Annotated in this window: 47 protein-coding genes and 1 pseudogene (1 of these 48 running past the window's edge); 22 read left to right on the plus strand and 26 right to left on the minus strand. The window is 62.1% G+C overall.

All coding sequences use genetic code 11. From position 1 onward, the window contains the following. Window positions 1-354 precede the first annotated feature (354 nt). The 3 genes from QRN10_RS23790 to QRN10_RS23800 all read right to left on the minus strand — a co-directional run bounded on the left by QRN10_RS23790 (window position 355) and on the right by QRN10_RS23800 (window position 2,253). Window positions 355-900, minus strand: a complete 546-nt coding sequence (locus QRN10_RS23790) for a thioesterase family protein (protein ID WP_181076848.1) — start codon at window positions 898-900, stop codon at window positions 355-357. A 176-nt stretch (window positions 901-1,076) separates the two neighbouring features. Continuing rightward, entirely contained in the window at window positions 1,077-1,385 is a 309-nt protein-coding gene (locus tag QRN10_RS23795; RefSeq protein ID WP_285429293.1) for a hypothetical protein, read from the minus strand. A 145-nt stretch (window positions 1,386-1,530) separates the two neighbouring features. Next, complete coding sequence (locus QRN10_RS23800; protein ID WP_253508082.1) at window positions 1,531-2,253, minus strand: pirin family protein; 723 nt, start codon at window positions 2,251-2,253, stop codon at window positions 1,531-1,533. A gap of 179 nt (window positions 2,254-2,432) precedes the next feature. Between QRN10_RS23800 and QRN10_RS23805 the strand changes: the two genes are divergently transcribed. Together QRN10_RS23805 and QRN10_RS23810 are read left to right on the plus strand one after the other, a co-directional pair. Beyond that, the gene (locus tag QRN10_RS23805; protein WP_285429294.1) at window positions 2,433-3,383 is read left to right on the plus strand and encodes a GlxA family transcriptional regulator; all 951 of its coding nucleotides are present in this window, start codon (window positions 2,433-2,435) and stop codon (window positions 3,381-3,383) included. Between the two features lie 149 nt (window positions 3,384-3,532). Continuing rightward, entirely contained in the window at window positions 3,533-5,005 is a 1,473-nt protein-coding gene (locus tag QRN10_RS23810; RefSeq protein ID WP_285429295.1) for an ATP-binding protein, read from the plus strand. Here the strand turns inward: QRN10_RS23810 and QRN10_RS23815 are convergent. Together QRN10_RS23815 and QRN10_RS23820 are read right to left on the minus strand one after the other, a co-directional pair. Next, window positions 4,952-7,723, minus strand: coding sequence for an ATP-binding protein (locus QRN10_RS23815; protein ID WP_285429296.1), 2,772 nt, complete (start codon window positions 7,721-7,723; stop codon window positions 4,952-4,954). The genes QRN10_RS23810 and QRN10_RS23815 overlap by 54 nt on opposite strands. A gap of 58 nt (window positions 7,724-7,781) precedes the next feature. After that, a complete protein-coding gene (locus tag QRN10_RS23820) occupies window positions 7,782-8,180 on the minus strand; it encodes a helix-turn-helix domain-containing protein (RefSeq protein ID WP_181076857.1) in 399 nt (132 codons plus the stop codon). A gap of 214 nt (window positions 8,181-8,394) precedes the next feature. Here QRN10_RS23820 and QRN10_RS23825 point away from each other — a divergent pair, with 214 nt between their 5' ends. Next, complete coding sequence (locus QRN10_RS23825; RefSeq protein ID WP_181076858.1) at window positions 8,395-9,303, plus strand: LysR family transcriptional regulator; 909 nt, start codon at window positions 8,395-8,397, stop codon at window positions 9,301-9,303. An 87-nt stretch (window positions 9,304-9,390) separates the two neighbouring features. Here the strand turns inward: QRN10_RS23825 and tkt are convergent, their stop codons facing one another. Further along, complete coding sequence (tkt, locus tag QRN10_RS23830) at window positions 9,391-11,445, minus strand: transketolase (RefSeq protein ID WP_285429297.1); 2,055 nt, start codon at window positions 11,443-11,445, stop codon at window positions 9,391-9,393. 175 nt (window positions 11,446-11,620) lie between these two features. On the opposite strand from tkt, the gene QRN10_RS23835 reads away from it, so the two are divergent. After that, on the plus strand, window positions 11,621-11,845 hold the full coding sequence (locus tag QRN10_RS23835) for a DUF465 domain-containing protein (protein WP_285429298.1): 225 nt from the start codon (window positions 11,621-11,623) through the stop codon (window positions 11,843-11,845). 74 nt (window positions 11,846-11,919) lie between these two features. On the opposite strand, the gene hglS is transcribed toward QRN10_RS23835, so the two are convergent. After that, the gene (gene hglS / locus QRN10_RS23840) at window positions 11,920-13,296 is read right to left on the minus strand and encodes a 2-oxoadipate dioxygenase/decarboxylase HglS (RefSeq protein ID WP_285429299.1); all 1,377 of its coding nucleotides are present in this window, start codon (window positions 13,294-13,296) and stop codon (window positions 11,920-11,922) included. A 196-nt stretch (window positions 13,297-13,492) separates the two neighbouring features. On the opposite strand from hglS, the gene QRN10_RS23845 reads away from it, so the two are divergent. Continuing rightward, window positions 13,493-16,156: an MGH1-like glycoside hydrolase domain-containing protein gene (locus QRN10_RS23845; protein WP_285429300.1), complete on the plus strand. Its 2,664-nt coding sequence runs from the start codon at window positions 13,493-13,495 to the stop codon at window positions 16,154-16,156. Window positions 16,157-16,221: 65 nt separating this feature from the next. On the opposite strand, the gene QRN10_RS23850 is transcribed toward QRN10_RS23845, so the two are convergent. From QRN10_RS23850 to QRN10_RS23865, 4 genes are all read right to left on the minus strand, one after another. After that, complete coding sequence (locus QRN10_RS23850; RefSeq protein ID WP_253508067.1) at window positions 16,222-16,536, minus strand: SCP2 sterol-binding domain-containing protein; 315 nt, start codon at window positions 16,534-16,536, stop codon at window positions 16,222-16,224. A gap of 56 nt (window positions 16,537-16,592) precedes the next feature. Beyond that, window positions 16,593-17,303: a histidine phosphatase family protein gene (locus tag QRN10_RS23855; RefSeq protein ID WP_181076867.1), complete on the minus strand. Its 711-nt coding sequence runs from the start codon at window positions 17,301-17,303 to the stop codon at window positions 16,593-16,595. Window positions 17,304-17,437: 134 nt separating this feature from the next. After that, complete coding sequence (locus QRN10_RS23860; RefSeq protein ID WP_285429301.1) at window positions 17,438-22,117, minus strand: hemagglutinin repeat-containing protein; 4,680 nt, start codon at window positions 22,115-22,117, stop codon at window positions 17,438-17,440. Between the two features lie 29 nt (window positions 22,118-22,146). Next, complete coding sequence (locus QRN10_RS23865; RefSeq protein WP_285429302.1) at window positions 22,147-23,841, minus strand: ShlB/FhaC/HecB family hemolysin secretion/activation protein; 1,695 nt, start codon at window positions 23,839-23,841, stop codon at window positions 22,147-22,149. A 211-nt stretch (window positions 23,842-24,052) separates the two neighbouring features. On the opposite strand from QRN10_RS23865, the gene sohB reads away from it, so the two are divergent. Then, complete coding sequence (gene sohB, locus QRN10_RS23870; protein ID WP_181076871.1) at window positions 24,053-25,078, plus strand: protease SohB; 1,026 nt, start codon at window positions 24,053-24,055, stop codon at window positions 25,076-25,078. 383 nt (window positions 25,079-25,461) lie between these two features. After that, window positions 25,462-27,030 (plus strand): TerC family protein, encoded by a 1,569-nt coding sequence (locus QRN10_RS23875; protein ID WP_285429303.1) that lies wholly within the window; start codon window positions 25,462-25,464, stop codon window positions 27,028-27,030. Window positions 27,031-27,073: 43 nt separating this feature from the next. Here QRN10_RS23875 and QRN10_RS23880 read toward each other — a convergent pair. Next, window positions 27,074-27,340, minus strand: a pseudogene (locus QRN10_RS23880) (thioredoxin family protein); the annotation flags it as partial. 74 nt (window positions 27,341-27,414) lie between these two features. Beyond that, window positions 27,415-27,663 carry a hypothetical protein gene (locus QRN10_RS23885; RefSeq protein ID WP_181076968.1) on the minus strand — a complete coding sequence of 83 codons (249 nt, stop codon included), beginning with the start codon at window positions 27,661-27,663 and terminating at the stop codon, window positions 27,415-27,417. Window positions 27,664-27,987: 324 nt separating this feature from the next. On the opposite strand from QRN10_RS23885, the gene QRN10_RS23890 reads away from it, so the two are divergent. The 8 genes from QRN10_RS23890 to QRN10_RS23925 all read left to right on the plus strand — a co-directional run bounded on the left by QRN10_RS23890 (window position 27,988) and on the right by QRN10_RS23925 (window position 34,522). Further along, window positions 27,988-28,836, plus strand: a complete 849-nt coding sequence (locus tag QRN10_RS23890; protein ID WP_285429304.1) for a transporter substrate-binding protein — start codon at window positions 27,988-27,990, stop codon at window positions 28,834-28,836. A 52-nt stretch (window positions 28,837-28,888) separates the two neighbouring features. After that, the gene (locus tag QRN10_RS23895) at window positions 28,889-29,551 is read left to right on the plus strand and encodes an amino acid ABC transporter permease (RefSeq protein WP_266247863.1); all 663 of its coding nucleotides are present in this window, start codon (window positions 28,889-28,891) and stop codon (window positions 29,549-29,551) included. 12 nt (window positions 29,552-29,563) lie between these two features. Continuing rightward, window positions 29,564-30,226, plus strand: coding sequence for an amino acid ABC transporter permease (locus tag QRN10_RS23900; RefSeq protein WP_181076873.1), 663 nt, complete (start codon window positions 29,564-29,566; stop codon window positions 30,224-30,226). After that, window positions 30,223-31,005 (plus strand): amino acid ABC transporter ATP-binding protein, encoded by a 783-nt coding sequence (locus QRN10_RS23905; RefSeq protein ID WP_181076874.1) that lies wholly within the window; start codon window positions 30,223-30,225, stop codon window positions 31,003-31,005. The genes QRN10_RS23900 and QRN10_RS23905 overlap by 4 nt, the downstream gene beginning before the upstream one ends. A gap of 16 nt (window positions 31,006-31,021) precedes the next feature. Further along, window positions 31,022-31,411: a RidA family protein gene (locus QRN10_RS23910; protein ID WP_253508060.1), complete on the plus strand. Its 390-nt coding sequence runs from the start codon at window positions 31,022-31,024 to the stop codon at window positions 31,409-31,411. Window positions 31,412-31,520: 109 nt separating this feature from the next. Next, window positions 31,521-32,285, plus strand: a complete 765-nt coding sequence (locus QRN10_RS23915; RefSeq protein ID WP_181076877.1) for an IclR family transcriptional regulator — start codon at window positions 31,521-31,523, stop codon at window positions 32,283-32,285. A 9-nt stretch (window positions 32,286-32,294) separates the two neighbouring features. Continuing rightward, the gene (locus tag QRN10_RS23920; RefSeq protein WP_266247865.1) at window positions 32,295-33,503 is read left to right on the plus strand and encodes an amino acid deaminase; all 1,209 of its coding nucleotides are present in this window, start codon (window positions 32,295-32,297) and stop codon (window positions 33,501-33,503) included. 110 nt (window positions 33,504-33,613) lie between these two features. Next, entirely contained in the window at window positions 33,614-34,522 is a 909-nt protein-coding gene (locus tag QRN10_RS23925; protein WP_266247867.1) for a sugar kinase, read from the plus strand. Window positions 34,523-34,642: 120 nt separating this feature from the next. Here the strand turns inward: QRN10_RS23925 and QRN10_RS23930 are convergent, their stop codons facing one another. The 12 genes from QRN10_RS23930 to QRN10_RS23985 form a co-directional block, all read right to left on the minus strand. Continuing rightward, the gene (locus QRN10_RS23930) at window positions 34,643-34,918 is read right to left on the minus strand and encodes a peptidylprolyl isomerase (RefSeq protein WP_046383114.1); all 276 of its coding nucleotides are present in this window, start codon (window positions 34,916-34,918) and stop codon (window positions 34,643-34,645) included. A 31-nt stretch (window positions 34,919-34,949) separates the two neighbouring features. Continuing rightward, window positions 34,950-37,124, minus strand: coding sequence for a hybrid sensor histidine kinase/response regulator (locus tag QRN10_RS23935; protein WP_266247870.1), 2,175 nt, complete (start codon window positions 37,122-37,124; stop codon window positions 34,950-34,952). 142 nt (window positions 37,125-37,266) lie between these two features. After that, the gene (locus tag QRN10_RS23940; RefSeq protein ID WP_285429305.1) at window positions 37,267-39,219 is read right to left on the minus strand and encodes an acetoacetate--CoA ligase; all 1,953 of its coding nucleotides are present in this window, start codon (window positions 39,217-39,219) and stop codon (window positions 37,267-37,269) included. Window positions 39,220-39,279: 60 nt separating this feature from the next. Then, window positions 39,280-40,053 carry a 3-hydroxybutyrate dehydrogenase gene (locus tag QRN10_RS23945; RefSeq protein WP_285429306.1) on the minus strand — a complete coding sequence of 258 codons (774 nt, stop codon included), beginning with the start codon at window positions 40,051-40,053 and terminating at the stop codon, window positions 39,280-39,282. Between the two features lie 7 nt (window positions 40,054-40,060). Beyond that, window positions 40,061-41,452, minus strand: coding sequence for a GntP family permease (locus tag QRN10_RS23950; protein WP_253508048.1), 1,392 nt, complete (start codon window positions 41,450-41,452; stop codon window positions 40,061-40,063). Between the two features lie 250 nt (window positions 41,453-41,702). Continuing rightward, window positions 41,703-43,136 carry a sigma-54 interaction domain-containing protein gene (locus QRN10_RS23955; protein ID WP_285429307.1) on the minus strand — a complete coding sequence of 478 codons (1,434 nt, stop codon included), beginning with the start codon at window positions 43,134-43,136 and terminating at the stop codon, window positions 41,703-41,705. Window positions 43,137-43,179: 43 nt separating this feature from the next. Beyond that, a complete protein-coding gene (locus QRN10_RS23960; protein WP_253508043.1) occupies window positions 43,180-44,751 on the minus strand; it encodes an ABC transporter ATP-binding protein in 1,572 nt (523 codons plus the stop codon). A 10-nt stretch (window positions 44,752-44,761) separates the two neighbouring features. Beyond that, entirely contained in the window at window positions 44,762-45,784 is a 1,023-nt protein-coding gene (locus QRN10_RS23965; protein WP_181076887.1) for an ABC transporter permease, read from the minus strand. Further along, window positions 45,784-46,845 carry a microcin C ABC transporter permease YejB gene (locus QRN10_RS23970; protein ID WP_285429308.1) on the minus strand — a complete coding sequence of 354 codons (1,062 nt, stop codon included), beginning with the start codon at window positions 46,843-46,845 and terminating at the stop codon, window positions 45,784-45,786. The genes QRN10_RS23965 and QRN10_RS23970 overlap by 1 nt, the downstream gene beginning before the upstream one ends. Continuing rightward, a complete protein-coding gene (locus tag QRN10_RS23975; RefSeq protein ID WP_266247881.1) occupies window positions 46,845-48,707 on the minus strand; it encodes an extracellular solute-binding protein in 1,863 nt (620 codons plus the stop codon). Before QRN10_RS23975 ends, QRN10_RS23970 begins: the two co-directional genes overlap by 1 nt. Before the next feature lie 128 nt (window positions 48,708-48,835). Beyond that, a complete protein-coding gene (locus QRN10_RS23980; RefSeq protein WP_010210937.1) occupies window positions 48,836-49,117 on the minus strand; it encodes a peptidylprolyl isomerase in 282 nt (93 codons plus the stop codon). Window positions 49,118-49,246: 129 nt separating this feature from the next. Next, a complete protein-coding gene (locus tag QRN10_RS23985) occupies window positions 49,247-49,738 on the minus strand; it encodes a DUF1543 domain-containing protein (protein ID WP_285429309.1) in 492 nt (163 codons plus the stop codon). Between the two features lie 106 nt (window positions 49,739-49,844). Between QRN10_RS23985 and QRN10_RS23990 the strand changes: the two genes are divergently transcribed. Beyond that, window positions 49,845-50,666 (plus strand): aldo/keto reductase, encoded by an 822-nt coding sequence (locus QRN10_RS23990; RefSeq protein ID WP_253508037.1) that lies wholly within the window; start codon window positions 49,845-49,847, stop codon window positions 50,664-50,666. 51 nt (window positions 50,667-50,717) lie between these two features. On the opposite strand, the gene QRN10_RS23995 is transcribed toward QRN10_RS23990, so the two are convergent. Then, window positions 50,718-51,233: an Hcp family type VI secretion system effector gene (locus QRN10_RS23995; RefSeq protein WP_181076895.1), complete on the minus strand. Its 516-nt coding sequence runs from the start codon at window positions 51,231-51,233 to the stop codon at window positions 50,718-50,720. A gap of 473 nt (window positions 51,234-51,706) precedes the next feature. Between QRN10_RS23995 and tssA the strand changes: the two genes are divergently transcribed. The 6 genes in view from tssA to tssG are tightly spaced (at most 31 nt apart) and all read left to right on the plus strand, a layout consistent with a single transcriptional unit that may run on beyond the window. Beyond that, on the plus strand, window positions 51,707-53,254 hold the full coding sequence (gene tssA / locus QRN10_RS24000; RefSeq protein ID WP_285429310.1) for a type VI secretion system protein TssA: 1,548 nt from the start codon (window positions 51,707-51,709) through the stop codon (window positions 53,252-53,254). 31 nt (window positions 53,255-53,285) lie between these two features. After that, window positions 53,286-53,783 carry a type VI secretion system contractile sheath small subunit gene (gene tssB / locus QRN10_RS24005; RefSeq protein WP_285429311.1) on the plus strand — a complete coding sequence of 166 codons (498 nt, stop codon included), beginning with the start codon at window positions 53,286-53,288 and terminating at the stop codon, window positions 53,781-53,783. 28 nt (window positions 53,784-53,811) lie between these two features. Continuing rightward, the gene (tssC, locus tag QRN10_RS24010; RefSeq protein WP_285429312.1) at window positions 53,812-55,287 is read left to right on the plus strand and encodes a type VI secretion system contractile sheath large subunit; all 1,476 of its coding nucleotides are present in this window, start codon (window positions 53,812-53,814) and stop codon (window positions 55,285-55,287) included. A 14-nt stretch (window positions 55,288-55,301) separates the two neighbouring features. After that, the gene (tssE, locus tag QRN10_RS24015; RefSeq protein WP_181076901.1) at window positions 55,302-55,703 is read left to right on the plus strand and encodes a type VI secretion system baseplate subunit TssE; all 402 of its coding nucleotides are present in this window, start codon (window positions 55,302-55,304) and stop codon (window positions 55,701-55,703) included. Further along, window positions 55,693-57,480, plus strand: a complete 1,788-nt coding sequence (gene tssF, locus QRN10_RS24020) for a type VI secretion system baseplate subunit TssF (RefSeq protein WP_285429313.1) — start codon at window positions 55,693-55,695, stop codon at window positions 57,478-57,480. The genes tssE and tssF overlap by 11 nt, the downstream gene beginning before the upstream one ends. Then, window positions 57,444-57,671 carry the beginning of a type VI secretion system baseplate subunit TssG gene (gene tssG, locus QRN10_RS24025; RefSeq protein WP_253508029.1) on the plus strand. It continues 798 nt past the right edge of the window, so 228 of the gene's 1,026 nt are visible here — the first part of the coding sequence; it begins with the start codon at window positions 57,444-57,446; its stop codon lies beyond the right edge, outside the window. The genes tssF and tssG overlap by 37 nt, the downstream gene beginning before the upstream one ends.

Raw genomic sequence — 57,671 nt, forward strand, 5'->3', positions numbered from 1 at the left:
GTGGGTCAGCAACACAGGTATCGACTGAGCAGGCCCCATCGGGGGCAAGCCCCCTGCCACAGTTTTTGACGATGTTCACTTGAGCACAGTGGTCCCCGGCTCGGTCGCCAGGTATTACAGCCATCCAGAGGCCAGCGGTAATCCAAGGTGGGAGGGTTGTACACCCCTGCCACAGTTTTTGACGATGTTCACTTGAGCACAGTGGTCCCCGGCTCGGTCGCCAGGTATTACAGCCATCCAAAGGCCAGCGGTAATCCAAGGTGGGAGGGGGCTTGCCCCCGATAGCGGTGGGTCAGCAGCGCAGGTATCGACTGACCGAGCGCTTTCCACCGGGTTTGTGTCACGAAAAAATGCCTAGGGGATCTGCTCTTCAGTGCGCAGTTGCACACTCATTTCATCGCAACTGCGTGCCCAGTCCTGCAGCCACTGCGGCATGGGCGGCGAAGCTTCGTCCAGTCCCAGTTCCCGGACAAACTCGCTTGGCGGCAAGGTGCCCTTGGCCGAGCGGAACAACCCGCGCATGACCACCACTCCAACCACGCGGCCGCGACTGACGAAACGATGTTCCATCAGGCTCCACTTAGCGTCCCAGCCGAGCATGCGGGTGTGCACTTCGAAGGCTTCGAACAGCTTTAATTCACGGCGGAATTTACCCCAGGTATCACCCACGATCGGCAGCGCTTTGTGCCGCAGTGCGACGCGAAACGCCCCGGTGCGCAGCACGAAATCCATGCGCGCCACGTCCGCCAGGGAAAAGTAGCGGCCATTAGTGACATGCCGGTTGATGTCCAGGTCCAGGGGCCATACGCGCATACGCACCACCGTAGTGGCCAGGCCATGGGCAGGTTTGCGCCAGGGACGACGGCACAGCAGGTACAGCAAGCGAAACCACAGATTCATCAGCCCATCCGAGTCTTGATCAAAGGGTGGCACTTTAATGAGCGGGCGAGGGCTGGGGTAGGTCTGCAAATGACTGATTTCAGGCAAACCGTGCGATTGGGTGAATCGGCGCTATTACACGCGAAAAAAAACCGGCTGATCAGGCCGGTTTGGGGTACCTCGCAAACAGCGAGGGGTCAAGCATGGTTGTCCAGCAGACGATCCGCACCGCCTTCAGCCAGGCCGCGTTCCTGCAGACGATCCGCACCGCCTTCAGCCAGGCCGCGCTCCTGCAGACGATCCGCACCGCCTTCAGCCAGGCCACGCTCCTGCAGACGATCCGCACCGCCTTCAGCCAGGCCGCGTTCCTGCAGACGGTCCGCGCCACCTTCGGCAACACGTGTTTCGATCAGACGATCCGCGCCGCCTTCGGCCACGACGGGGTGAGCAAAAGCGCTGGTAGCGAGTACCGAGAAAGCGAGGCTAAGCAGGAGTTGGCGTTTCATGAGTGTGTGCTCCGAGTCATTAAGTTGGGGTGTTGCCGGGTATGGGTTGAATGTTACGCCTTGCATTTTTGAAGAGAACTTCATTGGGCTGATGGTGACTATCGACGCCAGCGATGGCCCGTTGTCCGGGTCACCGCACGGTCGGTCATGGCATCTGCGGTAAGTCATGCGGGCGCAGGTCGAACACCAGCACCTCGGCGTCCTCGCCCTGGCTGAGGCGAATCTGACGTTCATCCCGCACGCGGGCACCGTCGCCTTCCTGCAAGCGTTGGCCATTGATTTGCACGCTGCCCCGGGCGACATGAATGTACGCATGGCGGTCTGGCGGCAGGTCGAGGGTGGCGGTTTCATCGCCGTTGAACAGCCCGGCATACACCCGCGCGTCCTGGCGCACGCTCAAGGAACCGTCGGTGCCGTCCGGCGAGATGATCAACTGCAGACGCCCACGTTTCTGCGCTTCGCTGAAGTGCTCCTGCTGATAGCGCGGCTCGGCGCCGGCCACCGAGGGCACGATCCAGATTTGCAGGAAGTGCACGCCACGGGTCTGGCTATGGTTGAACTCGCTGTGGGCCACGCCGCGGCCGGCACTCATCAGTTGCACATCGCCGGGGCGGATCACTGAACCGGTGCCCAGGGTGTCCTTGTGTTCCAGAGCACCTTCCAGCACGTAGGAGAAAATCTCCATGTCGCGGTGCGGGTGCTGGCCGAAGCCTTTGCCGGCGGCGACGCGGTCATCGTTGATTACCAGCAGGTCGGAAAAGCCCTGCTCGGCGGGGTTCCAGTAGTTGGCGAACGAGAAGGTATGGAACGACTTCAACCAACCGTGATTGGCGGCGCCGCGTTCGGAAGCTTTGCGAAGGGTCAGCATGGTCTTGTCCTCAAGTAAGCGCGGGCTGCGACATGCAGGGCGCTGGCGTTGAGAAGAAGGTTACTGGTTGTCGTAGAATTCATTAAGAAGATAAAAACTGAATAACTGTCCACTTGTGGTTGACAGTTGCCGGCGTGCCATAATGCCCGCCGCATTTCCTTCTCTGGAGCTTTCGCTGTATGAAAACCGTGGCCATGGCGCTGTTCCCGGACTTCCTTCTGCTCGACATGGCCGGTCCGCTCGAGGTGTTTTCCATTGCCAACCGCTACCTGCCGCCCGCGCAGCATTATCGGATCCTTACTCTGGGCACCGAGCCCGGCCCGTTGCGCGCCTCCAATGGCGTGATGGTGCAGGCCGACCTGTTGCTGGAGCAGGCCGACGATGCCTACGACCTGCTGCTGGTGCCCGGTGGGCCGGGGGCCTACAACGAGTGCCATCCGGCGTTGCTGCCGTGGCTCAGGGCGGCGGTGCCACGGGCGCGACGCTACGGCTCGATCTGCACGGGTGCCTTTGTGCTGGGGTACGCCGGGCTGTTGGACGGCCATCGCGTGACCACCCACTGGCACTACACCGAGCGATTGATCAAGGCCTTTCCCGAGGCCATCGTCGAGACCGATCGCATCTACTTGCAGGATGGTCGCCTGATCACCTCCGGTGGGGTCACGGCGGGGATCGACCTGGCGCTGTCGGTGGTCGCCCAGGACCATGGCAAACAGGTCGCGGTGGAAGTGGCCAAAGTGCTGCTGGTGGTGATGAAGCGCCAGGGCGGCCAGGCCCAGTTCAGCCCCATGACCTCAGCCGTGGCGCCTCAGGAAACCCCGATCACCCGCGTGCAGAACCATGTCCTGGCGCACCTGGAGCAGTCTTTCACCATCGAATCCATGGCCGCGCTGGCCGGTATGAGCGCACGCCACTTTGCACGGCTGTTCGCCAAGGACGTGCAGATGACGCCCATGGCTTTTCTGCAGGGCGCGCGCATCGACCGCGCCCGGCATCTGCTGGAAACCACCGAGCTGCCGCTCAAGACTGTGGCGTTTCACGCCGGGTTCGGCAGCGTGCGGCATATGCGCTTTCTCTTCAGTGAAAAACTCGGCCTGACCCCGACCCAATACCGACAACAGTTCAGTTAACGACAGCGTGTCCGTCTGGCGCACCGGATTGTCCGTATCGCTCCCTGTGCCAGCATTGTCCCGTCATGGCCAGCTGGCAAGATAGCGCCAGGCCCACGGAAAAGGATGCGCGACGCCCAAGACCGGGTGTTCCAGCGCGATGACGAGACATGAACAACCTTCAGTCGATGGACGCTGATGGCACGCTGCGCTTCGGTGCTTATGTCTTCCACCGCCAGCAACGCCTGGTCAGCAAGGCGGGTTGGCCCGTGCCCCTGGGCGGGCGGGCGCTGGATATTCTTGCAGTGCTGCTCGAGGCACCAGGGCAATTCGTCGATAAGGCGACCTTGATCGAGCGCGTCTGGCCGTGCAGCGTGGTGGAAGAAAACAACCTGCGCGTGCACATCGCCGCCTTGCGCCGTGCCTTCGATGGGCAGCGCTACATCCTCAATGATCCTCAACGCGGCTACTGCTTTGCGGCCGTGGTACAGGGCGCGCCGCTGCTGGCTGCGGCGCCGCGGCACAACCTCGGCGCCCGACTCAGCCCGGTGATCGGGCGCGACGAGCTGCTGGGCATGCTGGCCCGACGCTTGTCCGGGCAGCGCCTGATCACCCTCAGCGGGTACGCCGGCGTGGGCAAGAGCACCTTGGCCCTGGCGCTGGCCGAACGCGTCCTGCCGCGCTACCGCGACGGAGTGTGGTGGGTGGACCTGGCCACGGTGAAAGCGCCGAGGGCAATGTTCGAGCAAGTGGCGGCGGTGTTGCAGCTGCAACCCCCAGGCACGCCCGACGAGCTGGCGCGTCAATTGGCGTCGCGTCAGTTGCTGCTGGTGCTCGATGGCGCCGACCTGCTGCTGAGCGCTTGCCGCCAGTGGCTGCGAGCAATACGCGCGTACGCGCCACGGGTCAGCGTCCTGATCAGCAGCCGTGAACCGTTGCACCTCCCCGGCGAATGGGTGCAGCAGGTGCCGCGCCTGGCGGTGCCAGCGCCGGCCGCGCTGGGCAGTGTCGAACAGGCGCTGGCCTGCCCGGCGGTGCAGTTGTTCGTGGCGCGCGCACGCGCCGGTCAGCAAGGCTTTGTGTTGCGCCCCCAGGATCTGGCGCCGTTGCGCGATATTGTATGGCGCCTTGACGGCCTGCCTTTGGCGCTGGAACTGGCGGCGGCGCAGGTGGACGCCCTGGGCATGCGTGGTGTGCAGGCGCAACTGCGCAAAGGCCTGCAGGTATTGACCCGAGGGCGCCGCACCGCAGTGGAACGTCACCGGTCCCTCATGGCCGCACTCGATTGGACCTATGAGCGCCTGAGCCTGCCGGAACGCTGGTTGTTCCTGCAATTGGGCCTGTTCAAACAGGCGGTGGACCTGCCGACATTGAGCGCGCTGGTCACCGGCACCGAACTGGAACATGCCGACCTGTCATACGTGCTGGCGCGCCTGGTGAATGTCTCGCTGCTCAGCGTCCAGCCCGGCCCAGGCGCCCGTCGCTATCGCCTGCTTAACTGCCTGCGCAGCTACGCCTTGGCGCAATTGCGCGACCCGCGCCAGGTGGAGCGCCTGCAGCACGGCTACACGCATTACCTGGGAACGTTCTCAGGCCGGCCGTTTGTCCTGCAGCTGGTCGAGCAGGCGGCGAGCGTCGACTAGATCCGCCGTGGCGAAACCTTCGCTGAAACGCTCATACACGGCCTTGAGCATGTCCCGTGCAGCATCCGCGCGGCCCTGGCCCTGCCATACCCGCGCCAATGACACAGCGCTGCGCAGCTCCCAGGCCAGCGCACCTTGGCGCCGCGCCAGCTCGATCGCCTCCTGCAGCAGGGTTTCGGCGGCCAGCGTGTCGCCGTGGCGCAGCCGTTGTTCGGCGCTCACTCGCAGAACCTCCGGCGCACACCAGCCTGCGGCACCGCTGCGGGCGCGGGCCTCGCCGTGCTCATCGACGTCGCTGGCGCCCAGGGTGATCAGGATGTCATCGATCAATCCCAGGCCCTGCAGGTCGTTGCCGGTCAGGATCCCCGCGTAATGCGCGGCCCAGGTCTGGAACAGCTGCACGCCATGCTTGTGCGACTGCTCCAGCAGCAGCGCCTGCAGCGACTGCGCCGCGGCCTGGTCGCCGTTATAGCGGGCAATTACCACGCCCGCCAGGGCCAGGGTGTAGCAGATCGACGTGCCGTGGTTGATTTGCTGTGCCAGCTCCAAGGCCTGGCGGGCGGTGCGCCAGGCGCGTTCGGCATGGCCTTGCAGCCACAGGATGCGCGCCAGCACGGTCAGCGAGGCGACACACTGGTCGTATTGCACACCAATGCCGTGGGCGAACCGGTTCAAGTGGCCGCTGTGGGCCATGCGCTGGAGCACCTGCTCGGCATTCTGGCGGGCCAGAATCTGGTTGCCCGTGTAGTGCTGCGCCAGCACTTGCAGGCGTTGATTGCTCACGCCCAGCAAGGGGTCGGTGCGCGGGTCCAGGCGGTCGAACTGCTGGCTCTGCGCCAACGCTTCGCCATAGCGACCGCTACACAGATTCACCGCCAAATGCCCGGAGATCGCACGCAACTGCCCGCTCAGGTCCTGGCATTGCTCCGCCAGGCGCCTGGCATCGTCGAACGCCGCGCCGCTCTGAAAGGCGCCGCCCACGGCATGGTATGACAGGCTGCCGAGGGCCAGTTGCAGCTGCATGGCCAACTGCGGGCAGGGCACATCGGTATTGGCCATCAGGTCCAGGGCCTTGCCCACGTACAAACCGTGTTCGCGCAGCAGTGACAACTCCTGCCACAGCGGCATCGTGCTGACGGTCAGGCGGATGGCCAGCGCGTGCGCGCCTTCCTCGCCCAGGCCCCAATCGAGCGCGGCGCGGATATCTTCGCGCAGCGGTGCGTAGCGATCGATCCACGGCTGCGTGGCCAACGATGACCAATCGGCCTGCGCCTGTTCCATCAGCGCCAGGCAGCGCTCGGCGTGGCGCTCGCGGGTCGCGTCGAGTTCCTGGGCGAGGCTGAGTTTTTCCAGGGCGTAGGCGCGCGTGATATCCAGCAGGCGATAGACCATGTCGTCATCGCCGGGCTCGACGTTCAGCAGCGATTTGCCCACCAGTTGGGTGATCGCGCCGGGCACCTGCGCCGCCGAAAGCGCTTGGCCGGCGATGACCGCTGTCGCGCTGGCCAAACTGAAGCCATCGCGAAACACCGCCAGACGGCGCAGGCAGATCTGCTCGTCGGCGCCCAGCAGGTTGAAGCTCCAGTCCAGCGTGGCGCGCAGGGTGTGATGGCGGGGCAGGGCGTTGTCCCGGCCACGGTTGAGCAGGCCGGGATTGTCGTCCAGTTGCGTCAGCAGTCCCGGCAGGCCGAAGCGCTCGATCTGCGCCGCTACCAGTTCGATGGCCAGGGGAATACCGTCGAGGCGTTGGCAAATATCGATCGCCTGGGGCAGCTCGGTTTCGCTGAGTTCAAAGTGCTCCTGATGCGCCATGGCCCGTTCGATCAGCAGTTGCAGGGCCGGGTAGCCAAGGGCCTGGGCGCGGTTGACGCTGGCGGGTGGGCAGGCCAGCGGGTCCAGGCGCTGCACGTACTCACCCTCGGCGCGCAGCGCTTCGCGGCTGGTGGCCAGAATGTGCACGTGAGGGGCGTGGCGCAGCAGGGTTTCGCTGATCAGCGCGATGTCGTCCAGCAGGTGCTCGCAGTTGTCGATCACCAACAGCAGCTGACGCTCCTGCAGGCTGCGCGCGAAGGTCACCAGCGGCCCGTGTGCGGCCGGTGCGAGGTCGAGCAGGGCGGCGAGGTTGGGCAGAATCAGCGACGGTGTGCTCAGGGGCGCCAGGTCCAGCAGGTGAATCCCGTCGCGGTAATGGCCGATCAGCAATTCCGCCACGCGCAGCGCCACGGTGGTCTTGCCGATGCCGCCGGCGCCGGTCAGGGTGACAAAGCGTTGTGCGGGCAACTGCTGCACCAGGCTGTCGATCAGCGCATGGCGCCCGATCATGCGAGTGCGGCGCAGGGGCAGGTTGTGGCATGGACGCTGGGGAACACCATCGCTGGGCAGGCTCATCGGTTCAATGCTCAGTGGCGCAACAAAACTGTAGCCGCGCTGGGCCACCGTGACGATATAACGCTGCCCGGCCTGGCCATCGCCCAATGCCTTGCGCAGCGCCGCCATGTGCACCCGCAGGTTGCCGTCTTCCACCACGCTTTTAGGCCAGACCCGCGCGATCAGTTCCTGCTTGCTCACCACATTGCCGGCCTGCTCCAGCAGGATCAGCAGAATATCCACCGCCCGCCGGCCCAGGCGCAGGGGGCGATCGGCCTCCAGCACCAGGCGTTGGCGTGGGTGGACGCGGTAGGGGCCGAACTGCACGGCCTGATCACGAAGGTCACTCATGGGTGGCCATGCTCTGGGAACGGTAGGCGGCCAGCATAGGCCAGGCGCGTGCATACCACTAGGCGGCGATCACCTGCGACTTGTGACGCAGTTGGTGATTTCGCCAGGTCATCGGGTTGACCCCTTCGCTGCGGGTGAACATATGGCAGAAGTGCGCCTGGTCGCAGAACCCGCACTCCAGGCTGATTTGCGTCAGGCTCAGGGAAGACGAAATGATCAGCTCTTTGGCGCGCTGGATGCGTTGTTGACGAATCCATTCCTGGGGCGACAATCCGGTGGTGCATTTGAACGCCCGGGAGAAATGGCTGCGCGACAGCGCGCAGGCCTGGGCCAGGTCGGCGATGGCCAGGCTTTCGCCCAGGTTGGCCAGGATCAGTTGTTTGGCGATACGTTCGCGCCGGGGGCAGAGGCCGCCGGTGGCGGGCAGGCGGGGCGCACAGTACTCAAGTCGGGCCATGACAGTTATCCGCAGTCGATGGGAACGTTCCCGGTGAATGGATGCAGTGTAGACCGCTGCATTCTTGGCGCCGGAGCCTGTGCCTGACGAGTTAATCGTTGTTAATTTTGCCAGGTGCGGCCGCCTGGATCGGCGAAAAAGACAGCACAGGCATGCAACCCGCAACATGCTGAATGTGCTTAGCTGGCGGCCTGATAACCGTCTGGATAGCGCCATGAACCGCAATGACCTGCGCCGCGTCGACATGAACCTGCTGGTGATTTTCGAAGCCTTGATGTTCGAGAAGAACCTGACCCGGGTCGCCGAAAAACTGTTTATGGGGCAACCGGCGGTAAGCGCGGCGCTGGGGCGTCTGCGCGACCTGTTCGACGATCCGCTGCTGCTGCGCAATGGGCGGGGCATGGAGCCTACGCCACGGGCGGTGGCGATTCTCAAGGAGCTGCAACCGGCCATGGACACCATTTCCGGAGCGGTCAGCCGCGCCAAGGATTTCGATCCTTCCACCAGCTGCGCGGTATTTCGCATCGGCCTGTCCGACGACGCCGAATTCGGCCTGTTCCCGCCCTTGCTCAGCCAACTGCGCGAAGAAGCACCGGGGATTATCGTGGTGGTACGCCGTGCCAATTACCTGCTGATGTCATCGTTGCTGGCCAGTGGCGAGATCTCGGTGGGGGTCAGTTACACCACCGAACTGCCGGCGAATGCCAAGCGCAGGAAGCTGCGGGATATCCCGTGCAAGGTCCTGCGCGGCGACGACGGCGCAGCGCCGCTGAGCCTGGACGACTATTGCGAGCGGCCCCATGCGATGGTGTCGTTTTCCGGGGACTTGAGCGGCAATATCGACCTGGACCTGGCGCGCATCGGTCGGGCGCGGCGAGTGGTGCTGGCGGTGCCGCAGTTCAGTGGCCTGCGAGCCTTGCTGGCCGGCACGCAGATCATCGCCACCGTGCCGGACTACGCGGCATGCGCGCTGACCGAGGGCACGTCATTGCGCGCCGAAGACCCGCCGTTCGAGATTGATGCGGCAGAGTTATCGATGGTGTGGAGCGGGGTCCATGACAACGACCCGGCGGAGCGCTGGTTGCGCGCGCGGATTGCCGAGCATATGGCGCGCAAAGTGTGAAATCGGCGCTAGGTCGTAGTCGCAAAAAGAGCTGAGGGAGCCCGATTCAATCGAGCTCCCCGCGCCGCCCTGGCAAAGAGGTGACTGTCAGTGGGTTGCCAGTCGAATCTGGGCCTTGGCTTCTTTCACCACATGCTCAACCGTGAATCCGAACTTCGCCTGGAGTTTGCTCAGCGGTGCCGACGCACCAAAACTGTTCATCACCACCTTGGCGCCCGTCTGGCCCACATACCGATCCCAGCCCAAGGGGCCGGCCTGTTCGACTACCACTCGGGCGGTCAGCGCCGGGGGCAGCACGCTGTCGCGGTAGGCCTGGTCCTGATCCTCGAACAGCTCCCAGCTGGGCATGGACACCACTCGCGCGCCGATCCCGTCAGCCTTGAGCTGTTCATAGGCCGCCACGGCCAGGCTGACCTCACTGCCCGTCGCGATCAGGATGACTTCAGGCGCGTCAGCGCCTGCCAACACATAGGCGCCCCTGGCGGCACCGCAAGCCGGCGCGTACAGCGTGCGGTCCAGCGTCGGCAGCGGTTGGCGTGACAGCACCATGCAGCTTGGCCGATGGGTCTGGGCCAGGGCGACCTTCCACAGTTCCAGGGTTTCATTGGCGTCGCCAGGCCGCAGGGTGAGCAATCCGGGGGTGGCGCGCAGTTGGGTCAGGTGCTCGATGGGTTGGTGTGTCGGTCCGTCTTCGCCGACGCCAATCGAGTCGTGGGTAAACACGAACACCACCGGCAATTCCATGATTGCCGCAAGGCGGATCGGCGGTTTCATGTAGTCGCTGAACACCAGGAACGTCGAGGTGTACGGCCGCAGGTAGGACAATGCCAAACCATTGGCAATCGCGCCCATGGCATGTTCGCGGATGCCGAAGTGCAGGTTGCGACCACTGTAGTCGTCGGCGCTGAAACGCCCGGCACCGTCGAACGTCAGGTTGGTTTTGGTCGACGGCGACAAGTCCGCCGAGCCACCGAGCAACCACGGGATCTGCTGGGCGAAGGCGTTCAGCACCTCACCACCGGAGGCGCGGCTGGCGACGCCTTTGGCATCCGCTGCAAAGCTGGGCAATTGTGTCTGCCAATGCTCGGGCATCAAGCCTGCGCGCATGCGGCGTAACTCATCGGCGCGCTGCGGGTCGAGGCCGGCCAACGCCTGGTTCCACGCTTGGAATAACGGCTCGGCGCGCTCGTACAGCGCATCGCGCAGGGCCGTGCGCGCGGCGTCGGGCACCAGGAAACTGGCATCCTGCGGCCAGCCGTACGCGGCCTTGGTCAGGCGTATTTCCTCGTCGCCCAACGGCTCGCCATGGGCGGCGGCGGTGTTGTGCTTGTGAGGCGAACCGTAGCCGATCACGCTGTCGACCACGATCAACGTGGGCGCGCCGGTATTGGTTTGGAATGTTTGCAGGGCGTGGCTCAACGCGGCCAGATCGTTGGCATCGGTGACGTGCAACGTGTGCCAGCCATAGGCCTGGAAGCGCTTGATCACATCCTCACTGAACGCAAGCTCAGTGTGGCCTTCGATGCTGATGGTGTTGTTGTCGTAGATCCAGCACAGGTTATCCAGCTTCAAGTGCCCGGCCATGGACGCCGCTTCGCTGCTGATGCCTTCCATCATGTCGCCGTCGCCGCACAGGGTGTAGACGTTGTAGTCGAACACCACCTGGCCGTCGCGGTTGAAGCGCTCGGCCAGCCAGCGTTCGGCCATCGCCATGCCGACGCTGTTGGCGCACCCCTGGCCGAGCGGGCCGGTGGTGGTTTCCACACCGGTGGTCATGCGGTATTCCGGGTGGCCGGGCGTCTTGGAGTCCGCCTGGCGGAACTGCTTGATATCGTCCAGGCTGATCGCCGGCTCGCCGGTGCGTTGGCCATGAGCGTCGATCTCCACCACACCGGCCAGGTGCAGCAGCGAGTACAGCAGCATCGAGGCATGGCCCACCGACAATACAAAGCGGTCCCGGTTAGGCCAGTCGGGTTGCTCCGGGTGGTAGCGCAGAAACCGGCTCCACAACGTATACCCCACCGGCGCCAGGCCCATGGGCGTGCCGGGATGGCCGGAATTGGCCTTCTGCACGGCGTCCATCGCCAGGGTGCGAAGGGTGTTGATGCATTGGGTGTCGACAGCAGTGGCTGGGTGAGTCATGAACCGGTCTCCCTCGGTGTGCGATCTGCAGTGGAGGGCAGGACGGCGCAAAAGGTTTGATCTCATCTCCCCTGCCGCGACGAACGGGGCGAGATTGATCCTGGACATGACAAGACCCCGGTCAATGGTCTAGCTTCAAGGGCGTCAGCCATTGATCAACATGCGGAGGTACGCCATGCCAGTGAAACACGACCTGTATCAGGATTTGGGGTTGAGCAAGGGAGCCGTTCACGAACGCAGGGCAAGCGATAAACGTCTGGACTCGCTGCTCAGCCAATACGACGCCGCCGATGCGGACGTAGTGAAGGCCGAAGGAGCAAGTGCCAGCGATGAGGACGTGGAAAAACTGAAGAAAAAACGCTTATTGGTGAAAGACAAGATCGTGGCGCAATTGGGCTGAGCACAACCTGGGAGCGAGTAAGCTCGCTCCCACTCAAAGGGCAGTTTTATCCAGGACCGCATGAACGGCAGCGTTCAGGCCAACAACACCCGCAAACACTCCTCCATCGATCGCTGTTGCGTCTCTGCATACAACTTCAATTCATCAAGGGTCGGGCTGCCCAGGGCCTGCTCGAACTCGGCCTGGTTCGAGTTGGCCGAGTAGTGACTTTGCGCAGCGTCCCCCAGGTTCGACTGGAAGATTCCGGCTGCGCTCACTGGCAGGAAGTCCTCATAGACCAATGGTTCTACATCGATGTGTCCTGCGTCGATCAGCGCCGGCAGGGTGCGGGGTTGGTCGGCCTGGCCGCGGGCTGCCATGCCTGTGTGCGTGGCGAAGTAGCGAAAGTACGCCAGGCCCTGTTCGCGCATGTGCGCGTAGTTATCGGGGAACGCCTGGAAGTGCTGCGCCATCAACTGCGTGTAGCGCGCGGCGTTGCTCTCGTTGGGGAAGGCGCCCAACTCATCACGGGCGGCATTCAGCAGGCGGTCATACAGCGCGCGGCCCTTGGGCGTGAGTGCGACGCCGCGTTGTTCGATTTCGCCGAAACGTGCGCTGTGGCTGCCTTGGGCGTCGGTGAATGCGATGGGTTCGTCGAGGGCTTTGAAGCTGGTCTGGCGCAGCAGGATCGGACACTGGCGGCGGGGCGGGCCTTCGATCACGGCTTTGGGCGTGATGCCTTTACCGGGCATGGCGGCTTGTACTTGGTCGATGTCCAGGGTGCGCGGGGTGAGGTGGTTGATATGCGGGCCCTTGAAGGCCACCACGTCGGCGATCAGGCGATGCTGGTCGCTGAGTTGCCGGTATTGCGCGGCGGTAACCGTGGCGGTGTGGTGCCAGCGGAACGTTTCCAGGGCCTGGCGGATAAATTCATCGGCATCCGCTGCGTTGAGGCCGCCGTCTCGCTCCGCCTGCTCGATCAACGCCAGGGCGCCCTGGGTGAAGATCGAGCGTTTGGCCAGGGCGGTTTCGGCGAAGACGCGCAGTTCGGGGTTTTCGATCAGTTCCAGGCGCAGCAGCGACGTGAATACGCGAAACGGGCTGGCTTGCAGCGCGCTTTCATGCACCGCGCGGAACGCGGTGGAATGCACCGGTACGCCCGCCGGGGTCAGGTCGTAATAGCCCACCGGCTGCATGCCCATGACCGCGAACAAACGGCGGATGGTGGCCAGCTCGGCGGCCGTGCCCAGGCGAATGGCGCCATGACGTTCCATGTCCAGGCGCTGGATTTCGCCGGTGCGTTGCAGCTGTTGCGCCAGTACCGGGTCGGCCTCAAGCGCCTGCGCGTTGACCTGCGCCACCAGTTCCATCAGCGCGCCATACAGCGGGACTTCCTCGCGGTACATCTCGGACATGGCCTTGGAAAAGCCCTTGCGAATCTCGTCTGGGCTGACAGGTGCGCTGGCTGGCATAGAAAAATTCCTGATGACAATGGAAGAGGGCGTGAGCGTTGGCTGGATTTTGTTGAGCTCTGGGGCGGCTTGCAAACGAAGAATCCTCTGGACTTCATTCTGCAAACGAATGAGTCAAGGTAAAACCGAGTTCATGTGCATTGATACGCGCAGGGGTTCTACACTGGCCGCCACCCATTGCCTGATGGAGGATTGGATGAGCGCGTCTATTCTGCAAACGATCGAGGGCCGGCGCCTGCTTGGTGAGTGCGCCGACGCCTGGCGCGCGTGGGGGCCTTATCTGAGCGAACGCCAGTGGGGCACGGTGCGCGAGGACTACAGCGCCGACGGCGATGCCTGGCGCTACTTTCCCCACGATCACGCGCGCAGCCGTGCCTATCGCTGGGGCGAGGATGGCCTGGCCGGTTTCAGCGACAAGGCGCAACACTGGTGCCTGGGCCTGGCGCTGTGGAACGAGCGCGACGCGATCATCAAGGAGCGTCTGTTCGGCCTGAACAACGCCGAGGGCAACCACGGGGAGGACGTCAAGGAGCTGTACTTTTTCGTCGACGGTGTACCGAGCCATGCCTACATGCGCATGCTGTACAAGTACCCGAACGCCGCGTTCCCCTATGACGACCTGGTCGCCGAGAACGCCCGGCGCAGCTTGAGCGATGCCGAGTATGAAATCCTCGATACCGGGGTGTTCGAGGACAACCGTTATTGCGATGTCAGCGTCGAATACGCCAAGCACCAGCCCGACGATATTTTCATGCGTATCACCGTGCACAACCGCTCGCAGCAGCCCACGCGCCTGCAGGTGCTGCCGCAATTGTGGGCGCGCAATGACTGGAGCTGGACATTCGATGCACCCAAGCCACGGCTGAGCCTGGACGGCGAGCAGGTGTTGGCGCGTCATCCTGAGCTGGCGGATCGCCGTCTCAGCGCCTGGGGCCAGGACGGGCTGGAATGGGTGTTCTGTGAAAACGAGAGCAATGTCGTTCGGTTGAACGGGCAGGCAGCGCCGGGTCCGTTCAAAGATGGCATCAACGATTACCTGGTGAGCGGCGTTGATTCGGCGATTCGTCGCGACGCCGGCACCAAGGTCGCCGCGCGTTTCATCCTCGATCTGGCGGGGCTGGCCAGCCAGACCCTGTACGTGCGCTTCGCGCCGTTGGCAGCGCCCCAGGTCAATGCGCGCAAGCTGTTCGAGCAGCGTCGCCAGGAGGCAGATGATTTCTATACGGCGTTGCAACACGGCATCAGCGACGCGGACGCGCGCAATGTCCAGCGCCAGGCTCTGGCGGGGTTGCTGTGGTCCAAACAACTCTACTACTTCGACGTCAATCAATGGCTCGACGGCGATCCCACCCAGCCTGCGCCGCCTCGCGAGCGCCTGCATCTGCGCAATAGCCATTGGCGGCACCTGTCCAATTTCGACATCCTGACCATGCCCGACACCTGGGAATACCCGTGGTATACCTCCTGGGACCAAGGGTTCCAGGCCGTTGCCATGGCGCTGATCGATCCGGGGTATGCCAAGCATCAGTTGTTGCTGCTGGTGAAAGATCGCTTCATGCACCCCAACGGCCAACTGCCAGCGTACGAATGGCGTTTCGACGACGCCAACCCGCCGGTGCACGCATGGGCCAGTTGGCGGGTGTATCAGCAGGACAAGGCGCTCACCGGTATCGGCGATTTAGATTTTCTTGAGCGTATCTTCCACAAGCTGCTGTTGAATTTTTCCTGGTGGGTCAACCGCAAGGACGCCGAGGGGCGCAACCTGTTCCAGGGCGGTTTCCTGGGCCTGGACAATATTGCGTTGTTCGATCGCTCGGCCGCGCTGCCGCCGGGCTATCAGCTCGATCAGGCCGACGGCACGGCGTGGGTGGCGGCGTATGCCCTGGACCTGATGCGTATCGCTCTGGAGTTGGCCAAGCGCAATGCCGTATATGTCGATATCGCGGTGAAGTTTTTCGAGCACTTCCTGTATATCGCGGGCGCTATTAACCGGGTCGACGACAGCGCCGAAGGCCTGTGGGACGAGCAGGATCTGTTCTTCTACGACGTACTGCACCGTCCCGACGGCCAGAACGAGCCGGTGCGCCTGCGCTCCATTGTCGGCCTGATGCCGCTGTTTGCCGTGCTGGTGCTGGAACAGCGCGAACACGAAGGGCTGGCGGGGTTGCGTGAACGGCTGTTGGGTTTCATGCATCACCGGCCGGACCTTGCCAAGCTGGTGTCGCGCTGGAACGAACCGGGCCAGGGCAATCGCCTGTTACTCGCGCTGTTGCGTGGCGAGCGCACCAAGGATTTGCTGCGGCGGATGCTCGATGCCGACGAATTCCTCTCGGCCTTTGGCGTGCGCTCCCTGTCCAAGGCGTTCGCCGAGCAGCCACTGGCGCTGAAGATGAATGGCGATACCCTGTGCGCCCGTTACCAGCCGGGTGAATCCGACTCGCGCCTGTACGGCGGCAATTCCAACTGGCGCGGGCCATTGTGGATGCCGGTGAACTACATGCTGATCGAATCGTTGCGCGAATTTCAGCGTTACTACGCGGATAATTTCTCGGTGGAGTACCCGGTGGGCAGCGGCTACCTGGCGTCGCTGGGGGAAGTGGCCGACAGCCTCAGCCAGCGGATGACCCGCCTGTTTCTGCGGGATGAAAACGGTTCACGACCGTCGATGGCAGGGTATGCACAATTGGAGGCAGACCCGGCCAGTCGTGACCTGGTGTTGTTCCATGAGTATTTCCATGGCGAGACGGGGCGGGGGTTGGGGGCTTCACACCAAACGGGTTGGAGTGCGCTGGTGGCGTTGTTGCTGCAGTCCCAATGTGGGAGGGGGCTTGCCCCCGATAGCGGTGGATCAGTCAACTGATGAAGCGACTGACAACCCGCCATCGGGAGCAAGCCCCCTCACAGAGACTCAGGGTCGCCCGCGAATCAGGACGGAAACAGTTCGCTCAGCTTCATCGCCAGCATCATGTCGCCTTCGGTGCGCAGCTTGCCGCCCATGAAGGCCTGCATGCCATCGGTCTCGCCGCTGACGATGCCTTCCAGGGTTTCGCTGTCCATCACCAGGGTGACCTGAGCGTCTGGGTTTTCGCCTTCCTGCAGTTCGCAGGTCTTGTCCTTGACGATCAGGGAGAAGTTCTTGGTGTCGTCGATACGGAAACCGAACACCAGGTCCAGGCCTTCGGCGGCGCTTGGGTTGAATTTGGCTTTCATTGCTTCTACAGCTTTGGCTACGTCAGTCATGGTTTCGATCCTTAAGGGTAGAGTCCAGTGACCTTGGGGTCACGGTTGGCCGCGGTTCATCGGAAGGTGATGAGCTGCGGCGCCTTCAACAGTTGCAAGTGGGTATGGCTGTTGAAGGAAGCCAGGGCCACCTCGCGGCCGCGGAATTTCAGCTGGTTGAGCGAGGTGTTTACAATTTGCCAGTTCAGTTCGAAGGCCTGGGCGGCGGGCATTCGGGTGATCAGATGGAGTAGGGCGGTGATGGTGCCGCCGGAGGTGAACACCGCAATTTTGTGCGAGTTGCTCGCCGCGTCCAGGATGCGTTGCAGGCCGCCTTGCACCCGTTCGATGAACCCCAGCCAGCTCTCCAGCCCCGGCGGGTCGTAGGTGCCGGCCAGCCAGCGCTCGATGATCAGGGCGAAGATGCGTTGGAATTCACTGCGGTTCTGCGCGGCATTGCGCAGGATGTCCAGGGCTTCGGGCTCGCTGGTCAGCAGGTCGGGGAGCAGGGCGCGGATGATGGCGTCGGCGTCGAACTCGTTGAAGGCGCTGTCGGTTTCCAGGGCTGGTATCGGCAGGCCGAGCGCGCTGTACTGGTCGAAGGCGGCCGTCGCGGTGTGCTGCTGGCGGCGCAGGTCGCCGGCGATGCAGCGGTCGAACACCAGGCCCATGTCCGCCAGGTGGCGACCGAGTACTTGCGCTTGTTCCACGCCGATGGGCGACAGCACGTCGTAGTCGTCTGCACCGAAAGAGGCCTGGCCATGTCGAATCAAATAGATGCTGCCCACGTCCGTCACCCGGTACGTTGAAAGTCTGGCGAGGTTATGAGGATGCCGGGGAGCTGTCAATGAAAAAACATACGCTTGTTTTAAAAGCTCCTTAGAGTCCGCTCAAGGGCCCCGCCGTGCGGGGCCGGTGCACTTCAGCGCAGGCGTTGATCGATCCCGCTGGTCAACCATTGGCTTTGGTCATGGCCGCCACCGCGCAGCAGGCCCAGGTTGAATTGTTCATCGCGCTGGCGCTGTGGATCAGCGCTGTCGGTGAATTGCGCGTACAAGGCCTTGCTCAGCTGCTCGGGGGAGGTGGAGACATTCAGCGAGAAGTCCGTACGGGTGTCACGGCCTCGCACATCGTGGGTAGTGACGTTCGCGCCACCCAGCGTCACGCCGCCATCACTGGAACGGATGCGAGCCCCGGTCAGCTCGACCTCGCCGCCCACCTGCAGGGCCACGCCGTCGCGGCCGCTGATGCCGGACGCCTGGGCGACTGTGTCATTGCTCAACCGGGTGACATCTACCAGCAGCGTCGGGGTGGTGCTGCGATGGGCGGGGTTCTGGAACAACAGATTTTTCAACGCGGAGCCGCTATCGGCAGCACCGCTTGCGGGGCTGCCCGAGGGCGCGGCGGCGGTTCTGCCGGTCAGCTTGTCCTTGAGCGTACGCGCCTTGTCGGCGGTTTTTTCATAGAGATTTTTGCTGCCGCCCTTGAGCTTGCCGGCCAGGGGGCCGCTGGCCACGCTGAGTTTATCCACGGTGCCGGCCGGGTTCTTCTCGGTGGTCAATTGCGTATCCACCTGCACTTTCAAACCGGTTACCTGGTCTTGCCGACTCTGCACGATCAGGTCGCCGCCGACAGTGCCGCTGACGTCGTGCGCCGTGACCACAGCGCCCAGCAGCCGCGTATCGCCCCGGCTGTCGAGCTGAATGCGATCGGCCTGCAGGCGCGTATTGGTGTGGGTCTGGCTATTGAGTGTATCGACCCCACCCTTGGCCCGGGCGAACAGCCCGGCGCCGTTGCTGGCTGCGTCCGAACCGCGGCTGCCGCTGAGCCCCAGGCCACCGGCGATGGAGCGGTTGTTGCGCTGTTCGTGGGTCAGCGCGGACTCCAGCAACAGCTGGCCTTGCGTCGCGGCCAGCTCGAATGCCCGCGCCTGGCCCTGGACGCCTTGCAGTCGCACGCTGCCGGCCTGCAGGCGCACACGCCCGGAGCTGTCGAGGGAGCCGCTGCGCTGCACGGTGCTGCGTTCATTGACATCGGCCAGGCTGAACTGGGCACCGACACTGCCGCTTTTGCTGTTGGCCGTGTCACTGCGAGAGCCTTTGACGCTGGCGCGACCGCCGCCGCCGAGGCTGTTACCGTCGGCGGTGTGGGTATCGATGCCGGCCAGGAACTCAAGGCGGTTGCCGGCCGTGAGGCTAACGTCGCCGCCGTCCGCCGCGCCGACTTGCGTACCGTGCAAGGTCAAGTCCTGCCCGGCGCTGATCTCGGTCAACCCTGCGGCGACCAGGCTGGCTGCGCGGCCCTGGGAGTCCTCTACGGTCAGCTCGGCCTTATCCAACTGCCCGCCGGCGTTGGCTTTTTTACTGCTGGCGGGGCTGCTGCCCACTTCGAGCCAACCGAAACCGCTCAAGGTGCCTTCGCCGGAGCGCTGCCAGTTACGGGCTTCATCAAAGGTCAGCGAGCCCGGCGTGTGCACCTTCAGGTCACCCAGCCCGGCGTTGAAACGGGTGCCCTCATAGCGCCCGTCGCTGCCCAATTGCACGCTGATGCCGTGTGTCGCTTCAAGGCTGCCTGGCACTGCGGTGCCGGTGGCGCCCGCCAGATCAAAACTGCCGCCCACACCGAGGATTCGCCCGTTGATGTCTCGGCCAGTGGTGGTGTAGAGCCGCAGTGAAACATCGGCGTCGGTGCCGGTGTCCCGTTGCCAGGTGCGGTTTTCGGCGGCCGTGAACGCGTGGCTGTCGGCGTTGATCGAGACGCTGCCGGCGTTCGCCACATAGCGAGTGCCGGTGTCCACCAGCGCCCCGTCGACCTGCACCTTCACCGAGGCACCTTCGAGCGTCGTAACCACCGCCGTGCTGACGCCTTTTTCGGCGCCGGTTTCCAGCGCATTGAACGCCAGGTCGACGCCCAGGTTGGGTGGGTCAAGCGCATCCAGCACCGAGGGCTGGTAGAACTTGCTCTGATCCACCCCGTCGACGACTTTCTGCACCGGCCGTGTGACGTCTTTGTATTCCACATTGCCGCCGATGCTGGCGGTCCAGCGGCTGACCTGCTCGGTTTCGACCGTGCTGTCGGACACCGCGCGGTTCTCCACGCTGCCGGCGCTGATTGTCAGGTCCTGGCCGGCTTTGAGCTGCGCCGCTTCGGTGACAACCTGCCCGGCGACGAGCGTGAGATCGCCCGCGCTGTCCAATTGGCTTGTCTTGACGGTATTAGTGGTCTGGGTTTGCACCCCTTGCTCCTTGCCGACGGTGTAACCGCCGCCCGCACGGTCCATGCCACCGGTGGCGTAATAGCCAAGGGCAAACTTGTCGTTTTCATGGGTCTGCGTGGTCTGGTCGGCGGCGCTGAGCAACTCAATGGATGAGGCGCTCAGGTTCAAGTCGCCGTGGGTTGCGCTGACGTCAGAGGCCGTGACGCGCAGCTTATCGCCTGCGGTAAGGTCCACCGTGCCGCCTTTGAGTTGACTGCCCTCATGGGACAGCCGCTCCAGGGTGGTGGTGTTCTGCTGTTGAGTGTAATTGACGCCCGCCTGGAACTGATTGGAGTCCTTGATGCCGGGTGCTTGCTGTTTGGTCTCGCTGGTGGAGGGGGAAAAACCATTGCGCACGGTCTGGGTGACGGTGGTCTCGCGCTGGGTGGCTGCCAGCACATTGATATCTGCGGCGGCGCTCAACGCCAGTTCGGCCTTTGCCTGGACATCGGAGCCGATCACGTTCAGGTCTTTGGCGCTTTGCAGGCGCAGGTTGCTGTGCGATTGCACCTGGCTGCGCACCTGAGTACTGGTGTCTTTTCGCTCGCCGGTGTGATCCTTGAGCAAGCCGAACAGTTTGCTGTCGGTATTGGATTTGTCCGAGCTCACCCGGCTCTCGGCACCGTCAATCGTCAAGGCGCCGCTGTTGCTGATCAGCAGCGCATCGCGTTGGCCGAGCACCTGGCTGCCGCTGATCAGCACATCCTCGGACTGCACGCGCAGCGTACCTTGGGCGCCGACGCGGCTGCCGACCGCTGTGTCCTGCGAGAGGTTGTCCTTGTTTTTATTGCCGAAGAACGCGCCGGAGACCAGGTCGCCTTCGTAGTTCTGCTCAATGCGCTTGCGGGCGGCCCGTGTTACGCCGATGTTGACCTGTTTCCCGGCCTCGATGGTCAGGTCGCGCCGGCTCTGCACCTGGCTGCCGAGCACGGCAAGGTTTTTGCCACTGCTGAGGGTCATCGCGCCGCCGCTCGAGAGGCTGCTGCCTCGCGCGGTCTCGGTGCCGCGGGTGGTGTCGTAGTCGCCGCGCCACAGGCCTTTGCGGTGCTTGAGCGTTTCGCGTGTGGTCTCAGCGTCGTTCAGTGCGGTCAGGCGCAGGTCCCGGCCGGCCGTGGCGCGCAAGGTGCCGCCGGCGGTCGCGGTGGAGGCGGCCAGCTGCAGGTCTGCGCCGGCCTTGAGCGTCAGGTCGGTGCGCGCCTTGAGGTGGGTGCCGAATTGCTCGACGCGGGTTTTCAGGGTCGTTTTGTCGTAGGTTTCGTGGGTGACGAACAGCACCTTCTTTTTCCAGGACTCACGTTTCTCGTCCCGGCTAGTGCGGGTTTTGGCGTCAAGCCGCAGGGTGCCCCCGGCGCTCGCATCGATGGCGCGGCCCTGCACGTCTACCGCCGACAAGTTCAGGTCATCCCGAGCCTGCAGCGCAATATCGCCGGAGGTGCTGCTGACCCGCATACGCAGGGGGTCGGGAATGCCGGAGATTTCGAGATTGCCGGCTGAGGTGACCTTGATATCGCCGCGTGCCGTCAACGGCGCGGCGATCCTGACCCCGGCGCCTTCGGCAGTACTGACCAGCGTGATACGCCCGCCTTGCATGGCGCCCAGCAGTTGCGCATCCACCGGGCGCGTGTTGGCCCGGCGGCTGCTTTCAAGGCTGCTGTCGCTGTAGCGCAGGCGGTTCTGTCCGAGGACCAGGTTGAGGTCGTCTCGTGCGCTGACAGGCCCGGTGGTGTCGATGCGCGGGGCAATCAGGTCGATAGCGCCGGTGCTGTTGTGCACACCTCGCTCGCCGACGTTCAGCGCGTTGACGCTATCGAACGTGGTGAGGCGCTTGAGCGCACCGTTCTCGAACTCCGGGCGTCCCACCACAAAGCTGGCGCGCGGTGTATTGATGAAGCTGGCGCCATTGACGTGGATGCCATTGGGGTTGGCCAGGACGTAGTCGGCGGGGCGGCCGAACACTTCCTGTGCGCCATTGATGCGGGAGGCGTTGCGGCTGACCACTTCATTCAGAATCAAGCGTGCCTCGTGCCCGCGCAACTGTGGGTTGGCCGACAGCCGCCCGGCCAGTTGCGACTGGCCCGCGGTCAATGCGTTGTTCAGCACCAGGCCTGCACGCTGGACGTTGTAGTCGACAAATTTGTTGTGGGAGACCCCGGCCGCGTTGGGCGCGACGATGTTCACCACCGGCACGCCCTGTGCGGTGACAAGCTGCGCATTGCCGGCCACCGGTAGCACGTCGGCGGCGAAGGTTTGTTGCCCTGAGTGAAGGGTGATCAGGCTGCAGATTGCCCAGCGCAGGGTCTGGGAGGGTTTGAGGTGAACGCGGGGAAATCGAGAATGACGGCTCATGGTGTGGTCTTCTTGTTGTTGTGAAAGGGTCATTTCAGAGGCAGGCTCAACTCCATCAGCCAGAAGCCTCGCGCCTTGGCTGGCAACGCCGGCCCGAACAGGCCGCGCTGGTAATCCAGGTCCAGCTGCCAGTCGCGCCGGGACAGCGCCATGCCAAGGCTGGCGCCGCCCACGCGCTGGATGTCGGCGCCGTTTACGTACTGGCTCCAGCCCAGGTCGACGCCCAATCGGGGGCTGATATGCCATTGCTCGGCAAGCGGGCGTGGCAGGCTGAGGGTATTGCGCCACACCGCACCGTTGGCGGCGGCCAGTGTGCTCAGGCGAAAGCCGCGCACCGCGTAATGGTCGGTGACCAGCAGCTGCTCCAGGCCCGGCAGCGGGTCGGGGCTGTATTGCAGCGTCAATTGGCTGCTCCATAACCGCTCGATACGCTGGCTTTGACGCGTGTAGTCGATGTCGAGGCGGTACTTGCGAAACTGCGCGCGCGGCAGGCCCGGGGATGGGTGCTGGCTGTCCCGGTCGGCGCCCAGCCCACGAAGGCCCTGGGCGTAGCTGAGTGTGCCGTTCCAGATGCCGTCGGAGATCCTCAGCAGGTTGAGGCTGGCTTCGGCCACCGTGAGGCTTGGGCTCTGAATCGCCAGGAAGGTGTCGGCAATATAGCTGCGTGAACGTTTGGTACTCAGGCGCAGGTTGCCGTTCAGCAGGGTGCGCTGGTCGCGCCACAACAGGCGGTTGAGGCCCACGCCATACTGATTGACCTGACCGTTGGCCCTGATGGTCTGACTGGGCAGTTCGATGCCGTACCGGTAATGCGCCTGGCTGGCAGTCAGGGCCAGGGTCCAGTACCCGTAGGGCAGCGAATAGTAGATGCCCTCGGAGCGGCTGTAACGGGTGCTGCCGGCCAGGGAGGTGCTGGCGCTGAGGTTGATGAAATCATTCAGGCCCAGCGGGCTGTCGTAGGCGAGGTTGAACACGCCCGTGTGCCGCCCGGTGGTGTCGGCGCCCCGGTTGTTGTACCGCGCAATGCTGCTCAGGCGCGATGCAACGCTGCGCGGATGCACCCGCAGATGGGAGCCGCCGGGCTCGGTGCCGGGCAATACCTGCACCGTCAGGTCGAGTGAGCGCAGGCGGTTCAACTGGTCGAGGCCCTGCTCCAGGTCGCGCAGTTGCAGCGGTTGGCCCAGCATCCCGGGAAACGCACCGCGCAGCGACACGGGCAGGCTCGGGTCGGCCAGCTCGATGCTCTCCACAAAGCCTTGTTCGATGACGATATCCAAGGGTTGGTCATCTTCGGGCGCCTGCCGCAAGTACGGCCGGCTGGCGATAAAGCCCGCGTCGACATACAGCGCGGTCAATGCCGCGAGCAGTTGGTTTATCTGCGTAGCGCTCATGCAGGCGGTGAGGTGTGACTGCAGCAGGCTGCGCACGCGCGCAGGGTCCAACAGGGAATTGCCCGCCAGGCTCAGCCCGCTCGTGTGCCAGCAGGGCTCGTCGGTGACGGGCGACGGTGCGGAGGGGCTTGCCGGCGCCGGTGGTTCGCGTTCGAGCTGGCGCAAGCGTTGCTCGCGTTCCAGATGTTCACGGGTTCGGCGTTCGAATTCCTGTGTGCGCAGCTCAACCGGGTTGGCCTGCACGGTAGCGGCCAGACCGGGCGTGGCGGCACTCGACGCAATGGACAGGGGCGTGAGCAGGCAGGCGCGAATATCGAGCGGGAAGGGACGCATGAGCAGGGGTCCTGTCGAATGCTTTCAACGCGAAGTTTAAAGTCGTTTTCCCCTGTAAATGCTGAGTTGTACGTCTGAAAATCGTGTGGGAATCGAACTACTCAAGTAGGACCCTGTCGTTTTTTTTGTAGGTTTCTGACCGAGTGAACAGCGTTAGACACAGCGACGCCAATCCCCGTAGACTGCGGCTTTCGAGCCTCATAGGTGTCTTATGGAGTTTCTTGCCGAGTACGCAAGTTTTCTAGCTAAAACCGTCACCCTGGTGGTCGCCATTCTGGTGGTGCTGATCAGCTTCGCGGCGCTGCGCAGCAAAGGTCGGCGCAAGTCCGCCGGCCAATTGCAGGTCAGCAAACTCAACGATTTCTACAAAGGCCTGCGCGAACGTCTGGAGTCGAGCCTGCTCGACAAGGACCAGCTCAAGGCCCTGCGCAAATCCGAGGGCAAGGCTGAGAAAAAGAAGGGCAAGCAAAAAGCCGAAGCTAAACCACGCGTGTTCGTGCTGGATTTCGACGGTGACATCAAGGCTTCGGCCACCGAGAGCCTGCGCCATGAAATCACCGCACTCCTGAGCCTGGCCACGCCCAAGGACGAAGTGGTGCTACGCCTGGAAAGCGGCGGCGGTATGGTGCACAGCTACGGCCTGGCCTCGTCGCAACTGGCGCGTATCCGCCAGGCCGGCGTGCCGTTGACGGTGTGCATCGACAAGGTGGCGGCCAGCGGCGGCTACATGATGGCGTGCATCGGCGAGAAGATCATCAGCGCCCCGTTTGCCATCCTCGGCTCCATTGGCGTGGTGGCGCAGTTGCCCAACGTCAATCGCCTGCTCAAGAAGCACGATATCGACTTTGAAGTCCTCACCGCTGGTGAATACAAGCGCACCTTGACGGTGTTTGGCGAAAACACCGAGAAGGGCCGGGAGAAGTTCCAGGAGGATCTGGACATTACCCATCAACTGTTCAAGAACTTTGTCTCGCGTTATCGCCCGCAACTGGCCATCGACGAAGTGGCGACCGGCGAAGTGTGGCTGGGTGTGGCTGCGTTGGATAAACAGCTGGTTGATGAACTGCAGACCAGCGATGAATACCTGGCGACGAAGGCGAAGACGGCCGAGGTGTTTCATTTGCACTATGCCGAGCGCAAGAGTTTGCAGGAGCGCGTGGGGTTGGCGGCGAGCGGGTCGGTGGATCGAGTGTTGTTGACGTGGTGGAGTCGGTTGACTCAGCAGCGCTTTTGGTAAATCTGGATTCAGAATGCAGTGTGATTGTGGGCGTAGGTCTGTGCACACATCTTAAGGCTGATAAATAACTCTGTTGTGAGCGGGCTTGCTGTGGTGAGCGATCGGGAGCAAGCCCCTCCCACCTGGTTTATGTGTCAGATACAGGTTTTGTAATGGTTTTGTGTTGTGGGAAAGTCGCGTTTCGAATGTAGGATTTAAGTCCTTTTCTGATCACAGGACTTGCATGAATACCCTCTCGGAGCCCCCCAGTCGTCTCTCCCCAAGGCGCTTGTTGCTGCCGTTCCCGCTGAAACATCCCGTTTTTCGATTGCTAACCTTGTCCCGGTCTTCTGACCGCGTCTTGCCGTGTCCGGCATTCTGAATTCAACCAGGAGACTTCATAAATGGAATGGTTAGCGGATCCAACGGCCTGGCTCGGCTTGTTGACCTTGATTGTGCTGGAACTGGTGCTGGGTATCGACAACCTGGTGTTTATTGCGATCCTGGCGGATAAGCTCCCGCCCGAGCAGCGCGACCGTGCGCGGTTGATCGGTTTGTCTCTGGCGTTGCTGATGCGCCTGGGCCTGCTGGCGAGTATTTCCTGGTTGGTAACGCTCACCCAGCCGCTGTTTGAGGTCTTTGACAAGGCTTTCTCGGGGCGCGATCTGATCATGTTGTTCGGCGGTGTGTTCCTGCTGTTCAAGGCGACCATGGAATTGCATGAGCGTCTGGAGGGCCATGTGGCACAGCGTTCGGGCAATGCGGCTTATGCGCTGTTCTGGCCCATCGTGGCGCAGATCGTGGTGCTCGATGCGGTGTTTTCCCTGGATGCGGTGATTACCGCCGTGGGCATGGTGGAAGAGCTGGCGGTGATGATGATCGCCGTGATCATTTCCATCGGCCTGATGATTGTCGCGAGCAAACCGTTGACGCGCTTCGTGAATGCCCACCCCACGGTGATCATGCTGTGTCTGGGCTTTCTGATGATGATCGGCTTCGCCCTGACCGCCGAAGGCCTGGGCTTTCATATTCCGAAGGGCTACCTGTATGCGGCCATCGGCTTCTCGATTCTGATCGAAGTGTTCAACCAGATTGCCCGCGCCCGTCGCAGGAAATCGGCGCAGGGCGTGCTGCCGGTGCGTGAGCGCACCGCCCATGCGGTCATGCGCCTGTTGGGCGGCCGCAGCCTGGCGGTGGAAGAGGTCGGTGAAGAGGTTGCCGATCTGCTGGGCGAACCGGACGCGGCGCAAGGTCCGCTGTTCCACCGACGCGAGCGGGTCATGATCAGCGGCGTACTGCAATTGGCCGAGCGACCGATCCGCACGCTGATGACACCGCGGGCCAAGGTCGACTTCATCGATCTGTCGGACGATCGCGACACTATTCGCCTGAAAATGATGCATTCGTCCTATTCCCGGCTGCCGTTGATCCGTAACGGTGCCATTGATGAGCCATTAGGCTTTGTGCACAAGAAGGAACTGCTCAAGGAATGCCTGGCTGGTAACGAGCCGAACCTTGAGCACCTGGCGCGCCGGGCGATCAATCTGTTGGAGAGTTTTTCGATCCTCAATGCATTGGAGCAGATGCGCCAGGAGTCGACCCACATCGCGTTTGTGATCAACGAATTCGGTGATTTTATCGGCGTATTGAGCATGACCGACATTCTTGAGTCCATCGCAGGCGAACTGCCGGATGCCAGCGAAATTGAAGGCCCGGACATTGTTGAAGAAGGCGCGGGCTTTCGCGTCAACGGCGCGCTGAATCTGCAGCACGTGCGCCAACGCATCGGCTTCAACGCCATCGCTACCCAGGATTACCAGACCTTGGCGGGATTGGTGATGAGCCTGCTCGACCGTCTGCCCGTGGTGGGCGACCGGCTGGAGCATGAGGGTTGGCGTTTGACGGTGGTCGCGGTAGAAGAGCGGCGGGTGACGCAAGTGGTTTTGCAACCTTGCGACGTGAATAGTGTTTGAAGGTGCTGCGCACGACACGGAGTTGCTTGGTCTCGGGCCCGAAGCCCTTGAGTTTCTCCATCAAGGTGCCGCGCATATAAATCAGTAACGTCGGGGTACCCGTCACGTCAGGGTGCCTCGGCGTCTTCGCGCAATCCACCACCAGGCTGCGCACGCGCGGGTACTGTCGGGCAATTCGGTCAAACAGCGGCCCGGCCGTTACGCAGGCTGGGCAATGCTCAGAGACAAACAAAATGAATACCGGACGCTTGGTGTTCAAGATCCGTTGATATTCCTGGGCGTTGGCAATCGTTGCGGTGGCATACCCCATGGCGTGAACCTCCTGGATAGAGCTGGTTTTCACCAACGCTAAGCCGGGCCCGCGCCTGCGTCTACTGTCAACCTTTACAGGTCAGCCTCCCGTTCCGCGCGTTCGCGCGCCTTGCGCGCCTGGTTCGCGCACTTGCGGTATTCCTCATTGTCGCGAGACGCCTTGGCGCGGCGATAGTCGTGATGGTTCTGGCTGCTGTAATTGGCATCGAAGGACTCCTTGAGCCTCGCCAACTCCTCCTTGCACGCGCGACGGTCCTCGCTGCCCAGTGCATGCCCGGCAAACATCGCAAAAACCACTAACCCGACAACACTCGTCTTCATCATCGCCCCCGCACCCCGCCTCCAAAAAACCAAAACAACACGCCGCGCCTGACCCTGAAAGCCTAGCTCCCCCTCTCGATATTTCCACGCTGCCACCGCCCCCAATTGAGGCGTTATCACCCAACCTGTGGCCGCAGGTAGCACCTTAGCAGCCGATACTGGCTCTTAGCCGTATTTCATCAAAAGCCTATCTCACTGATCTAAAAGGTATTTCCCACCAGCATATTTTTCCGCGTCTACGTATGGCACACTTTCTGCTGTCTATTCCGTTGTTACAAACTAAGTTCCGGTATAGCGGAATACACAACCCCTGGAGTGCTTGTCATGCATCACCGACCTTCCGTGTTCAAAGCGTGTGTTTTTCTCTTCGCCGCATCGGCTTCCCTCGCCAGCGTTGCGCAGGCGGCGGGCAGCAAGCTCGATGATGTGCTCAAACGTGGGCATCTGATCGTGGGTACAGGCAGTACCAATGCGCCGTGGCACTTCCAGGGAGCGGATGGCAAGTTGCAAGGGTTCGATATCGATATCGGCCGCATCGTGGCCAAGGGGCTGTTCAACGACCCAAGCAAGGTCGAGTTCGTGGTGCAGTCGTCCGACGCGCGAATTCCCAACCTGCTCACCGACAAGGTCGACATGAGCTGCCAGTTCATCACTGTCACCGCCAGCCGCGCGCAGCAGGTGGCGTTTACCTTGCCTTACTACCGCGAAGGCGTGGGCCTGCTGCTGCCGAACAACAGCAAGTACAAGGAAATCGACGACCTGCAGGCCGCGGGCGATGGCGTGACCGTGGCCGTGCTGCAGAACGTGTACGCCGAAGAGTTGGTGCACCAGGCGCTGCCCAAGGCCAAGGTCGATCAGTACGACAGCGTTGACCTGATGTACCAGGCCGTGAACTCCGGCCGCGCCGATGCCGCCGCCACCGATCAGTCCTCGGTCAAATACCTGATGGTGCAGAACCCCGGCCGCTACCGCAGCCCGGCCTACGCCTGGAGCCCGCAGACCTACGCCTGCGCGGTCAAGCGCGGCGATCAGGAGTGGCTGAACTTCGTCAACACGGCGCTGCATGAAGCCATGACCGGCGTGGAGTTCCCCACCTACAAAGCGTCCTTCAAGCAATGGTTTGGCGTGGACCTGCCGGAGCCGGCGATTGGCTTCCCTGTCGAGTTCAAGTGACGTGTAAAAACCGGGGCGCCAACACTGGCGCCCCTTTCAGGTAGCGTTGACCATGAATTATCAGTTGAATTTTGCCGCCGTCTGGCGCGATTTCGACACCTTGCTGGCGGGGCTCGGGTTGGGTCTGCAACTGGCATTGCTGTCGATCGCCATCGGCTGCGCGATCGGCCTGCTGATGGCGTTTGCCATGCTGTCCAGGCACCGCGCCTTGCGCATGCTGGCCTCGGTGTATGTGACGGTGGTGCGCAATACACCGATCCTGGTGTTGATCCTATTGATCTACTTTGCGTTGCCCAGCCTGGGCATTCGTCTGGACAAGATTCCTTCGTTCATCATCACCTTGTCGCTTTACGCCGGGGCGTACCTGACCGAAGTGTTCCGCGCCGGGCTGTTGAATATTCCCAAGGGGCTGCGCGAAGCCGGCCTGGCCATCGGCCTGGGCGAGTGGCGCATTCGGGCCTATATCACCGTGCCGGTGATGCTGCGCAATGTGCTGCCGGCGCTGTCGAACAACTTTATCTCGCTGTTCAAGGACACCTCCCTGGCCGCTGCGATCGCCGTGCCGGAACTGACCTATTACGCCCGCAAGATCAACGTCGAAAGCTACCGGGTGATTGAAACCTGGCTGGTCACGACCGCGCTCTACGTGGCCGCCTGTTACCTCATTGCCCTGTTGCTCCGCTACCTGGAACAACGTCTGGCGATCCGTCGTTAAGGAGGGTTCCCCATGTACGAATCTCCCAGCTGGTTGCATGCGTTGTGGATCGCCCGGGACACGCTCTGGGCGGGGTTTCAGGCCAGTGTCTATGTGTCGGCGCTGGCTATTATCTTTGGCACGCTGATCGGTATCGTCGCCGGGTTGATCCTGACCTACGGCAGGTTCTGGATGCGTGCACCGTTTCGCCTGTATGTCGACCTGATCCGTGGCACCCCGGTGTTTGTGCTGGTGCTGGCGTGCTTCTACATGCTGCCGGCGCTCGGCTGGCAGATCAGCGCATTCCAGGCCGGTGCGGTCGGGCTTACGTTGTTCTGCGGCTCCCACGTGTCGGAAATCGTGCGCGGCGCATTGCAAGCCATTCCCCGTGGGCAACTCGAAGCGAGCAAGGCGATCGGTCTGACGTTCCGGCAGTCGCTCGGCTACGTGCTGTTGCCGCAGGCGTTGCGTCAGATCCTGCCGACCTGGGTCAATTCCTCCACGGAAATCGTCAAAGCCTCGACCTTGTTGTCGGTAATCGGCGTGGCCGAATTGCTGCTCAGCACCCAACAAGTGATCGCACGCACCTTCATGACCCTGGAGTTCTACCTGTTCGCCGGGTTTCTGTTCTTTGTCATTAACTACGCCATCGAGTTATTCGGGCGCTACATTGAAAAGCGGGTGGCCTTGCCATGAACCAATCTCACACAACCGAACCGCTGCTGAACATTCGCGGCCTGCGCAAACAGTACGGCGAGGTCGAAGTGCTCAAGGGCGTCGACCTGTCGATGCAGCGCGGCAATGTGGTGACGCTGATCGGCTCCAGCGGCTCAGGCAAGACCACACTGCTGCGTTGCGTCAATTTGCTGGAAGAGTTCCAGGGCGGCCAGATCACCCTGGACGGCGAGTCGATTGGCTACAGCGACGTCGGTGGCAAACGCGTGCGTCACCCGGAGCGCGTGATCGCTCAGCATCGGGCGATGACGGGCATGGCGTTTCAGCAGTTCAACCTGTTTCCGCATTTGAGCGCGTTGCAGAACGTCACCCTGGGCTTACTGAAAGTTAAGAAAATGCCTAAGGACCAGGCGGTAGCGCTCGCGGAAAAATGGCTTGAGCGCGTAGGACTTCTAGAGCGGCGCAATCACTTTCCCGGCCAATTGTCCGGTGGCCAGCAACAGCGCGTGGCGATTGCCCGCGCCATTGCGATGAACCCCAGCCTGATGCTGTTCGATGAAGTGACCTCGGCGTTGGACCCGGAACTGGTCGGCGAAGTGCTCAGTGTGATCAAGGGCCTTGCCGAAGAGGGCATGACCATGTTGCTGGTCACCCATGAAATGCGTTTCGCCTATGAAGTGTCCGACCAGATCGTATTTATGAACCAGGGGCGTATTGAGGAGCAGGGTTCGTCGAAGGATATCTTCGAACGTCCGCAATCGCCGCGCCTGGCGGAATTTTTGAAGAACATTCGTTTTTAATCAGGAGCACATCGTTATGAGCATCACTCGTTACGGAGCCGGCAGTACTGCCGGCGGTGGCCAGCCTCGTCCTTTCGCGCGCGCCGTGGAAGCGGACGGCTGGTTGTACGTCTCAGGCCAGGTACCGGCGGTGGACGGCGAAATCATTACCGGCGGCATTGTCGAGCAAACCCACCAGACCTTGCGCAATGTGGTAGCGATTCTGGAAGAAGCCGGCTACGAATTGAAAGACGTGGTCCGGGTCGGCGTATGGCTGGAAGACCCACGGGACTTCTGGAGTTTCAACAAAGTCTTCGGCGAATATTTCACCCCTGAACACGCCCCTGCGCGGGCTTGCGTGCAAGCAAGCATGATGGTCGATTGCAAGGTCGAGATCGATTGCGTGGCCTACCGGAAAAAAGGCTAAATTGCCCGGATCGTGAGACCACAACAGATCCATTGTGGGAGGGGGACTTATCCCCCTTCCACAGGGCATTGTGCCGCACCCAACCACTTCGACCGGACCGAATACCGCCATGACCGAAGACACCATCAAACGCCGCGCCAAAGGCCTGGACCGCGCGTTCGATATTCTCGATTTTCTCAAGGAAATCGGCCAACCGCTGCGCCCGAACGATATCGCCAGCGGCATCGGCAGCCCCAAGTCCACGGTCTATGAACTGGTCGCCTCGCTGTTGGAACGGCGCATCCTGGAAACGGTGGGCAAGGACGGTCACGTCTACCTGGGCCGCCAACTGTACTTTCTCGGTCAGGCGCACCTGCGCCATTTCGACCTGACCCGCGAGGCCGACCATGCCTTGCAGGAGATCGTCAGCCAGACCCACGAGACCGCCCAGATGTGCCTGCTCAACGGGCGCAAATACACCGTGGCGCTGATGCGCGAAGGTGAGCGGCATTTCCGTATTTCCTCGGACATCGGCGAAAACGCGCCCATCCCCTGGACTGCCTCCGGGCGTCTGCTGCTGGGGCACTTGAGCGATCAGCAGATCGTCGACCTGATCGACCCCGACGACTTCATCCTGCCGGACGGCCAGCGCCTGCCGCTGGAGACTTTCCTGGCGCAGATTCGTCAAGCCAGCCTCGACGGCTTCTTCTCGTTCGACAGCGTGGCCGACACCTTCACCCACTGTTTCGCCGCCCCGGTGCGGGATGCCCAAGGGGTGAGCATCGCGACTTTGTGCATCGTCGCGCCACGGGCCGACGCCCTCAACAACTACAACGACTATCGCCGGGTGCTGATCGAAAGCGCCAACCATCTGGCCCGTCGCATCAACGAATAGGAACCTCTTATGCCTGCCCTCAATGCCGTTGAAAAAGGCGCCGCCGCGGTCGGTGCCCATCTGGTCCGCGACGTCAGCCTGCCGGCCCTGGTGCTGCACCGTGACGCCCTGGAACACAACATTCGCTGGATGCAGACGTTTGTCCGCAACAGCGGCGCCGAGCTGGCGCCCCATGGCAAGACCAGCATGATGCCGGCGCTGTTCAAACGGCAGATCGAGCAGGGCGCGTGGGGTATTACCCTGGCCAGCGCGGTGCAGACCCGTGCTGCTTATGCCGGTGGCGTGCGCCGCGTATTGATGGCCAACCAGTTGGTGGGCGCGCCGAACATGGCGTTGATTGCTGAGCTGTTGGCCGACCAGGATTTCGAGTTCCATTGCATGGTCGACCATCCGGACAACGTCGCCGACCTGGGGCGGTTTTTTGCCGCCCGTGGCCTGCGCCTGAACGTGATGATCGAGTATGGCGTGCTCGGCGGACGTTGCGGGTGCCGCAGCGAGCAGGACGTGCGCGACCTGGCCAAGGCGATCAAGGCGCAGCCGGCCCTGGCACTGACGGGGATCGAAGGCTACGAAGGGGTGATCCACGGCGAACACGCCATCCGCGGTATTCGCGATTTTGCCGCGAGCCTGGTGCGCCTGGCGATGGAACTGCAGGACAGCGGCGCTTTCGATCTGGCCAAGCCCATCGTCACCGCTTCGGGGTCGGCCTGGTACGACCTGATCGCCGAGTCGTTCGAAGCCCAGAACGCCGCCGGGCGTTTTCTCAGCGTACTGCGCCCCGGCAGCTACGTGGCCCACGACCACGGTATCTACAAAGATGCGCAGTGCTGCGTGCTCGACCGCCGCAGCGACCTCAGCGAAGGCCTGCGCCCGGCCCTGGAAGTCTGGGCCCACGTACAATCGCTGCCCGAGCCAGGGTTTGCAGTCATCGCCCTGGGCAAGCGCGACGTGGCCTACGACGCCGGCCTGCCGATGCCGCTCAAGCGCTACAAGGCCGGTATCCTGCCGGCCGAAGGCGATGACGTGAGTGCCTGCAGCGTCACGGCCGTGATGGACCAGCACGCCTTTATGACCGTGGCGCCGGGGCTGGAACTGCGCATTGGCGACATCATTTCCTTCGGCACCTCGCACCCGTGCCTGACCTTCGACAAATGGCAAGTCGGCTGCCTGGTGGATGAGCAATTGCAAGTGATCGAACCCCTGCACACCTGCTTCTAAACCGCGCCGCCCCTATCGGGGGCAAGCCCCCACCCACCTGTTGAAATGCGTTCCCATGTGGGAGGGGGCTTGCCCCCGATAGAGCCCTCAACCACATCAGAGACTCAGGCATGAACACAACCCCTCGCATCGCCCTGATCGGCGAATGCATGATCGAACTGCAACACCGCGCCGACGGCAGCCTGGTTCAGAGCTTTGGCGGCGACACCCTGAACACTGCGGTGTACCTGCGCCGTGCGCTGGGCGAAAGCGGCAGCGTCGACTACGTCACCGCCCTGGGCGATGACAGCTTCAGCGATGCAATGCGCCGGCAATGGGCCGACGAAGGTCTCGGTCTCGGCCTGGTCCAACGCCTGCCGGGGCGGTTGCCGGGTTTGTATTGCATCCAGACCGATGCCAAGGGCGAGCGAAAATTTCTGTATTGGCGCAACGAAGCCGCCGTGCGCGACTGCTTCACCACGCCTGCCGCCGAGCCGGTTCTGGCGGCGCTGCCGAGCTACGACGTGGTGTATTTCAGCGGTATCACCCTGGCCGTGCTCGGTGAGGTCGGCCGTGCGCGCCTGCTGCAGGCGCTGATCGAAACCCGCCGCCGTGGCGGCCAGGTAGTGTTCGACAACAACTACCGTCCGCGCCTGTGGCCCAGTGTGGAAGCAGCGCGCGCGGCGTATCACGCGGTGCTCGCCGAAGTGGACATCGCCTTGCTCACCGAAGATGACGAGCGCGGGTTGTTTGGCTATCAGGACGCCGAGCAGGTGTTCGCGGCCTATCCAGCCATTGCCGAGGTGGTGCTCAAGCGTGGCGCCGATACATGCCTTATCCGCTGCAACGGCGAGCATTTTGCCGTGCCGGCGTTGAAGATCGAGAAGGTGGTGGATACCACGGCGGCGGGGGATTCGTTCAGTGCGGCGTATCTGGCCAGCCGGCTCCAGGGTGGTTCACCCGAGGTGGCGGCGTTGGCTGGACATCGTCTGGCCAGTCGGGTGATTCAGGTTCCGGGGGCATTGATTCCCCTGGGGTGAATGGCCGACTTCGGCGGATCGGGAGCAAGCCCCTTCCCACAGTCGATTGCATTCCTCCAGATATATGCATTCCACGGTGGGAGAGGGGGCTTGCCCCCGATAGGGCCCTGAAGGCGTCCCTCAGTCGCGATAAAACACCTGCACCAAGTGATACCCGAACTTGCTCTTGACCGGCCCATGCACCACCCGCAGCGGTTTCTTGAAAATCACCGCATCGATCGCCCCAACCATTTGCCCTGGCCGGATCTCGCCCAGATCGCCGCCACGTTTGCCCGACGGGCAGGTGGAGTACTTCTTGGCCAGCACATCAAAAGCTTCGCCCTTGGCAATGCGCTGCTTGAGTTGTTCGGCTTCCTCGCTGGTTTTCACCAGGATATGACGGGCTTGGGCTTTCATGGTTTTTTACCAGGTGTGCGACGGCGCGCGATTATGCCTGAAGTCGTTCGTCGACGCCGATCATCGCGCGGATTTTCGTCGCCAGCAGATCAATGGAAAACGGCTTGGCTACCATGTCCATGCCATCCTCCAGGAAGCCCTGGCGCTCGGAGGCTTTTTCGGCGTAGCCGGTCATGAACAGCACCTTGAGCCCCGGACGGTGCTGGCGCGCGATTTCCGCCAGTTGCCGGCCGTTCATGCCCGGCAGGCCCACATCGGTCACCAGCAGGTCCACGCGCAGGTCCGATTCCAGCAGCGGCAACGCGGTACGCGCGTCCGCTGCCTGGTGTGCGGTGTAGCCCAATTCGTCCAGCAGGTTCACCACCAGCATGCGCACCGCCAGGTCATCCTCGACCACTACGACTGCTTCGCCCGCCTGGGCCACCGGCGCTTCGCCGAGGCTGGCCGGCAGGCTGCTCTCCAGGGAGGTGCCGTGCAGGCGCGGCAGGTACAGGCGCACGCAGGTGCCCTGGCCCGGCTCGCTTTGGATGGTCACATGGCCGCCGGACTGCTGGGCAAACCCGTAGATCATCGACAGCCCCAGGCCAGTACCCTGGCCGATAGGCTTGGTGGTGAAGAAGGGGTCGAACGCTTTGGCAAGAATCTTCGGCGCCATGCCGGTGCCGTTGTCGCACACACCGAGCATCACGTAATCGCCGGCCTTGACGGGTTCGAGGGTGGTGATGTCGGTGCCGTCCAGGTAACTGTTGGCGGTTTCGATCAGTATTTCACCGCCGTCGGGCATGGCGTCGCGGGCATTGATCACCAGGTTGAGCAACGCGTTTTCCAACTGGCTGGCATCGGTGTTGACCGGCCAGATGTCCTGGCCCAGTTGCACATTCAGGCGAATGTGCGCGCCTTTGGTACGACGGAACAGGTCTTCCAGGGACGCCACCAGCTGGTTCGGGTCCAGTGGGCGCCGGTCCAGCGACTGGCGCCTGGAGAACGCCAGCAACCGATGGGTGAGGGCGGCGGCGCGATGGGCGGAGGACACGGCGGCTTCGATGAAACGGCCGATCTCCTCGCTGCGCCCTGCGGTGATGTAACGCTGCATCAGGTCCAGGCTGCCGATAATACCGGTGAGCATATTGTTGAAGTCATGGGCGATGCCGCCGGTGAGCTGGCCTACCGCTTCCATCTTTTGCGCATGGCGTAAGGCATCTTCGGCGCGCTCGCGTTCGTACATTTCGTTTTGCAGGCGCTGGTTGGCCTCGGCCAGCGCCTGGGTGCGCTGGGCGACCCGCTCTTCGAGGTTTTCATTGAGGTGGCGCAGGGCCTGTTCGGTGGTCTTGCGTTCGGTCAGGTCCAGGGCGGCGCCGAGGAAACGCACCGGCCGGCCCTGGTGGTCCTTGTAGCAGCGGCCGCGGGCGAAGATCCAGCGTACCTCGCCATCGGGCAGCAACAAACGGTACTCCTCGGCGTATTCGGTGCCGTGGCTGATGCAATGCTTGATGCTGCGCGCCACCGTGCCACGGTCTTCGGGGTGAACACCTTGCAGGTAGGCGCTGATGGGCAAGAGGCCGGCGTCGCCGGGTGCGACGCCGTGCAGATAGGCGAAGTGCGCGTCGGCGATGAAGTGGTCTTCGCCAATGTCCCAATCCCAGGTACCCACCGCGTCGGTAGCGGCCAGCGCCAATTGCAGGCGTTGCTCGCTGTTGTGCTGGGCCTTCAGGCTGGCTTCGGAGCGTTGTTGCAGCTCGAGGGCCTTGCTGCGGCGCTCGTGGGTGTCGATGGCGGTGACCAGGATGCCGGCAACCTGGCCGCTTTCGTCGCGGATCGGGCTGTAGGTGAGGTCCAGCCAGATTTCGGTGTCGCGGTGGTTGCGCTGCAGCACAAAGCGCTGCTCGCTGAAGGTGCGCGTCTGCCCGTCGCGCACGGCGCTGTAGATCGGTGCGGTAAAGCTTTCCAGCTCCGGCCAGGTCTGATGCGCCGGCTGGCCCATGGCATCGGGGTGCTTGTTGCCCGCCAGCCGGGCAAAGCCATCGTTGTACAGTTGGATAAGTTGGTGGCCCCACAGCAAAAGCATCGGCATCGGTGAATTGACCACGATATCGACGGCTGTGCGCAGGCTTTGCGGCCAGTCATTGGCCTCACCGAGCGGGCTTCGTGCCCAGTCCAGCCGTGCAATCAATGCAGCGGCTTCGCTACCGGTGGATGTTCCATTCATGAAAAAGCCCTGAGCGTAACGCTTTGAAAGATAAAAACACCCATTATCCCGTGAGTGGGCAATAAGTGACTACCCCGGAAAAATAGCACGCCCTGGCGTTTTGTCTCGCAAATCGGCCCCTCAGAGCTGAAACCTTTCATCTTCAAGCCAGTTCGGGACGGTCGCGAAACGCCTCCAGGGCCTCGGGGTTGGCCAGGGCGTCGGTGTTCTTCACCGGTTCGCCGTGCACGACGTTGCGCACCGCCAGTTCGACGATCTTGCCGCTGATGGTGCGCGGAAGATCGCTGACGGCGAGGATCTTCGCCGGCACATGGCGCGGTGTGGTGTTGGCGCGGATCACCTGGCGGATCTGCTGTTCCAGCGCCTCATCGAGCACGACGCCAGGGTCCAGGCGCACAAACAGCACGACCCGAACGTCGTCCTGCCAGCGTTGGCCGATGGCCAGGCTTTCCAGCACCTGAGGGACTTTTTCCACCTGGCGATAAATCTCGGCGGTGCCGATGCGCACGCCGCCGGGGTTGAGCACCGCGTCCGAACGCCCGTGGATCAACAGGCTGCCGTTGGCGCGCTCCTCGGCGTAGTCGCCCTGGGCCCATACGCCGGGGAACTGGCTGAAATACGACGCACGCAGTTTCTGCCCGTCGGGGTCGTTCCACAGGCCGATGGGCATGGCGGGGAAGTGACGGGTACACACCAGCTCACCTTTTTCGCCGATCAACGGCTGGCCCTGGTCGTCCCACACCTCGATGGCCATCGCCAGGCTCTTGCACTGGATTTCGCCACGGCGCACCGGCAGCACCGGGTTGCCGATGACAAAACAGGAGACGATGTCGGTACCGCCGGACATCGACGACAGGCACAGCTCGGCCTTGATCTCGCGGTACACGTAATCGTAGCTCTGCGGTGACAGCGGCGAGCCGGTTGAGATCAGCCCCTTAAGGCTACCCAGCGCATGGCTCAGGCGCGGTTGCAGGCCGGCCTTTTCCAGGGTGGCGAGAAACTTGGGGCTGGTGCCGAACACGCTGATGCGTTCCGCGTCGATCAGGTCGATCAAGCGCGCAGGCCCCGGGTGAAACGGCGAGCCGTCATAGAGCACCGCCGTAGCGCCCAGGGCCAGTACCGACACCAGCCAGTTCCACATCATCCAGCCGCAGGTGGTGTAGTAGAACAGGCAGTCGTCGCGGGACAGGTCGGCATGCAGGCCGTGTTCCTTCAGATGGGTGAGCAGCACACCGCCGGTGCCATGGATGATGCACTTGGGCACCCCAGTGGTGCCACTGGAATACAGGATGTACAGCGGATGATCGAACGGCACCGCAACAAACGCAGGCTCGCCGCCGGGTTGGTAAACGTCCTGCCAAAGCGTCACGCGGGCCCGGGTGCGATAGTCCTCGACCCGAGCCTGCGGCCGTGCGTACGGCACCACGATCAACTGCTGCAAAGACGGCAGGCGTTCGAGGATTTCATTGAGCTTGGCGCTCTGATCGATGGTTTTGCCGGCATACCGATAACCGGCGCAGGTGATCAGCACCTTGGGTTCGATCTGGCCGAAGCGATCGATCACGCCTTGGGTGCCGAAGTCGGGCGAAGAGCACGACCAGATCGCGCCAAGGCTGGTGGTGGCAAGCATGGCAACCAGGGTTTGCCAGGTATTGGGCATACACGCCGCGACGCGGTCGCCTATACCGACGCCCGCCGCTCGCAGACTGTTTTGCAGGCCGGCGACATGGGCGGCGAGTTCGGCGTAGGTGAGTTGTTCGCGCTGGCCGTCTTCGCCGACGGCGACCACGGCCGGGTGATGGTCACGGCGGCGCAGCAGGTGCTCGGCAAAATTTAGGGTCGCACCGGGAAACCACTGGGCGCTGGGCATCGCGTCGCCTTCGATCAGCGCGGCGCTGGGCGGGCTGCGAAACTGCACGTCGAAAAACGCGACAATGGCCTGCCAGAACTCGGCGCGCCGGTCGATGCTCCACTGGTGCAGCGCCGGGTAGTCGCAAAGCTGCACGGCGTGGCGATCATTGATAAAGCGCCGGAACTGATCCATGCGCGTGTTGCGGATGCGTTCCGGGGAGGGTTGCCAGAGGATTTCGGACATCAGCCAGGTCTCTTGTTCTTATGCACGTCTTCCAAACAACAGCGTTCCACTGTGTTTGATCTATTGGGCCAGCCAGCCCCCATCGATATTCCATGCCGCACCACGCACCTGGGCGCCGGCCTCGCTGCACAAGAACAGCACCAGCTCGCCCAGTTGCGACGGGGTCACGAACTCCAGCGACGGCTGTTTCTCCGCCAGCAGATCATGCTGCGCCTGCTGCGGGTCCACGCCTTGGGCAATGCGGTCGTCGATCTGCTTTTGCACCAGCGGCGTCAGCACCCAGCCGGGGCAGATCGCGTTGCAGGTTACGTTGCTGGGGGCGGTCTCCAGGCCCACCACTTTGGTCAGGCCGATCACGCCGTGCTTGGCCGCCACATAAGCGGCCTTGCCCACCGAACCGACCTGGCCATGCACCGAGGCAATATTGACGATACGCCCCCAGCCCTTGGCCTTCATGCCCGGCAGGCCCAAGCGTGTGCTGTGGAACACCGACGACAGGTTGATCGCGATGATCGCGTCCCAGCGCTCGGCCGGGAAGTCTTCGACCGCCGCCACATGCTGGATGCCGGCGTTGTTCACCAGAATGTCCACGCCGCCGAACTCACGCTCGGCGTAGGCGAACATGTCGGCGATCTGCGCCGGATCGCTGACGTCCGCCGGATGGTGGCCGACCTGGCCGCCATAGGCTTGCACGTGGGCGATTACCGCGCTGGCATCGCCAAAGCCATTGAGGATCAGGTTGGCGCCGGCCTTGGCCAGGCTCAGCGCGATACCCAGGCCGATGCCGCTGGTGGAGCCGGTGACCAGGGCGGTCTTGCCATTCAATGTCGTCATGTACACCTCATACAATGCCAGTGGCATAGAAAGTACCGATCACCACGAACACCGCAAGGGTCTTGATAATCGTGATGCCGAAAATATCCTTGTAGGCTTCGCGGTGGGTCAGGCCGGTGACCGCCAGCAGGGTGATCACCGCGCCGTTGTGGGGCAGGGTGTCCATGCCGCCACTGGCCATGGCCGCGACCCGGTGCAGCACTTCAAGGGGGATATTGGCCGCGTGGGCCGCCGCGATAAAACTCTCGGACATCGCGGCCAGGGCGATGCTCATGCCGCCCGAGGCGGAACCGGTGATACCGGCCAGCAACGTCACAGTGATCGCCTCGTTGACCAACGGGTTGGGGATGCCCTTAAGCCAGTCCGCCAGCACCAGAAAGCCCGGCAACGAAGCGATGACCGCACCGAAGCCGTATTCCGACGCGGTGTTCATCGCCGCCAGCAACGCACCGCTGACCGCGCTCTTGCTGCCTTCGGCGAGTTTGCTCTTGATGGCCGAGAAGCCGAACACCAGCACCACGATAATCCCCACCAGCAGCGCCGCCTGCACCGCCCAGATCGCCGTGAGCTTGGCAATCTCGGTGGTCACCGGCGCGCTCATGCCAGGCAGGCTGAGGCTGTGGGTCTTGCCGTACCACTGCGGAATCCAGTGGGTGAACAGCAGGTTCATCACGCCTACCAGGATCAGCGGCGACAGCGCGATCCACGGGTTGGGCAGCGCCAGGTTCTCAGCGGTTTCCGGTTCATTGCGCAGGTCGATGCCGTAGCCTTCCCCGGCGCGCTGGGCCTTGTTGCGTTGGCGTGCCAGGTAGAGCATGCCGGCGCAGAACACGAAGATCGTGCCGATCAGCCCTAGCCACGGCGCCGCCCAGGCTGTGGTGTTGAAGAACGTGCTGGGGATGATGTTCTGGATCTGCGGCGTGCCGGGCAGGGCGTCCATGGTGAAGGAAAACGCACCCAGGGCGATGGTCGCCGGGATCAGGCGCTTGGGGATATTGCTCTGGCGGAACATCTCCGCCGCGAACGGGTACACCGCGAAAACCACCACAAACAGCGACACGCCGCCGTAGGTGAGCAGGGCGCAGACCAGCACGATCACCAGCATCGCCTGGCGCGTGCCGAGCAAACGGATCGCCGCCGCCACGATCGAACGCGAGAAGCCCGACAACTCAATCAACTTGCCGAATACCGCACCCAGCAGGAACACCGGGAAATACAGTTTGATAAAGCCGACCATTTTTTCCATAAACACCCCGGTAAAGGCAGGGGCGACGGCGGAAGGATCGGTCAGCAGCACCGCGCCGAGGGCGGCGATGGGGGCGAACAGGATAACGCTATAGCCACGGTAGGCAGCCAGCATCAGCAACGCGAGGGCTGCCAGGGCAATGATCACACTCATGGTGTGTCTCCAGATGGGATTGTTATTTTTGTGGGTGACGCTGTGGGAAGGGCTATAGCGAGATGTGTGCCAAGTGGTTAATTGCTTGAAATATATGGATATTTTTCAACAGGTTTTAAGCCGTGTCTCAATTTCAAGACAGGCGCGGATCAAATGTGGGAGGGGGCTTGCCCCGATAGCGGTCTATCAGCCAGGAAAATAGCGGCTGAACCAATGCCATCGGGGGCAAGCCCCCTCCCACCCAGGCTGTCTATTTATTGAGATGTGTATCTCTATTTGGAGATTGGGTAATGCCCAGGGCCACCATCTTCTTGTACAAAGTCGACCGCCCCAGCCGCAACCGTTTGGCCGCTTCCACCACATTCCCATCACACGCCTTTAGCGCCGCTGCAATCACCTGCCGGTCAAACCGCTCTCGCGCCGCGTTGTAGCTTTCGCCTTCCACCGCTGCCACGGCATTGCTACGCGCCACCGGACTGAAGGTGCCGATCGCCGCGCGGACTTCCTCGGCGTTCAATACCAGGTCATCGCTCAACAGCGCCGCGCGCTCCAGCACATTGCGCAACTCGCGGATATTCCCCGGCCAGGCATGCTGGGCCAGCAGGGCCAGGGCCTCGAGGTCCAGTTCGTGGTGGCTGCGCAGTTCTTCGAGGATCGCCTCGCTGAGCGCCGGAATATCTTCCAGGCGTTCGCGCAGGGGCGGCACCTGGATGGGCAGCACGTTCAGGCGGTAGTACAGGTCTGCGCGAAACTCGCCGCGCTTGATTGCCGCTTCAAGGTCCATCGATGTGGCCGCGATCACCCGCACATCACTGTGCAGCATCTCGTTGGAGCCGACCGGTTCGAATTCCTTTTCCTGCAACACCCGCAGCAGTTTGCTCTGCAGCGGCAGCGGCATATCGCCGATTTCATCCAGAAACAACGTACCACCCTCGGCGATCTGGAACTTGCCGGAGCGGCCCTTGCGGTCCGCCCCGGTAAACGCGCCAGGTGCCGTGCCGAAAAATTCGGCTTCCAGCAGGTCATGGGGGATCGCCGCGCTGTTGATGCTCACGAACGCCTTGTGCGCCCGCGACGACGCGCCATGAATGGCCTGGGCCAGCAGCTCCTTGCCGGTACCGGTTTCCCCCAGCAGCAATACGGGCGACTCGGCCTTTGCACTGCGCCGCGCCCGGCGTTTGACCTCCAGGCTCGCGGCACTGGTGCCGATAAAATGCGCGAAGGTGTACTTGCTCTGGCGTGAGCGCAGCAACGAGCGGGTGGAGGCCAGTTCCTGCTGCATGCTCAGGTAGCGCTCGATCAGGGGCGACAAGTTGCGCAGCTCATCGAACAGCGCGAAGCCGATGGCGCCGATCACCGCGCCGGCATCGTTGTGAATCGGCAGGCGCATCACCACCAGCGGGCCTTTGGGCGTGTCCTGGATATCCAGCAGGATCGGCCGGTCGGTGCGCACCACCTGGCGCAGCAAACTGTTTGAGATCACTTGTTCGCACGGTTGGCCGATGGCCTCTTCGGCGCTCTTGAGACCGAAGCGTCTGGCGTAGCGCTCGTTCATCCACACGATGTTGGCATCACGGTCGACAATTACCGTGCCTTCGCTGGACTGCTCGATGATCTCGAACAGCGACTGGATCGCCAGCCCGCGTACCTGTTGGTAATCGGTGAGGTTATCGGTGAGGTTCATGCCCATGCCGCCAGCAAAAGGGTGAGTGGAATCCCATAACGTGCTACAGCGGGATATGCGCCGCTGCCATCAGTTCCTTGGTGTAGGGGTGCTGCGGTGACTCGAATACGTCATGGCTGGCGCCGCGCTCCACCACCTGGCCGTCCTTGATCACGATCATGTCGTGGGCCATGGCCCGCACCACGGCCAGGTCATGGCTGATAAACAGGTACGTCAGGCCGTATTTTTCCTGCAGTTCCCGCAGCAGCGCCACCACTTGTTTCTGCACGGTGCGGTCCAGAGCGGAGGTGGGTTCGTCCAGCAGCATCAGCGCCGGCTTGAGCACCAGTGCGCGGGCGATAGCGATGCGCTGGCGCTGGCCGCCGGAAAACTCGTGGGGGTAGCGATGCCGGCTGGCAGGGTCCAGGCCCACATCCTTGAGCACCTGGATGACCTGCGCTTCGCGCTCGGCCAGGCTGCACGGGGCATGCACTTCGAGACCTTCGCTGATGATCTGCTGCACTGACATGCGCGGGCTGAGGCTGCCGTAAGGGTCCTGGAACACCACCTGCATCTGCTTGCGCCACGGACGCATCTGTTGATGGCTGAGGGCTTCTAGGGCGTGGCCCTGGAAGCATATGCCGCCGTGTGAGTCCAGCAGGCGCAGGATCGCCTGGCCGAGGGTGGATTTGCCCGAGCCGGATTCACCGACGATGCCCAGGGTCTTGCCACGTTGCACGCTGAGGCTGATGCCGTCTACCGCGCGCAGGTAGGTTTTGCGCCGAAACAGCCCGCCGCCGAGGCGGAACTGCACGCTCAGGTCATCCACTTGCAACACCGTCTCGCGTTCCTCGCTGCACAGGGCGTCGCCCGCCGGTTCGGCATCCAGCAGCAGGCGGCTGTAAGGGTGCTGCGGCGCGCTGAACAGCGCCTGGCATTCGGCCTGCTCGACGATCTCCCCGGCGTGCATCACGCACACCCGTTGGGCGATGCTGCGCACCAGGTTGAGGTCATGGCTGATCAACAGCAGCGACATGCCCAGGCGTTGCTGCAGGGATTTGAGCAGCAGCAGAATCTTGCGCTGCACGGTCACATCCAGCGCGGTGGTCGGTTCATCGGCTATCAGCAGCTCCGGCTCGCATGCCAGGGCCATCGCAATCATCACCCGCTGACGCTGGCCGCCGGACAACTGATGGGGATAGGCCTTAAGGCGTTCCCTGGGCTTCTGGATACCGACCAGCTCAAGCAATTCCAGGATGCGCGCCTGCGCCGCGCTGCCGCCCAGGCCCTTGTGCAGCAACAGGGTTTCACCGATCTGTTTTTCGATGTTGTGCAGCGGGTTGAGGGAGGTCATCGGCTCCTGGAAAATCATGGCGATGCGGTTGCCGCGCAGTTTCTGCAAGGTCGTCGCAGGCGCTCCCACCAGTTCCTTGCCGCGATATTTCACCGAGCCGGTGGTGGCGCTGCCGGCTTCAGGCAACAGTTGCAGAATCGAATGGGCGGTCACTGACTTGCCCGAGCCCGATTCGCCCACCAGCGCCAGGCACTCGCCGGGGCGCACCTCCAGGCTCAAGTTGCGTACCACGGCCTGGCCGTTGAAGGCGACGCAGAGGTCGCGGATCTCGATCAGGTTCATTTGCAATCACTCATGAGCGTGGGTCGAAGGCGTCACGCAGCGCCTCGCCGATAAAAACCAGCAGCGACAGGATCAGCGCCAGGGTGAAAAACGCCGTCAGGCCCAGCCACGGCGCCTGCAGGTTCTGTTTACCCTGGGCGATCAGCTCACCCAGCGACGCGCTGCCCGCCGGCATGCCGAAGCCGAGGAAGTCCAGGGCGCTCAACGTGGAAATGGCACCGGTCAAAATAAATGGCAGGTAGCTCAAGGTCGCAGTCATTGCATTGGGCAGGATATGCCGACCAATGATCTTGGCATCGCCCAGGCCCAGGGCCCGCGCCGCTTTGACGTATTCAAGGTTGCGCCCGCGCAGGAACTCGGCGCGCACCACGTCCACCAGCGCGAGCCAGGAAAACAGCGCCATGATCCCCAGCAGCCACCAGAAATTCGGCTCGACGAAACCCGACAGGATGATCAGCAGGTACAGCACCGGCAGGCCGGACCACACCTCAAGTACACGCTGCCCGATCAAATCCACCCAGCCGCCGTAGTATCCCTGCAGCGCGCCGGCGGCAATGCCGATAGCCGCGCTGATCGCGGTAAGCGCCAGGGCGAACAGGATCGATACCCGAGCGCCGAAGATGACCCGCGCCAGCACATCCCGCGACTGGTCGTCGGTGCCCAACCAGTTCACCGCCGAGGGCGGGCTGGGGGCAGGGCGGGTCAGTTCGTAGTTGGGCGTGTCGTCGCTGAATGGGATCGGCGGGAACAGCATCCAGCCGCCGTCCTGCTTGATCAGCTTTTGTACGTAATCACTGCGGTAATCGGCCTGAAATGGCAATTGCCCTCCGAACTGCTGCTCGGTGTAGCGCTTGAACACCGGGAAATACAATTCGTGCTTGTAGCTCACCACCCAGGGTTTGTCGTTGGCGATCAACTCGCCGCCCAGGGTCAGGATAAACAGACCGATAAACAGCCACAGCGACCACCAGCCGCGACGGTTTTTCTTGAACCGCTCGAAGCGTCGGCGGGCCACCGGTGACAGATTGAGCATCAGGCGTTCCTCGCGGCGAAGTCGATACGCGGGTCCACCAGGGTGTAGCAGAGGTCGCCGATCAGTTTTATCAGCAGGCCGAACAAGGTGAAGATAAACAGCGAGCCAAACACCACCGGGTAGTCCCGTGATACGGCGGCTTCGTAGCTCATGCGGCCCAGACCGTCGAGGGAGAAGATCACTTCGATCAGCAGCGAACCGGCAAAGAACACACTGATGAACGCCTGGGGAATTCCGGAGATCACCAGCAGCATGGCGTTGCGAAATACATGACCGTACAGCACGCGGCGCTCGCTCAAACCCTTGGCGCGCGCGGTGACCACGTACTGACGCGTGATTTCATTCAGGAATGAGTTCTTGGTCAGGATGGTCAAGGTGGCGAAACCGCCGATCACCAGGGAGGTCACCGGCAGCACCAGGTGCCAGAAATAGTCGGCCACCTTGCCCACGGTGCTCAGCTCTTCGAAATTCTCCGAGACCAGGCCGCGCACCGGGAACCAGTTGAGGGAGGTACCACCGGCAAACACTACGATCAGGAACATCGCGAACAGGAACGCCGGCATGGCATAGCCGATGACGATGGCGGTGCTGCTCCACACGTCAAAGCTGCTGCCATGGCGCACGGCCTTGCGAATGCCCAGGGGGATCGACACCAGGTAGGTGATCAGAGTGGCCCACAGGCCGAGGGAAATGGTCACGGGCATTTTTTCGAGGATCAGGTCGATCACGCTCTTGCCACGGAAGAAACTGTTGCCGAAGTCCAGCTGGGCGTAGCTTTTGAGCATCAGCCACAGGCGTTCCGGCGCGGGCTTGTCGAAGCCGTATTGCTTTTCGATGTCCTTGATCAGTTTTGGGTCCAGGCCGCGACTGGCGCGCGAACCGCTGCCGATGCCTCCGCCGGACGAGCCGCCGACGCCACCGCCGCCAATCCCTTGCAGGTGGGCGATCGCCTGTTCCACCGGGCCGCCGGGGGCGGCCTGCACAATCACAAAATTCACCAGCAGGATGATCACCAGGGTCGGGATGATCAACAGCAGGCGCCGCACGATATAGGCAAACATCAGCGGGCCTCCGCGCGTTTTTTCAGTTCGGCTTTCATTTGTTCATTCGTCAGCGGTGTGGGGCTGATTTCCCACCAGGTTTCCAGGGCCTCATCGTTCTTGGCCTCGATGGCCGGGCGGCCGAAGCGGTTCCACCACGCCGCCGACGTACCGGGCGGGTAGTAATTGGGAATCCACAGATAATTCCATTGCAGCACCCGGTCCAGGGCATGGGCGTAGGTGAGCATCTGTGCCTGGGTGTCGGCCTTGACCAGGCCTTTGATCAGGGTGTCGACGGCCGGGTCCTTGAGCACCATGTAGTTATTGGCCCCCGAATCGAACGCGGCGGCCGAACCGAAGTAGTTGTACAGCTCCATCCCCGGAGAGGTGGTGACCGGGAACCCGGTGACGATCATGTCGTAGTCTCGACTCATCAAGCGGTTTACATACTGCGAGGAGTCGATGCGACGAATATTCAGGGTGATACCGATCTGCGCCAGGTTGCGCTTGTAGGGCAGCAGCAGCCGCTCGAGGCCGGCCTGGGCATTCAGGAAGGTGAACTCCAGCGGCTCGCCCTGGGCATTTACCAGTTTGTCGCCGTCGGGCTTCCAGCCAGCTTCCTCAAGCAGGCTCAGGGCCTGCAGCTGTTTGTCGCGGATCATGCCGCTGCCGTCGGTGACCGGTGCCTTGAACACCTGGGTGAATACCTCATCGGGTACTTGCCCGCGCAGCGGTTCGAGAATCGCCAGTTCCTCCTTGGTTGGCAACTGGCTGGCGGCCAGCGGGCTGTTGGAGAAGAAGCTCTGCTGGCGGATGTACATATTGCGCATCATCTGCCGGTTGGCCCACTCGAAATCCCACAACATCGCCAGGGCCTGACGTACGCGGCGATCCTTGAACATCGGCTTTTGCACATTGAATACATAGCCTTGTGCCGGTTGCGGCATCTCTTTGGCCAAATGCGCGCGTTGCAGGCGTCCATCGTCGAGGGCAGGGCCGTTGTAGCCGATGGAGTAGCCGGTGGCGGAAAACTCGCGATTGAAGTCGTAGGCACCGCCGCGCAATACCTGGCGTGCGACTTCGGTGTCGCCGAAGTACTCCAGGCTCAGGTGATCGAAGTTGTACAGGCCACGACTGATGGGCAGATCCTTGCCCCACCAGTCGGGGTCGCGGGTAAACGTGATGGTGCTGCCCGAATCGATCTTGCTGACCTTGTAGGGGCCGCTGCCCAGTGGCGCTTCGTAGCCGCCGCCGTTGGCAAAATCGCGGGTCTTCCACCAGTGCTGAGGAAACACCGGCAGGGTGGCGATATCCAGGGGCAGGGTGCGGTTCTCATTGCTGGAAAAGTCGAAGCGCACCTGGCGCTCGCCTTCCACTTCTACGTGCTTGACGTCGGCGAACAGCGTACGAAAGCGCAGGCTGCCTTGGGTCATCAACAGGTCAAAGCTGTAGCGTACGTCTTCGGCGGTGATCGGCTTGCCATCGGCAAAGCGCGCCTTCGAGTTCAGGTAAAAGCGCAGCGACAGGCCGTCCTCGGCACGCTCCATCTTCTCGGCGATCAGGCCGTAGACCGTATAAGGCTCATCCAGGGAGCGCTGGGCCAGGGGCGCGTAAAGCCAGCCATCGACCTGGGACACGCCGATGCCTTTGTCGATATAGGGCAGCACATGATCGAAGCGCCCGATCTCGATAGCCGAACGCCGCAGGCTGCCGCCCTTGGGTGCATTGGGGTTGGCATAGTCGAAATGGGTGAAACCGGCCGAGTACTTGGCCGGTTCACCGTACACCGTAAGGTACGTTTGTGGCGCCGCGATCACGGCGGTACTCGCCAGCACAAGGGCCAGCGCAGTGCCGAGAAGGGGTGTGGAAAAAGCCAATCGCATTGTCAGCCTTGAACGCCGGATAAAAGAATAGGGATTTGTACGCTAACGGCGGCACCGTCGCCAGTGATCGGATGCACAACGGCCCACCAGATGGCGGGCCGTTGTTTCACGCATCAGCGCAGGGCGGATCAGTCCTGACGGCTGGTGACTTCCAGCAGGTGGTAGCCGAACTGAGTCTTGACCGGGCCTTGCACGGTGTTGACTGGAGCGCTGAATACCACGGTATCGAATTCTTTAACCATCTGGCCTGGACCGAACGAACCCAGGTTGCCGCCGTCGCGGCTGGATGGGCAGCTGGAGTTGGCTTTGGCGATTTCTGCGAAGTCGGCGCCGCCTTCGATTTGGGCCTTGAGTTCGTTGCACTTGTCTTCGGTGGACACGAGGATGTGGCGGGCGGTGGCTTTGGCCATGAGAGTAACTCCTTGAATGAAAAGGGTGAGCGTACCGGAATCAGGCGGCTATTTCCCGGCAAAGTTCCCAGGGATTGCCTGAGCGGTGCGGCGGCGGGCCATGCCTTTGGCAGGCAGGCTGACGTTTCACTATAGAACGATGTAATCGTTGCGCTGGACGATTGGAAGATGTGCGCCCTGGACCAGGTGCAGGTAGCGGCCATCCACCAGGTCGATGGGCAGGCAGTCGTCCACATCCAGCACTGCGTCGGTATGGGCCTGGGACCAGTGCCGTCGCATCTGTTGCTTGCCTTTGCTCGTGGCTTCCTGCTTGTTACGGGCAACCACCAGCACATAATGATGGGCCTCGCCGAAGCTGTCGGTCTCATAGCCGCCCAGATTGATGAAATACAGATGATGGGCGCCGGCCTGGGGCGCCAGGTGGCTGAGTTCGATTTTCCAACCGTCGACGCCATCGACCGCCATCCACGAATCGATGTGCACGCCCTTGGCATTGCCGAACCAGGCATCGCGCAGTTGCGGGTAAGTGCCTTGCAGCGTATCCGCCGCAGCGAACACCACATCATGAACTTCGATACTGGCCCGTGGGTGTTTGCCCCCGAGCATCACGACAAACAGCATTGCAGGTCCTTCCTGGCGATTGAGCAAGGCACAACCATACTTCGATTGAACCCTTTTGTCCGGTCAATGCCACAGTGTTAACCCGTGAATTGAGCAGGAGGTTGTCATGCGTAGCATTGATCTGGCGGGCGTGCCCGTCCCTGTCATCGGCCAGGGCACTTGGCGCATGGGCGAAGACCCGAATCATCGCCGCGCTGAAGTCGCGGCGCTGCAACTGGGCATCGACGAGGGCATGACCTTGATCGATACCGCCGAAATGTATGGCGAAGGCGGCGCTGAACGGGTGGTCGGCGAGGCCATTCATGGTAAACGCGACCAGGTGTTTCTGGTGAGTAAGGTGTATCCGCACCATGCCAGCCAAAAGGGCATTCCTCGTGCATGTGAAGCCAGCCTCCAGCGCTTGGGCACTGACTATATCGATCTGTATCTGCTGCACTGGCGTGGTCAGTACCCCCTGGAAGAAACCGTCGAAGCCTTTGAGCGTCTGCGCGAGGCAGGCAAGATCGGCCGTTGGGGCGTTTCCAACTTCGACGTGGCCGACCTGCAGGAACTGGCATCCCCGGCCTGTGCGACGAACCAGGTGCTCTACAACATTCAAGAGCGCGGCATCGAGTTTGATTTGCTGCCCTGGTGGCGACAACATAACTTACCCCTTATGGCCTACTGTCCGATTGCCCAGGGCGGAGAGCTGTTGTCCAGTCCGACGCTCAAGCAGATCGCCACTCGTCACGAGGCAGCTCCCGCCCAGGTGGCCCTGGCCTGGGTGCTGCGCCAGGACGGTGTGATCGCCATTCCCAAGGCGGTTACGCCGGAACACATCCGGCTTAACGCGGCGGCTGCCGACCTGGTTCTGGACAAGCACGACTTGGACGCCATCGACCGCGTCTTCGGGCCGCCCCAGCGCAAACATCGGTTGGCAATGGTCTAGCCGCAACCGGAAACGGTGCCGTCCATGGGCGCCGTTTCCGTGCCGAGCGGCTTAACCCGCTACCGGGCTGCGCCAATCGTCGGAGCCGGAAGTACCGGACACTTCGTGTGTCCACACGATCTTGCGATAGGTGAAGTACACATCCTCCAAGTGCGTGAAATGGGCGTTTTCCGGGTCCTGGCAGTTGGGCATGCGCGATTGGATATCCACCAGCGTGGCACCCTCCAGCTCGATGGTGAAGTAATGCTCCTGGGTACCGGCCGACGAAGTCCGGAACCATTCCAGTCGACACTTGACCTCTTCGCCACTGGTCAGCGCACTGAACAGCAACGGTGAGGATTTATCGAAGACCTTGCTGATCATCAGCGGCTTGTGAACCCGCTGCCCGGTCGGCTGCCCGGATTGCGGATCGCGGGGAATGATGACCTGGTGGGCGAAGGCCTGGACCAGGATCTGATCCTCGTGCCCCTCCTGATAGATGTTACCTACCGAGTCCTGTGTAAACGTGCCTGCCGTGATCAAACCTTGTTTGACGCCGGTAATGGAGAGATACGCGGGTGTTGGCATGACGGTTTTCCTTGCCTGGTTAAATAAGTAGTTCCAGACGACAGCTGCGTCGACTGGTCAAATGCCTATAACAAAAAGCGTGCCGGAAAGTGCGCGAGCCAATAAATGCGCGGGGTTGCTGCGATAACATGCTTGTTTTGGTCGAATATGATCGAGTGAGGGTTATGTTAATGGTGGATTGTTTGCGCATGAGTGCGCAGTTAATTGCTCGCAGTGAACGGGCTTCAAAGGCTGGGGTTTAGTATTTAATTGACGAATTGGGCTTAGTTGACTGTGCAAAATGCTGCGCAGGCCTTGATTTTATTGGGTTGTAGGAAATTGCTTAAGTGGCGAATGGTGGCTTGCTGAATGCTGGAGGCAAGTCTACTGTTTGCAGACTTCGTTGTCGTTCTGGCGAAATATATCTGAAATATGATGCGTTTATGCAATGCGATTAGTTGGCTTCTCGTGCTCTTAAGTTGCGCGTGGTTAAAATGAATTATTATGAAAAGCTCTGTGTTTATTATATTGAAGTTATCCGTGCGCCCTGTTCGCAAGAACATTTCGCGGGTGGTGACGTGCGCTTTTCGCCCGAGTACGAGGCCTTGGAATTGGAACTAAGTAAGGTCCACTCAATGCACGGCACCTCCCAGCCGGATTGGCACAAGGTCATTGAAGTCAGTGAGCAGCTGCTGCGCCGTCAGTCCAAGGATCTGCGCGTGGCTGTCTGGCTGACCTGGGCGCTGCACCAGCGTGAGTCGTTTGCGGGTCTGCTGGCGGGCCTTGGGATGTTGTGTCATCTGTGCGACCGTCATTGGTCGATTGTTTATCCTGCAAAAAACCGTACCCGAGCCGCGGCATTCGCGTGGTTGGTTCTGCGTCTCGAGTCATTGTCGGCGCAGATTGTTTCGCTGCATGACCAGCAGCCGCTGCATCGCGCTTTGCTCGAGCGACTGGCCCATTTGGATGAGTTGTTGAGCAGTCACCTGGGTGATGACGCGCCGCTGTTGTTGTCGATCCGCAGGCAATGGGACCAGCGCTTGGAGCATACCGCGCCAGGCGATCCTGCAGGCACCCAGTTGAGCGGTCTCGTTGCTCGGGCCAGCCATGCGACCACTCAATTGCTGCGAGCCGAACTGTCGCTGGACAGCGAAAAGGACGCCCATAAATGGCTGCGTTCCTTGCAGGAGCAAGCTCGGCCGTTGTGCGACTGGTGGCTGCGTCAGAACGCTACCGACCTGCGTGCATTGCGCCTGAATCGCACGTTGATGTGGATGACCCTGATCAGCTATCCGCAAGCCGACGCGGAGCGGATCACCACGCTGCGTGGCCCGGCGCCCGACAAGCTCAAGCGTTACCGGGAGTGGCTCGCCCAGGGCCAGTACGCCGATCTGCTGCTTGAGCTCGAGGCCAGCCTGGCGGGTGCGATGTTCTGGTTTGATGGGCTGCACATGGTCTGGCAATGCCTGGAGGCCCTGCAGGCGCCATTGGCCATGAGCGAGCTGGAAGTGAGCTTTGCCCTGCTGCTGCAACGGCTGCCCGACCTGCCTGAATTTCGCTTTCACGACGGCAGTCCGTTTGCCGATGCGGGCACCCGGACCTGGATTGCCTTGCAGGTGCGGCCTCATAGGCAGCCGCCCGAAACGCTGTGTGAGGCCGCCGATGCCCAGCCTTGGGAGGTCGCCCTGCAGGCGCTGCAGCCCAGGCTGCGAAAGGAGGGCCTGAAGGCCGTCGTACATGAACTCAAGCAAGGCCTGCACGGAGCTCGCGGCGACCGTGAGCGCTTTTACTGGCGCCTGGCCCAGGCGCGCCTGTGTGTGCAAGCGGGCAAGCATGAACTGGCAAAGATCCAGCTCGACCAACTCGATCTAGAACTGCAGCGCACCGGGCTGGACCGCTGGGAGCCGGAGCTTGCGCTGCATGTCGCCCAATTGCTGCACCGTTGCTGTGACCTCGTGCCGCAAAGCCATGCCGTGCGCGAGCGCAAGGAAGACAGCCATCGCAGGCTGTGCCTCTTCGATCTTGAAGCGGTACTTGAATAGGCTCTCGAGCCCCCGAACAAGGAGAAATACCATGGCCAAAGAAGGTTCCGTAGCCCCGAAGGAACGCATCAATATTACGTTCAAACCCGCTATCGGTGGCGCCCAGGAAGAAGTCGAGCTGCCGTTGAAACTGCTTGTGCTGGGGGATTTCACCCAGCGCGAAGACGTGCGCAAGCTCGAAGACCGCAAGCCTATCGCCATCGATAAGAACACCCTGGACGAAGTGTTGGCCAACCAGGCATTGAACCTGGCCCTGAATGTGCCCAATCGACTTCAGGAGGGCGCCGATGCCGAGGAGTTGGGGATTCAGGTGCGCATCAACTCGATTAAGGATTTCAACCCTGCGCATCTGGTTGAGCAGATTCCTCAACTGCAAAAACTGATGGCGCTGCGTGAGGCGCTGGTGGCGCTCAAGGGGCCTTTGGGCAACACACCAAGCTTTCGCAAGGCCATAGAGCAAGCCCTGACCAACGACGAATCCCGCGCGCGGGTACTGGCGGAGCTGGGCCTGAGCGACCCATCCGCCTGACATACCTCAGTAAAAGGACACTGACGCCATGAATACCCAACACGCTCAAACCGTTGCCCACGCCGCTCAAGAGCACGGCATTCTCGACAACATCATTGCCCAGACATTGTTGAGCGCGGACGACGAAGCCTATGGCATTGCCAAGCGTGGCGTCTCAGCCTTTATCGAAGAATTGATCAAGCCGCACAACAGCGGCGAGCCGGTGAAAAAACGCCTGGTTGATCGAATGATCGCCGAAATCGACGCGAAGCTCAGCCTGCAAATGGACGAGATCCTGCACCACCCGGAGTTCCAGGCCCTGGAATCGTCGTGGAAGGGTTTGCAGTTGCTGGTCGACCGCACCAATTTTCGCGAAAACATCAAGATCGAACTGCTGAACGTTTCACGACAGGACCTGCTGGATGACTTTGAAGACTCTCCGGAAGTGACGCAGTCCGGGCTCTACAAACATATTTACAGCGCCGAGTACGGTCAGTTCGGCGGCCAGCCCGTGGGCGCCGTCATCGCCAACTACTTCCTCTCTCCCAGCGCGCCCGATGTGAAACTCATGCAGTACGCCGCCAGTGTGGCCTGCATGGCTCATGCGCCGTTTATCGCGTCTGCCGGCCCGGGTTTCTTCGGATTGGAGAGCTTCACGGGCCTGCCTGACCTCAAGGATCTCAGGGACCATTTCGAGGGGCCGCAGTTTGCCAAGTGGCAAAGCTTTCGCGAGAGCGAAGATTCGCGCTATATCGGCTTGACCGTACCGCGCTTCCTCTTGCGCACGCCTTACGACCCACTGGAATGCCCGGCCAAGACCTTTGCTTACCGGGAAAACGTGGTGAACAGCCACGAACATTACCTGTGGGGCAATACCGCCTATGCCTTCGCCACGCGCCTTACCGACAGCTTTGCACGGTTTCGCTGGTGCCCGAACATTATCGGCCCGCAAAGCGGCGGTGCAGTGGAAGACTTGCCTCTGCATCACTTCCAGAGCATGGGCGAGATCGAAACCAAGATTCCTACCGAAGTGCTGGTGTCCGACCGCCGTGAATATGAGCTGGCGCAAGAAGGCTTTATTGCCCTGACGATGCGCAAGGGCAGTGACAATGCTGCGTTTTTTTCCGCCAGCTCCGTACAGAAACCCAAACATTTCGGCATCAGTACCGAGGGCAGGGAGGCGGAGCTGAATTACCGGCTGGGCACCCAGCTGCCGTACATGATGGTGGTCAACCGTCTGGCGCATTACCTCAAGGTTCTACAGCGCGAGCAATTGGGTTCCTGGAAGGAGCGCACCGACCTTGAGCTGGAACTCAACAAGTGGATTCGTCAGTACGTCGCCGATCAGGAAAACCCCAGCGCCGAAGTCCGTGGACGGCGCCCGCTGCGTGCGGCGCGTATTGTCGTCAGTGATGTGGAAGGCGAACCGGGCTGGTACCGCGTCAACCTGAGCGTGCGACCTCACTTCAAATACATGGGGGCCGATTTCACCTTGTCCCTCGTCGGCAAGCTCGACAAAGAATGAGCAAGCGCCAGGTCATGACTCGCAACCACAGCCTGTTCGAACGATTTGCAGCTCCGTCGGCCAAGCCCGGCTGTGGCGTGACATCTGTCGCGGCTCACCTGGGCAAGATGCTCAGCATCCGCGCGGGGAGCGTGCAGACGCTGCCGGATTATGGGTTGCCTGACTTCAATGAGATGAACCAGAGCCTGCACGAATCATTGAGCCAGTCACGCTTGCTGATCGAGCGTTTTATTCGAGCCTACGAACCACGTTTGAGCAACGTTCGTGTGCGTGTGCTGCCGCGCGATCATGACCCCTTGTGCCTGGCATTTGCCATCGACGCCACACTGCGTATTGATGGCGTCGTGCAACCTGTGGTGTTTACCGCACACCTGCGTGATGCGGGGCGTATCGAGGTGTTGCCCGATGTCCTTTAACCGTTATTACCAAAGCGAACTCAGCGCCTTGCGTCAGCTGGGACGGCAGTTCTCCGAACGCAATCCGGCGCTTGCGCCGTTTCTCGGCGAAGCCGGCAAGGACCCGGATGTCGAGCGGTTATTGGAAGGCTTCGCTTTTCTAACCGGGCGCCTGCGTCAGAAACTGGATGACGAATTGCCGGAGCTGACGCACTCCCTGATGCATTTGCTATGGCCCAATTATATGCGCCCGATTCCAGCACTCAGCATCCTGCAGTTCGACCCATTGAAGACGGCTGGGCCTGGGGTCATGGTTGCGCGGGATACACCGGTGGAAAGTGGTTCGGTCGAAGGCGAACGTTGCCGCTTTCGAACCTGTTACGCGACCCAGGTCTTGCCCCTTCAACTGAGCGCGTTGGACTACAGCGTTCAGGGAGAGCAGGCAGTGTTGAGCCTGCAGTTGCGCATCAGTGCCGAGGGCGACTTGAGTCAGTGCGCATTTGACCAGTTGCGCCTGCACCTGACCGGGGATCGCTACATCAGCCAAGGCCTGTACCTGGGGCTGCTGCGTCATCTTACGGGTGTGCAGTTACTGCCACTGGACCGTGCAGGTGCGCCGATTTCCGAGCGTGATGGCCAGGCGTTATCGCTGCGCATTGGCGCGGATCAGGTGCAGCCGGTGGGCTTCGCGCAGGATCAGGCGCTGATCCCCTATCCGCCGAACACCTTCACTGGCTACCGTCATTTGCAGGAGTATTTCATCTTCCCCGACAAGTACCTGTTCGTCGATGTGACGGGGCTGGATGCGCTGCGACGCTTGCCCAATGAGGTCATCAAGCGAATCTGCGGCGTGACGTTGCGCTTTGAGTTACACAACCAACCCTCGCAGCTCCAGCATCTGACTCGGGACAACGTAAAGCTGTATTGCACGCCCATCGTCAACCTGTTCACACATGATGCGGTACCGATTCGCCTGGATGGCAAGCAGGACGAGTATCTGCTGATTCCAGGAGAGTATGCGCGAGGTAACGCCGGTGTGTTTTCCGTCGACCGAGTGACAGGCTGGCGTCCTGGCGGCCAGGGTTACCGGGCGTTCGTCCCCTTTGAGTCGTTTGAACACGATGACCATGGGAACGCCTCCGCAGGCCCGCCCAGCTACACCATTCGCCAGCGCGCTTCGGCGCAGCATGGTGGGCTCGACACCTGGTTGGGTTTTGCCGATGGCGTCGGACACGAGCAGGAAACGCTGTCGATCGAGCTGACCTGCACCAACCATAACCTCACTCGACAACTAGCGGCTGGAGCTATCAACCAGCCCTGCGAGCAGACCCCCGAAGGGCTGTCGTTTCGCAACATCTGCGCGCCGACCGATAGCCTCGCACCGCCCCTGGACCAGGATTTTCTCTGGCGCCTGATCAGCAATATGTCGCTCAACTACCTGTCGTTGAGCGATATCAACGCGTTGAAGGGCGTTCTGGAAACTTACGACCTGCCGCGTTATCACGACCGGCAGGCCAGGAAAATCAGCCAGAGAAGACTGGGCGCATTGCGCTCCATCAGTCACGTCCAGGTTGATCGATTGCATCGAGGCATGCCGTTGCGAGGCGTGCTGATCGACCTGAGCATCGACGCCCAAGGATTCCTGGGGCAGGGCGAGATATTTGTATTCGCCTCGGTACTCAACGAATTCTTCGCGCTCTATGCGGGCCTCAACACTTGCCACGAACTACGTGTCACCAGCACACAAGGAGATGTGTACCTATGGCCAACCCGGATGGGCCAGCAGCCTCTGATTTAACGCAACTGTCCCGTGTCATCCGTGAATATTCGCTGTTCCAGGCAATTTCGCAGGTGATCCGGCGTTTACGCGATGCGCATCCGTTGCTGGATAACGACGCGCTGTATGACCGTTTGGAATTCCAGGCCAACCCAGGCCTCGGATTTCCCGGTCACGATATCGATCGATTGGAGTTTTTTGTCGAGCAGGGA

This window comes from Pseudomonas sp. lyk4-R2A-8, from assembly GCF_030209095.1.
GTDB lineage: Bacteria > Pseudomonadota > Gammaproteobacteria > Pseudomonadales > Pseudomonadaceae > Aquipseudomonas > Aquipseudomonas quebecensis.

Excerpts from the sequence above, each read along its gene's own strand:
- QRN10_RS23875 (WP_285429303.1), top strand. The coding sequence starts at position 25,462 with ATGGAATGGTTAGCGGATCCAACGGCCTGGCTCGGCTTGTTGACCTTG.
- QRN10_RS23925 (WP_266247867.1), top strand. The coding sequence starts at position 33,614 with ATGAACACAACCCCTCGCATCGCCCTGATCGGCGAATGCATGATCGAA.
- QRN10_RS23885 (WP_181076968.1), bottom strand. The coding sequence starts at position 27,663 with ATGAAGACGAGTGTTGTCGGGTTAGTGGTTTTTGCGATGTTTGCCGGG.
- QRN10_RS23835 (WP_285429298.1), top strand. The coding sequence starts at position 11,621 with ATGCCAGTGAAACACGACCTGTATCAGGATTTGGGGTTGAGCAAGGGA.
- QRN10_RS23945 (WP_285429306.1), bottom strand. The coding sequence starts at position 40,053 with ATGACGACATTGAATGGCAAGACCGCCCTGGTCACCGGCTCCACCAGC.
- QRN10_RS23795 (WP_285429293.1), bottom strand. The coding sequence starts at position 1,385 with ATGAAACGCCAACTCCTGCTTAGCCTCGCTTTCTCGGTACTCGCTACC.
- QRN10_RS23810 (WP_285429295.1), top strand. The coding sequence starts at position 3,533 with ATGAACAACCTTCAGTCGATGGACGCTGATGGCACGCTGCGCTTCGGT.
- QRN10_RS23815 (WP_285429296.1), bottom strand. The coding sequence starts at position 7,723 with ATGAGTGACCTTCGTGATCAGGCCGTGCAGTTCGGCCCCTACCGCGTC.
- QRN10_RS23850 (WP_253508067.1), bottom strand. The coding sequence starts at position 16,536 with ATGACTGACGTAGCCAAAGCTGTAGAAGCAATGAAAGCCAAATTCAAC.
- QRN10_RS23900 (WP_181076873.1), top strand. The coding sequence starts at position 29,564 with ATGTACGAATCTCCCAGCTGGTTGCATGCGTTGTGGATCGCCCGGGAC.
- QRN10_RS23860 (WP_285429301.1), bottom strand. The coding sequence starts at position 22,117 with ATGAGCCGTCATTCTCGATTTCCCCGCGTTCACCTCAAACCCTCCCAG.
- QRN10_RS23895 (WP_266247863.1), top strand. The coding sequence starts at position 28,889 with ATGAATTATCAGTTGAATTTTGCCGCCGTCTGGCGCGATTTCGACACC.
- QRN10_RS23980 (WP_010210937.1), bottom strand. The coding sequence starts at position 49,117 with ATGGCCAAAGCCACCGCCCGCCACATCCTCGTGTCCACCGAAGACAAG.
- QRN10_RS23960 (WP_253508043.1), bottom strand. The coding sequence starts at position 44,751 with ATGAACCTGATCGAGATCCGCGACCTCTGCGTCGCCTTCAACGGCCAG.
- QRN10_RS23930 (WP_046383114.1), bottom strand. The coding sequence starts at position 34,918 with ATGAAAGCCCAAGCCCGTCATATCCTGGTGAAAACCAGCGAGGAAGCC.
- QRN10_RS23975 (WP_266247881.1), bottom strand. The coding sequence starts at position 48,707 with ATGCGATTGGCTTTTTCCACACCCCTTCTCGGCACTGCGCTGGCCCTT.
- QRN10_RS23820 (WP_181076857.1), bottom strand. The coding sequence starts at position 8,180 with ATGGCCCGACTTGAGTACTGTGCGCCCCGCCTGCCCGCCACCGGCGGC.
- tssF (WP_285429313.1), top strand. The coding sequence starts at position 55,693 with ATGTCCTTTAACCGTTATTACCAAAGCGAACTCAGCGCCTTGCGTCAG.
- sohB (WP_181076871.1), top strand. The coding sequence starts at position 24,053 with ATGGAGTTTCTTGCCGAGTACGCAAGTTTTCTAGCTAAAACCGTCACC.
- QRN10_RS23970 (WP_285429308.1), bottom strand. The coding sequence starts at position 46,845 with ATGTTTGCCTATATCGTGCGGCGCCTGCTGTTGATCATCCCGACCCTG.
- tssB (WP_285429311.1), top strand. The coding sequence starts at position 53,286 with ATGGCCAAAGAAGGTTCCGTAGCCCCGAAGGAACGCATCAATATTACG.
- tssC (WP_285429312.1), top strand. The coding sequence starts at position 53,812 with ATGAATACCCAACACGCTCAAACCGTTGCCCACGCCGCTCAAGAGCAC.
- hglS (WP_285429299.1), bottom strand. The coding sequence starts at position 13,296 with ATGCCAGCCAGCGCACCTGTCAGCCCAGACGAGATTCGCAAGGGCTTT.
- tssE (WP_181076901.1), top strand. The coding sequence starts at position 55,302 with ATGACTCGCAACCACAGCCTGTTCGAACGATTTGCAGCTCCGTCGGCC.
- QRN10_RS23995 (WP_181076895.1), bottom strand. The coding sequence starts at position 51,233 with ATGCCAACACCCGCGTATCTCTCCATTACCGGCGTCAAACAAGGTTTG.
- QRN10_RS23965 (WP_181076887.1), bottom strand. The coding sequence starts at position 45,784 with ATGCTCAATCTGTCACCGGTGGCCCGCCGACGCTTCGAGCGGTTCAAG.
- tkt (WP_285429297.1), bottom strand. The coding sequence starts at position 11,445 with ATGACTCACCCAGCCACTGCTGTCGACACCCAATGCATCAACACCCTT.
- QRN10_RS23890 (WP_285429304.1), top strand. The coding sequence starts at position 27,988 with ATGCATCACCGACCTTCCGTGTTCAAAGCGTGTGTTTTTCTCTTCGCC.
- QRN10_RS23865 (WP_285429302.1), bottom strand. The coding sequence starts at position 23,841 with ATGCGTCCCTTCCCGCTCGATATTCGCGCCTGCCTGCTCACGCCCCTG.
- QRN10_RS23800 (WP_253508082.1), bottom strand. The coding sequence starts at position 2,253 with ATGCTGACCCTTCGCAAAGCTTCCGAACGCGGCGCCGCCAATCACGGT.
- QRN10_RS23805 (WP_285429294.1), top strand. The coding sequence starts at position 2,433 with ATGAAAACCGTGGCCATGGCGCTGTTCCCGGACTTCCTTCTGCTCGAC.
- QRN10_RS23935 (WP_266247870.1), bottom strand. The coding sequence starts at position 37,124 with ATGAATGGAACATCCACCGGTAGCGAAGCCGCTGCATTGATTGCACGG.
- QRN10_RS23985 (WP_285429309.1), bottom strand. The coding sequence starts at position 49,738 with ATGCTGTTTGTCGTGATGCTCGGGGGCAAACACCCACGGGCCAGTATC.
- QRN10_RS23990 (WP_253508037.1), top strand. The coding sequence starts at position 49,845 with ATGCGTAGCATTGATCTGGCGGGCGTGCCCGTCCCTGTCATCGGCCAG.
- QRN10_RS23845 (WP_285429300.1), top strand. The coding sequence starts at position 13,493 with ATGAGCGCGTCTATTCTGCAAACGATCGAGGGCCGGCGCCTGCTTGGT.
- QRN10_RS23910 (WP_253508060.1), top strand. The coding sequence starts at position 31,022 with ATGAGCATCACTCGTTACGGAGCCGGCAGTACTGCCGGCGGTGGCCAG.
- QRN10_RS23950 (WP_253508048.1), bottom strand. The coding sequence starts at position 41,452 with ATGAGTGTGATCATTGCCCTGGCAGCCCTCGCGTTGCTGATGCTGGCT.
- QRN10_RS23940 (WP_285429305.1), bottom strand. The coding sequence starts at position 39,219 with ATGTCCGAAATCCTCTGGCAACCCTCCCCGGAACGCATCCGCAACACG.
- tssA (WP_285429310.1), top strand. The coding sequence starts at position 51,707 with ATGAATTATTATGAAAAGCTCTGTGTTTATTATATTGAAGTTATCCGT.
- QRN10_RS23905 (WP_181076874.1), top strand. The coding sequence starts at position 30,223 with ATGAACCAATCTCACACAACCGAACCGCTGCTGAACATTCGCGGCCTG.
- QRN10_RS23955 (WP_285429307.1), bottom strand. The coding sequence starts at position 43,136 with ATGAACCTCACCGATAACCTCACCGATTACCAACAGGTACGCGGGCTG.
- QRN10_RS23790 (WP_181076848.1), bottom strand. The coding sequence starts at position 900 with ATGAATCTGTGGTTTCGCTTGCTGTACCTGCTGTGCCGTCGTCCCTGG.
- QRN10_RS23825 (WP_181076858.1), top strand. The coding sequence starts at position 8,395 with ATGAACCGCAATGACCTGCGCCGCGTCGACATGAACCTGCTGGTGATT.
- QRN10_RS23915 (WP_181076877.1), top strand. The coding sequence starts at position 31,521 with ATGACCGAAGACACCATCAAACGCCGCGCCAAAGGCCTGGACCGCGCG.
- QRN10_RS23920 (WP_266247865.1), top strand. The coding sequence starts at position 32,295 with ATGCCTGCCCTCAATGCCGTTGAAAAAGGCGCCGCCGCGGTCGGTGCC.